The sequence below is a fragment of the Variovorax sp. R-27 genome (genome assembly GCF_049913215.1).
GTDB lineage: Bacteria > Pseudomonadota > Gammaproteobacteria > Burkholderiales > Burkholderiaceae_C > Variovorax.
This window is the reverse complement of sequence record NZ_CP183984.1, coordinates 4269858-4327528: the sequence shown is the minus strand read 5'-3', so window position 1 is coordinate 4327528 and position 57671 is coordinate 4269858. Positions and strand designations below refer to the sequence as shown.

At 65.6% G+C, this 57671-nt stretch carries 51 protein-coding genes (2 of these 51 cut by a window edge); 38 read left to right on the top strand and 13 right to left on the bottom strand.

The features are described 5' to 3' along the window. A protein-coding gene (pip, locus tag ACN9MV_RS20310; RefSeq protein WP_426389189.1) for a prolyl aminopeptidase crosses the window boundary here: on the bottom strand, positions 1-744 show its 5' portion. It extends 210 nt beyond the left edge of the window; 744 of the gene's 954 nt are visible here — the first part of the coding sequence; the start codon lies at positions 742-744; its stop codon lies off the left edge, out of view. A 105-nt stretch (positions 745-849) separates the two neighbouring features. On the opposite strand from pip, the gene ACN9MV_RS20305 reads away from it, so the two are divergent. From ACN9MV_RS20305 to ACN9MV_RS20200, 22 genes are all read left to right on the top strand, one after another. Beyond that, on the top strand, positions 850-1308 hold the full coding sequence (locus ACN9MV_RS20305; protein ID WP_093179562.1) for an ArsR/SmtB family transcription factor: 459 nt from the start codon (positions 850-852) through the stop codon (positions 1306-1308). Further along, positions 1197-1658, top strand: a complete 462-nt coding sequence (locus tag ACN9MV_RS20300; protein ID WP_093179515.1) for an SRPBCC family protein — start codon at positions 1197-1199, stop codon at positions 1656-1658. The genes ACN9MV_RS20305 and ACN9MV_RS20300 overlap by 112 nt, the downstream gene beginning before the upstream one ends. Further along, on the top strand, positions 1651-3222 hold the full coding sequence (locus ACN9MV_RS20295) for an MFS transporter (RefSeq protein WP_426393184.1): 1572 nt from the start codon (positions 1651-1653) through the stop codon (positions 3220-3222). The genes ACN9MV_RS20300 and ACN9MV_RS20295 overlap by 8 nt, the downstream gene beginning before the upstream one ends. 47 nt (positions 3223-3269) lie before the next feature. Next, positions 3270-3455: a hypothetical protein gene (locus tag ACN9MV_RS20290; RefSeq protein ID WP_093050601.1), complete on the top strand. Its 186-nt coding sequence runs from the start codon at positions 3270-3272 to the stop codon at positions 3453-3455. A gap of 32 nt (positions 3456-3487) precedes the next feature. Further along, complete coding sequence (aroC, locus tag ACN9MV_RS20285) at positions 3488-4600, top strand: chorismate synthase (protein ID WP_426389187.1); 1113 nt, start codon at positions 3488-3490, stop codon at positions 4598-4600. 38 nt (positions 4601-4638) lie between these two features. Next, on the top strand, positions 4639-5796 hold the full coding sequence (locus ACN9MV_RS20280) for an MFS transporter (RefSeq protein WP_426389185.1): 1158 nt from the start codon (positions 4639-4641) through the stop codon (positions 5794-5796). 93 nt (positions 5797-5889) lie between these two features. Continuing rightward, the gene (locus ACN9MV_RS20275; RefSeq protein ID WP_426389184.1) at positions 5890-8070 is read left to right on the top strand and encodes a LamG-like jellyroll fold domain-containing protein; all 2181 of its coding nucleotides are present in this window, start codon (positions 5890-5892) and stop codon (positions 8068-8070) included. 557 nt (positions 8071-8627) lie between these two features. Next, entirely contained in the window at positions 8628-11624 is a 2997-nt protein-coding gene (locus ACN9MV_RS20270) for a type VI secretion system Vgr family protein (protein ID WP_426389183.1), read from the top strand. 61 nt (positions 11625-11685) lie between these two features. Next, a complete protein-coding gene (locus tag ACN9MV_RS20265; RefSeq protein ID WP_426389182.1) occupies positions 11686-16518 on the top strand; it encodes an RHS repeat-associated core domain-containing protein in 4833 nt (1610 codons plus the stop codon). Positions 16519-16546: 28 nt separating this feature from the next. Further along, the gene (locus ACN9MV_RS20260; protein ID WP_093050587.1) at positions 16547-16879 is read left to right on the top strand and encodes a hypothetical protein; all 333 of its coding nucleotides are present in this window, start codon (positions 16547-16549) and stop codon (positions 16877-16879) included. A gap of 87 nt (positions 16880-16966) precedes the next feature. Then, positions 16967-17221 (top strand): hypothetical protein, encoded by a 255-nt coding sequence (locus ACN9MV_RS20255; RefSeq protein WP_093050584.1) that lies wholly within the window; start codon positions 16967-16969, stop codon positions 17219-17221. A 27-nt stretch (positions 17222-17248) separates the two neighbouring features. Continuing rightward, complete coding sequence (locus ACN9MV_RS20250; protein ID WP_426389181.1) at positions 17249-17743, top strand: pentapeptide repeat-containing protein; 495 nt, start codon at positions 17249-17251, stop codon at positions 17741-17743. A 41-nt stretch (positions 17744-17784) separates the two neighbouring features. Next, positions 17785-18180 carry a hypothetical protein gene (locus ACN9MV_RS20245; RefSeq protein ID WP_143047843.1) on the top strand — a complete coding sequence of 132 codons (396 nt, stop codon included), beginning with the start codon at positions 17785-17787 and terminating at the stop codon, positions 18178-18180. Between the two features lie 51 nt (positions 18181-18231). Further along, positions 18232-22971, top strand: coding sequence for an RHS repeat-associated core domain-containing protein (locus tag ACN9MV_RS20240; protein ID WP_426389180.1), 4740 nt, complete (start codon positions 18232-18234; stop codon positions 22969-22971). After that, positions 22972-23283 (top strand): hypothetical protein, encoded by a 312-nt coding sequence (locus ACN9MV_RS20235; RefSeq protein ID WP_426389179.1) that lies wholly within the window; start codon positions 22972-22974, stop codon positions 23281-23283. A gap of 114 nt (positions 23284-23397) precedes the next feature. Next, the gene (locus tag ACN9MV_RS20230) at positions 23398-24615 is read left to right on the top strand and encodes an RHS repeat domain-containing protein (protein WP_426389177.1); all 1218 of its coding nucleotides are present in this window, start codon (positions 23398-23400) and stop codon (positions 24613-24615) included. After that, a complete protein-coding gene (locus ACN9MV_RS20225) occupies positions 24612-24902 on the top strand; it encodes a hypothetical protein (protein ID WP_426389176.1) in 291 nt (96 codons plus the stop codon). The genes ACN9MV_RS20230 and ACN9MV_RS20225 overlap by 4 nt, the downstream gene beginning before the upstream one ends. A 297-nt stretch (positions 24903-25199) precedes the next feature. Next, positions 25200-25655, top strand: coding sequence for an SUKH-3 domain-containing protein (locus tag ACN9MV_RS20220; RefSeq protein ID WP_426389175.1), 456 nt, complete (start codon positions 25200-25202; stop codon positions 25653-25655). Between the two features lie 204 nt (positions 25656-25859). Next, positions 25860-26876, top strand: a complete 1017-nt coding sequence (locus ACN9MV_RS20215) for a sugar ABC transporter substrate-binding protein (protein WP_426389174.1) — start codon at positions 25860-25862, stop codon at positions 26874-26876. Positions 26877-26905: 29 nt separating this feature from the next. Beyond that, positions 26906-27865 (top strand): ABC transporter permease, encoded by a 960-nt coding sequence (locus tag ACN9MV_RS20210; protein ID WP_093050562.1) that lies wholly within the window; start codon positions 26906-26908, stop codon positions 27863-27865. Continuing rightward, positions 27865-28662: an ATP-binding cassette domain-containing protein gene (locus ACN9MV_RS20205; RefSeq protein WP_093050559.1), complete on the top strand. Its 798-nt coding sequence runs from the start codon at positions 27865-27867 to the stop codon at positions 28660-28662. The genes ACN9MV_RS20210 and ACN9MV_RS20205 overlap by 1 nt, the downstream gene beginning before the upstream one ends. Continuing rightward, on the top strand, positions 28655-29878 hold the full coding sequence (locus ACN9MV_RS20200; RefSeq protein WP_426389172.1) for an ROK family protein: 1224 nt from the start codon (positions 28655-28657) through the stop codon (positions 29876-29878). Before ACN9MV_RS20205 ends, ACN9MV_RS20200 begins: the two co-directional genes overlap by 8 nt. On the opposite strand, the gene ACN9MV_RS20195 is transcribed toward ACN9MV_RS20200, so the two are convergent. The 7 genes from ACN9MV_RS20195 to ACN9MV_RS20165 form a co-directional block, all read right to left on the bottom strand. After that, positions 29875-30297: a DUF6194 family protein gene (locus tag ACN9MV_RS20195; RefSeq protein ID WP_426389170.1), complete on the bottom strand. Its 423-nt coding sequence runs from the start codon at positions 30295-30297 to the stop codon at positions 29875-29877. The two genes, ACN9MV_RS20200 and ACN9MV_RS20195, sit on opposite strands and share 4 nt — an antisense overlap. Then, positions 30297-31310 (bottom strand): Bug family tripartite tricarboxylate transporter substrate binding protein, encoded by a 1014-nt coding sequence (locus ACN9MV_RS20190; protein ID WP_426389168.1) that lies wholly within the window; start codon positions 31308-31310, stop codon positions 30297-30299. Before ACN9MV_RS20190 ends, ACN9MV_RS20195 begins: the two co-directional genes overlap by 1 nt. 13 nt (positions 31311-31323) lie before the next feature. Beyond that, positions 31324-32733 (bottom strand): sensor histidine kinase, encoded by a 1410-nt coding sequence (locus ACN9MV_RS20185; RefSeq protein WP_426389167.1) that lies wholly within the window; start codon positions 32731-32733, stop codon positions 31324-31326. Then, entirely contained in the window at positions 32734-33399 is a 666-nt protein-coding gene (locus ACN9MV_RS20180; protein ID WP_093050550.1) for a response regulator, read from the bottom strand. Between the two features lie 26 nt (positions 33400-33425). Beyond that, positions 33426-34439, bottom strand: coding sequence for a Bug family tripartite tricarboxylate transporter substrate binding protein (locus ACN9MV_RS20175; RefSeq protein ID WP_093050548.1), 1014 nt, complete (start codon positions 34437-34439; stop codon positions 33426-33428). Between the two features lie 70 nt (positions 34440-34509). Beyond that, on the bottom strand, positions 34510-35175 hold the full coding sequence (locus ACN9MV_RS20170; RefSeq protein ID WP_426389166.1) for a hypothetical protein: 666 nt from the start codon (positions 35173-35175) through the stop codon (positions 34510-34512). An 8-nt stretch (positions 35176-35183) separates the two neighbouring features. Continuing rightward, a complete protein-coding gene (locus tag ACN9MV_RS20165; protein WP_093050543.1) occupies positions 35184-35978 on the bottom strand; it encodes an IclR family transcriptional regulator domain-containing protein in 795 nt (264 codons plus the stop codon). A 199-nt stretch (positions 35979-36177) separates the two neighbouring features. Here ACN9MV_RS20165 and ACN9MV_RS20160 point away from each other — a divergent pair, with 199 nt between their 5' ends. The 12 genes from ACN9MV_RS20160 (at position 36178) to ACN9MV_RS20105 (ending at position 49218) form a co-directional block, all read left to right on the top strand. Beyond that, positions 36178-37101, top strand: a complete 924-nt coding sequence (locus ACN9MV_RS20160; RefSeq protein ID WP_093179496.1) for a shikimate dehydrogenase family protein — start codon at positions 36178-36180, stop codon at positions 37099-37101. Between the two features lie 28 nt (positions 37102-37129). Continuing rightward, positions 37130-37963 carry a shikimate dehydrogenase family protein gene (locus ACN9MV_RS20155; protein ID WP_093179494.1) on the top strand — a complete coding sequence of 278 codons (834 nt, stop codon included), beginning with the start codon at positions 37130-37132 and terminating at the stop codon, positions 37961-37963. Between the two features lie 16 nt (positions 37964-37979). Continuing rightward, complete coding sequence (gene pcaB / locus ACN9MV_RS20150; protein WP_093050537.1) at positions 37980-39191, top strand: 3-carboxy-cis,cis-muconate cycloisomerase; 1212 nt, start codon at positions 37980-37982, stop codon at positions 39189-39191. Further along, a complete protein-coding gene (locus tag ACN9MV_RS20145) occupies positions 39188-39610 on the top strand; it encodes a carboxymuconolactone decarboxylase family protein (protein ID WP_093179491.1) in 423 nt (140 codons plus the stop codon). The genes pcaB and ACN9MV_RS20145 overlap by 4 nt, the downstream gene beginning before the upstream one ends. Beyond that, positions 39607-40833 carry a multidrug effflux MFS transporter gene (locus ACN9MV_RS20140; protein WP_426389164.1) on the top strand — a complete coding sequence of 409 codons (1227 nt, stop codon included), beginning with the start codon at positions 39607-39609 and terminating at the stop codon, positions 40831-40833. Before ACN9MV_RS20145 ends, ACN9MV_RS20140 begins: the two co-directional genes overlap by 4 nt. After that, on the top strand, positions 40830-41594 hold the full coding sequence (locus tag ACN9MV_RS20135; protein ID WP_426389162.1) for an alpha/beta fold hydrolase: 765 nt from the start codon (positions 40830-40832) through the stop codon (positions 41592-41594). The genes ACN9MV_RS20140 and ACN9MV_RS20135 overlap by 4 nt, the downstream gene beginning before the upstream one ends. Before the next feature lie 134 nt (positions 41595-41728). After that, a complete protein-coding gene (locus tag ACN9MV_RS20130) occupies positions 41729-43597 on the top strand; it encodes a bifunctional sugar phosphate isomerase/epimerase/4-hydroxyphenylpyruvate dioxygenase family protein (RefSeq protein ID WP_426389161.1) in 1869 nt (622 codons plus the stop codon). 52 nt (positions 43598-43649) lie between these two features. Next, on the top strand, positions 43650-45059 hold the full coding sequence (locus tag ACN9MV_RS20125; RefSeq protein ID WP_093179485.1) for an MFS transporter: 1410 nt from the start codon (positions 43650-43652) through the stop codon (positions 45057-45059). Between the two features lie 46 nt (positions 45060-45105). Further along, positions 45106-45792 (top strand): DsbA family oxidoreductase, encoded by a 687-nt coding sequence (locus ACN9MV_RS20120; RefSeq protein ID WP_426389160.1) that lies wholly within the window; start codon positions 45106-45108, stop codon positions 45790-45792. 123 nt (positions 45793-45915) lie between these two features. Beyond that, positions 45916-46386 carry a hypothetical protein gene (locus tag ACN9MV_RS20115; RefSeq protein WP_426389159.1) on the top strand — a complete coding sequence of 157 codons (471 nt, stop codon included), beginning with the start codon at positions 45916-45918 and terminating at the stop codon, positions 46384-46386. Next, complete coding sequence (locus ACN9MV_RS20110; RefSeq protein WP_426389158.1) at positions 46386-47984, top strand: DUF1800 domain-containing protein; 1599 nt, start codon at positions 46386-46388, stop codon at positions 47982-47984. Before ACN9MV_RS20115 ends, ACN9MV_RS20110 begins: the two co-directional genes overlap by 1 nt. Before the next feature lie 22 nt (positions 47985-48006). Beyond that, on the top strand, positions 48007-49218 hold the full coding sequence (locus tag ACN9MV_RS20105) for a DUF1501 domain-containing protein (RefSeq protein WP_426389157.1): 1212 nt from the start codon (positions 48007-48009) through the stop codon (positions 49216-49218). Between the two features lie 30 nt (positions 49219-49248). Here ACN9MV_RS20105 and ACN9MV_RS20100 read toward each other — a convergent pair whose 3' ends face one another. After that, the gene (locus tag ACN9MV_RS20100) at positions 49249-50076 is read right to left on the bottom strand and encodes an HDOD domain-containing protein (RefSeq protein WP_093179481.1); all 828 of its coding nucleotides are present in this window, start codon (positions 50074-50076) and stop codon (positions 49249-49251) included. Between the two features lie 121 nt (positions 50077-50197). Between ACN9MV_RS20100 and ACN9MV_RS20095 the strand changes: the two genes are divergently transcribed. The 3 genes from ACN9MV_RS20095 (at position 50198) to ACN9MV_RS20085 (ending at position 53079) form a co-directional block, all read left to right on the top strand. Further along, on the top strand, positions 50198-50941 hold the full coding sequence (locus tag ACN9MV_RS20095; RefSeq protein WP_426389156.1) for a tRNA-uridine aminocarboxypropyltransferase: 744 nt from the start codon (positions 50198-50200) through the stop codon (positions 50939-50941). A 185-nt stretch (positions 50942-51126) separates the two neighbouring features. After that, positions 51127-52512 (top strand): NHL repeat-containing protein, encoded by a 1386-nt coding sequence (locus tag ACN9MV_RS20090; protein ID WP_426389155.1) that lies wholly within the window; start codon positions 51127-51129, stop codon positions 52510-52512. A 123-nt stretch (positions 52513-52635) separates the two neighbouring features. After that, the gene (locus ACN9MV_RS20085; protein WP_093050504.1) at positions 52636-53079 is read left to right on the top strand and encodes a cupin domain-containing protein; all 444 of its coding nucleotides are present in this window, start codon (positions 52636-52638) and stop codon (positions 53077-53079) included. Here the strand turns inward: ACN9MV_RS20085 and ACN9MV_RS20080 are convergent. Continuing rightward, complete coding sequence (locus tag ACN9MV_RS20080) at positions 53063-54001, bottom strand: LysR substrate-binding domain-containing protein (protein WP_426389154.1); 939 nt, start codon at positions 53999-54001, stop codon at positions 53063-53065. The genes ACN9MV_RS20085 and ACN9MV_RS20080 overlap by 17 nt on opposite strands. 130 nt (positions 54002-54131) lie before the next feature. On the opposite strand from ACN9MV_RS20080, the gene ACN9MV_RS20075 reads away from it, so the two are divergent. Beyond that, positions 54132-54521, top strand: a complete 390-nt coding sequence (locus tag ACN9MV_RS20075) for a RidA family protein (RefSeq protein WP_093050497.1) — start codon at positions 54132-54134, stop codon at positions 54519-54521. 41 nt (positions 54522-54562) lie between these two features. Here ACN9MV_RS20075 and ACN9MV_RS20070 read toward each other — a convergent pair whose 3' ends face one another. The 3 genes from ACN9MV_RS20070 to ACN9MV_RS20060 all read right to left on the bottom strand — a co-directional run. After that, positions 54563-55825 (bottom strand): MFS transporter, encoded by a 1263-nt coding sequence (locus tag ACN9MV_RS20070; RefSeq protein WP_093050494.1) that lies wholly within the window; start codon positions 55823-55825, stop codon positions 54563-54565. A 215-nt stretch (positions 55826-56040) separates the two neighbouring features. Beyond that, positions 56041-57471: an MFS transporter gene (locus tag ACN9MV_RS20065; protein ID WP_426389153.1), complete on the bottom strand. Its 1431-nt coding sequence runs from the start codon at positions 57469-57471 to the stop codon at positions 56041-56043. Further along, positions 57464-57671, bottom strand: partial view of a tripartite tricarboxylate transporter substrate-binding protein gene (locus ACN9MV_RS20060; RefSeq protein WP_426389151.1) — the end only. Its footprint extends 761 nt past the window's final position; the window shows 208 of its 969 coding nt (coding positions 762-969); the start codon falls outside the window, past its right edge; it ends in the stop codon at positions 57464-57466. Before ACN9MV_RS20060 ends, ACN9MV_RS20065 begins: the two co-directional genes overlap by 8 nt.

The window sequence follows — 57671 nt, the reverse complement described above, 5'->3', positions numbered from 1 at the left end:
CAACTGGCCCTCTTCGAGCCAGGCGTCGTGCACGAAGTAGTGGTTTTCCAGCCGTGCGAAGGCCAGCGCGAAATGATCTTCGCCATGCGCTTCGGCAATCGCCGGGCTCGGCAGCAGGGTGATGGTCTCGGCTTCCCACACGCTCCAGGCGCGCGCCGCCTCGATGCGTGCCGCCGGGTCGTCGCCGGTGAGCCGCTTGCGGTAGGCCGCGATCATGTCGCCGCGCTCGGCCTCGGGAATGGGAGCCTGGAACTTCTCCCACTTGTCGGGGAACATCTCCGACACGCCGAACTGGTAGTACCACCGGAGCTCCGCCCGGGTCACGGTATAGATGCCGCGCAGCACCAGTTCGCTTACGCGTTCGGGATGCTTCTGGGCGTAGGCGAGGGCGAGCGTCGAACCCCACGAGCCGCCGAACACCAGCCACTTGTCGACACCGGCGCGCTCGCGCAGACGCTCAATGTCGGCGACCAGATGCCATGTGGTGTTGGCCTCCAGGCCGGCGTGCGGCAGGGACCGGCCGCAGCCGCGCTGGTCGAACAGCATCAGGTCGTAGCGTGCCGGGTCGAACAGCCGCCGGTGTTCGGGCGAGATGCCGCCGCCAGGGCCGCCATGCAGGAACACTGCGGGCTTGGCGCCGGGCGTGCCCGCGCGCTCGTAGTAGATCTGGTGGCCGTCGCCCACGTCGAGCATGCCGCTTTCGTACGGTTCGATCGGGGGATATGGTTGGCGCAGTTCGGTCATTGGAGGGGCCTTTGCCTGTCGATGATTCAGGATGAATGGTCGCACGAAGGGGCTTTTGGGAAGCGCCGCTTGACGGGCCTGCAGGCCTTCCAGATACTCAACCGCATGGTTCACTCAGCCGCTCATCCGGACACCGACGCCCTCGACGCAGTCTTCGCCGCGCTCTCCGATTCCACGCGGCGCGCCGTGCTCGAAGCCCTGGGCGAGCGCAGTCTCAGCGTGACCGAGCTGGCCGGGCCGCACGACATGTCCCTTACCGGCTTCATGAAGCACCTGCGCGTGCTCGAAGACGCGGGCCTGATCTCTCGCACGAAAGAGGGCCGCATCGTGCGCTGCGAGCTGTCGCCCCGGCCCATGCAGGAGGCCGCCGTGTGGTTGTCCCGCTACGAGAAGTTCTGGACCGGGCGCCTCGATGCACTGGCGCGCTTTCTCTATCACCAGGAGGAGACCGAATGGCGAACCCTTCCACCGGCGACGCAGAGCGCCCCTCGCTCACCCTCAGGCGGCACTACCGCGTCTCGCCCGACAAAGTCTGGCGCGCGTGGACCGACCCGCAAGCGCTGAGGCTCTGGTTCGGGCCCGAGGAGATCGTCTCGGTGCCGATCGCCGAGGTCGACCTGCGCGTGGGCGGCCGCTTCCGCGTGGCCATGCTGGCCAACGACGGCGAGACGCACGACGTGAGCGGCACGTATCTCGAAGTGGTTCCGAACCGAAAACTGGTCTTCAGCTGGGCCTGGCGCAGCACGCCCGAGCGCGAGTCGCGCGTTACCGTGCGCATCGAGCCCGATGCCGAGGGCTGCGAGCTGGTGCTGCTGCACGAGCAGTTCTTCGACGAAGCCGCGCGCGATGCCCACAACCACGGCTGGAGCGGAGCGCTCGTCAAGCTGGAGGGCTGGCTAAGCCTCGCTGCCTGAAAGAATGAAGAACACACCAGCCCCGGCCCGCGCCACGATGCGCGAATGGATCGGCCTGGCGGTCATCGCGCTGCCATGCATGCTCTATTCGATGGACCTCACGGTGCTGAACCTCGCGATCCCGTCGATCAGCGAAGACCTCAAGCCCACGGCTTCGCAGTTGCTGTGGATCGTCGACATCTACGGCTTCTTCGTGGCCGGCCTGCTGGTCACCATGGGCACGCTGGGCGACCGCATTGGCCGGCGGCGGCTGCTGCTGATCGGCGCGGGGGCGTTCGGCATTGCCTCTGTGCTGGCGGCGTTCTCGACCAGCGCCAACATGCTCATCGCCACCCGGGCGCTGCTCGGGGTGGCGGGCGCGACGCTGGCGCCGTCCACACTCTCGCTGATCCGCAACATGTTCCTCGATCCGGGGCAGCGCACCATCGCCATTGGCGTGTGGATTTCGAGCTACTCGGCTGGCGCCGTCATTGGCCCGGTGCTGGGCGGCGTGCTGCTGCAGTTCTTTCCGTGGGGCTCGGTGTTCCTGATCGGCGTGCCGGTGATGGTGCTGCTGCTGCTGCTCGGACCCTTGCTGCTGCCCGAGTACCGCGACCCCGACGCGGCCCGGCTCGACCTGGCCAGCGTGGCGCTGTCGCTGGGCGCGGTGCTGCCGGTGATCTACGGTGTCAAGCAGATCGCGGAGCACGGCATGCATGCGATACCGGTGCTGTCGATCGTGCTCGGGCTGGTGCTCGGAGCGCTGTTCGTGCGCCGGCAGAAGCGGCTGGCCGACCCGATGATCGACCTGCGGTTGTTCAGCCTGCCGGCCTTCAGCGTTTCGCTCGGCTCCTACATGCTGGCCTGCTTCGTGATGTTCGGCATCTTTCTGTACAACGCCCAGTACCTGCAGCTGGTGCTCGGCTTGTCGCCGTTGCATGCGGGCCTGTGGAGCATGCCGGGCGCGGGCGCCTTCATCGTCGGCTCGATGGTCGTGCCGGCACTGGTGCGGCGCATGCGACCGGCCTTCGTGATGGGCGGCGGGCTGGCGGTGGCGGCGCTGGGTTTCGGCATGCTGGCCGTGTTGCCCGCGCAGGACGGGCTGGCCTGGATGGTGAGCAGCGCGGTCATCTCCTCGCTAGGGTTGGCGCCGGTGTTCACGCTTGCGACCGACCTGGTGGTGGGCAGCGCACCGCCGGAGCGCGCGGGCGTGGCCTCGGCGATCTCCGAAACCAGCTCGGAATTCGGCGGTGCGCTGGGCATCGCGATCCTCGGCAGCATCGGCGCGGCCATCTACCGCAACACCATGGCCGATGCCGTGCCGATGGGCCTTGCGGGCCCGGCCGAGGTGGAAGCCGCCCGCAGCACGCTGGGCGGCGCGGTCGTGCTGGCCGGGCAGCTTGGCGGGAGCGCGGGCGCCGAACTGCTCGAGGCGGGCCGCGAGGCCTTGCTGCATGGCCTGCGCCTCACGGCCGGCATCTGCGCGGCGGTATTGCTGTTCGTGGGCGGGCTGGTGGCGGTCCGGCTGCGTGGGGCGGCGGTAGCACTCGAAACCCCGGGTGCCGCCGCATTGCCGGAGCGTTGACGAAACCCCATACTGGGGCTTCCACGACGCGATCACCGGAGCCTTCCATGAGCAACGAACTGCGCAAGAAGCTGCATGACCTGGCCGAACTCTGCGAAAACGCCCCCGACCCGCAGACCAAGGCCATCATCGAGGCGATCCGGCTCCAGACTGCGGTGCTGAACGAACGGCTGTTCTCCATCGAGCTGCAGGTGGGCGCGCTGACCAAGCGCCTGGAAAACACGACCGACTGAGGGGCGGCCGCTTTGTAGGGATAATCCCCGCCATGAGCGGCAACACCTTCGGAACACTCTTCGCGGTCACCAATTTCGGCGAGTCGCATGGCCCGGCCATCGGCTGCGTCATCGACGGCTGCCCCCCGGGCATGGAACTCAGCGAGGCCGACATCCAGGGCGACCTCGATCGCCGGCGCCCCGGCACCAGCCGCCACGTCACCCAGCGCAACGAGCCCGACGCGGTGCAGATCCTGTCGGGCGTGTACGAGGGCAAGACCACCGGCACCCCCATCGCGCTGCTGATCCAGAACACCGACCAGCGCAGCAAGGACTACGGGCAGATCGCCCAGCAGTTCCGCCCCGGCCACGCCGACTTCACCTACTGGAAGAAATACGGCATTCGCGATCCGCGCGGCGGCGGGCGCTCCTCGGCACGGCTGACCGCACCCATGGTCGCGGCCGGCGCGGTCGCCAAGAAGTGGCTGGCTGAGAAGCATGGCATGGTGTTTCGCGGCTGCATGACGCAGATCGGCGAAATCGCCATTCCGTTCGAGAGCTGGGAGCACGTGCCCAACAACCCCTTCTTCGCCCCCATCGCCGACGTGAGCGCGCTGGAAAACTACATGGACCGCCTGCGCAAGGCCGGCGATTCGTGCGGCGCGCGCATCCGGGTCACCGCCACTAACGTGCCCGTTGGCCTCGGTGAGCCGCTGTTCGACAAGCTCGACGCCGAGATCGCCTACGCGATGATGGGCATCAACGCGGTGAAGGCGGTCGAGATCGGCGCCGGCTGGGACAGCGTCACCCAGCGCGGCACTACGCACGGCGACTCGATCACGCCCACCGGCTTCGTCACGAACAACGCCGGCGGCATCCTCGGCGGCATCAGCTCGGGGCAAGACCTCGAGGTGAGCATCGCGATCAAGCCCACCAGCTCGATCATCAGCCCGCGCCAGTCCATCGACATCAACAACAACCCCGTCGAAGTCGTCACCAAGGGCCGTCACGACCCGTGCGTCGGCATTCGCGCGACGCCCATCGCCGAAGCCATGCTGGCGCTGGTGGTCATGGAGCACGTGCTGCGCAACCGCGCGCAGTGCGGCGACGTGCAGGCGCAAGCCGGCAAGACCGAGGCCGCGTCGCCGCAGGCGTCCTTCCTGTAGTGTCCGCCCCGCCACCAGTGGCCGCAGCACGCGGCCACATGCTGGCATTCGCTGGTCTGTCGGCCAGCTATTTCGCGCACATCGGGTTCTTCAATCCGTACCTTCCCCTGTGGCTCAAAGATTTGGGGCTGCCGATCTTCACCATCAGCCTGCTGGCTTCGGTGCAGTCGATCACGCGGGTGTTCGCGCCCTATGCCTGGGGCGCGCTCAGCGACCACACGGGGCAGCGCGTCAAGCTGCTGCGCTTCAGCGCGGCGGTGGCGCTGCTCAGCTCCTTCGGGCTGTGGTGGCACGGCGGCGCTTGGTGGCTCGCGCTGGTGCTGCTCGTGATGTTCACCCACACCAGCTCGATGATGTCGCTCACCGAGGCCGCGATGGCGCAACTGGTGGCCGGCGACTGGGGGCGCTATGGGCGCATCCGGCTGTGCGGATCGGCCGGTTTTCTGCTCACGGTGTTCGTGGCAGGCGAGTGGTTCGAGCGCTTCGGCATGAAGCACTTTCCGGCCTGGGCCGCGGGCACGCTGGCCATCGTGCTGATCGCGACCATGAAGCTGCCCGACGTGCGCGAGCCGCCCGCGGCGCACGACACAGTGAAGGAGCCCATCGGGCCGGTGTTGCGCAATCCGGCGGTGCGGTGGTTCTTCGCGGCGCTGTTCTTCCAGGTGATGTCGCACTTCTCGGTGTACGCCTTCTTCTCGCTGTACCTCGATTCGATCGGCTACGGCAAGAGCACCATCGGCCTGCTGTGGGCGCTGTCGGTGGTGGCGGAAATCGTGTGGTTCTTCTTGCAGGGCAGGCTCATCGGCCTGATGCCGATGCCGCGCTGGATGCTGGTGTGCGGCATCGCGGCCGTCGCCCGGCTGGGGCTGACAGCAGGGTTGGGCGGCTGGATTGCGGCGCTCATCGTGGCGCAGTGGTTGCATGCGCTGAGCTTCGCGGCGCACCACACGACCTGCATCGCAGTGGTGTCGCGCCGCTTCCCCGGCCATCTGCGCGGGCGGGGGCAGGCGCTGTTCACGGTGATCGGCTATGGCTTTGGCGGCGTGCTGGGCGTGTTGCTTGGCGGTGCGGTCGCGCAGGCTTTCGGCTATCGCACGATGTTCACGGCGGCGGCGCTGCTGGCTGTGCTTGGCAGCCTTTGTGCGTGGCGTGTGGTGAGGCTGGATCGGATGGAGCGCGCGGCCAGTAAGAAGTAGGGCCTGACGGGGAAACAATGTGTCATGGGCCTTGCATGCCCCTGTCACCGCAGCTTTCTACGCTGCGAGCTTCGCAATTTCTCCTCCTTTCCCATGTCCGTTTCCGACGACCCGCGCGGCGCCCGCACGCCGCGCATTGCTTCGCCCGCCGAATCGAATGATTCCGAACAGAACAACAACAGCAACACGCCGCCGCGCCGCCAGGTGCTCAAGCTCGGCGCATCGCTGCTGACCGTTGGCGGCAGCAGCGCCTTGCTCGCGGCCTGCGGCGGTGGTAACGGCGGTTCACCCGCCTTGGGCCCGCTGCCGGCGCCTGCACCCGCCCCGGCATCGGCGCCGCCGCCCGCTCCGCCGGCCGTCGCAGCCAAGATCTCCAGCTTCGCGCTCGCCGTGATGCCCGACACGCAGTTCTATGCACGCTATGCCACTGCCGCCGAGAGCGACCAATATGACAAGCGCTTCGGCAGCGCCCCTTTCGCTGCCCAGACGAAGTGGATCGCCGCCAACGCCAAGGCGCTGAACATTCCCTTCACCATCCACCTTGGCGACGTGGTCGACCAGGTCGGCAAGCCCGATCAGTGGAAGGTGGCCGATGCCGCGATGAAGGTGCTCGAAGACGCGAAGCTGCCCTACAGCGTGCTCGCCGGCAACCATGACGTGCTGAAAGACATCGACTACAGCATCGACCCCGTCGGCGGCACCGATGCCAGCCGTACTCCCGCCAACGAGCCCTACATCCAGTGGTTCGGCGCGGAGCGTGCGAAGCAGCAGGCCACCTTCGGCGCGCGCGACCCCAGCGGTTTCCACGAGTACCACGTGTTCGAGGCGCAAGGCCAGAAGTTCATGGTGCTGTCGCTGTCATGGCGCATTTCTGACGCTGGCATCGCCTGGGCCCGCCAGGTGATTGCGAAGAACCCGACGTTGCCCGTCATCCTGGTGAACCACCAGTTGCTGAACATCGCGCCCGACGGCACCAGCCCGCTCGAGACCGACTACGGCAAGATGCTCTGGGAGAAGCTGATTCGCGACAACGACCAGATCTTCATGACGCTCAACGGCCATCACCATGGCGCCGCGCATCTCACGAAGACCAACGACTTCGGCCGCAAGGTCGAGGAGATGGTGGTCGACTACCAGATGGCCTACCAGGGCGGCAACGGCCTGATGCGCCTGTACGAGTTCGACCTGACCAACAAGAAGATCAAGGTGCTGTCGTTCTCGCCGTGGGTGCCGCAGAAGCCGGCCGCCACGCTCAACAGCTTCGACCAGGCCGTGCTCACCACGCCCAACGAGGCCTTTGTCATCGACATGGATTTCGCGCAGCGCTTTGCGGGCTTCAACAAGAGCTTCGGCACCGGCAGCGCCACCATCGAGAGCTCGCTGGTGGACAAGGCCCGCGCGATGATTCTGGCCAACTACAAGGACCCGGCCACGATCGAGCAGCGGCCTGCGGCGAACTCGGACGACTACCCCAAGGTCGCGAACACGCTGGCGCACTGGCGCTTCTTCGGCGGCGCGGTCAACCAGCCGGTGCTGCCGGGCACTGTGGTAGCTGACGTCACGGGCAACAACCCGCTGCACCGTGATGCGCTGAATCAGGGCGGCGTGGTAGGTGCTGCCGACGGCGACATCGTGTGGACGGATGACCGCCATTACCTTTCCGCCGCACCGGGCTCGGTGCGTTTCCTGAACACCAACAAGAACACGCCGCGCCTGAGCTACTTCCTCACCGACACGGCTGCGCCGATCAACGCGCAGACGCTGGAAAGCGGCTACACCATCGAAGCCTTCATCAAGATCGACAAGAGCTGGACCAGCAGCAACCAAGCGTGGATGAACATCATGACGCGCGACGGCCGTCGCGGTGACCTCGCGGGCTATTCGGGCGGCGACCCGGAATCACCGCCCATGCTGTTCGCCATTTCGAGCCTGCGCGAAGTGCAGTGGGAAGTGGTGCCGAGCCCGGCTGGTACTCGCGAGCCGAAGGCCAACTGGTCGGGCGAGGTCATCGCCGATCGCTGGGTGCACGTCGCGATCGTCAACGACCCGGTTTCGCACGACACCACGATGTACGTCGAAGGCGCGCCAGTGCTGCGCAACGCCGCGGCCATCCCCGGGCTGGCCACGCTCTCGGCCACATCGCCATGGGTGGTGGGTGGCGGCTCGTGGGACGGTGCGCGCGCTGACGGCTTCTTCGGCAACATCGGCGAGGTACGCGTGGTGGCGGCAGCATTGACGCCGGCGCAGTGGCTCACGGCACGCAAGCCGGCCTGAGCCCCCTTGGCACGGAAAGGCCGGCTTACTGCTTCTTGCCGGCCTTTCCCGCCTTCGCTGCTGTCTTCGCGGGTCCGAAGCCAGTTTGCGCAACGACCGCCCGATGTTCGGGTAGTCGTATTCATCGAGGTTGGCCAGCGATACGCGCCCTGACGCGTTTTTGTCGCCAAAGCCCCGGCCCGGCAGTGGCTTCGTCACGCATAGCCAAGGGCGAGCATCGGAAATAGCGCAATTCGGGCTCGCTTTTCAGTCTTCCGACCAGTGCTCACTCATCACGGGCCGAGCCTTCTCCGGCACGGCAATTGATTCGGACCAGTAATTCATCACGCATTGCCCCTCCGCGTGACTTCCTGCACTGGCAGTGGCAGGGGGGCGAACTTTATGCTGATTTAATTGGCCATCTATTTTTCGCATCGATTCTTACGATAAATCAACATTTAAAATAATTGTCAAAATGTGCAGCGGGAGGTGGGCATGAAGCTCATTGCTAAAACAATATTCTTATTTTTTAAGTCTTTATTAATTAATTGGGGCTACAGGGCTGACGGGGCGTTGCAATGACGCGCCGAGTAACGATCCAGACGCCCGCAGGCGATGCGTTGCAATTCCGCCAGCTGGTAGGCCGCGAAGCGCTGAGCCAGCTGTACGCCTTCGACATCGAGTTGCTGGGCAACAGCAACAACATCGACCCCAAGACCCTGCTGGGCAAGGCCGCCACCGTGTCGGTGGAGACCGAAGGCGGCGTGCGCTACCTGGGCGGCATCGCCACCCGCTTCGGCCTGGAGCAGGAAGATGCGCGGCACTCCTTCTACCGAATGCGCCTGCGCCCCTGGCTGTGGCTGGCCACGCGGCGCAGCGACTTTCGCATCTTCCAGGGCAAGAGCGTGCCCGACATCGTGATGGAAGTGCTCGGCAGCTACGGCTATCCCATCGAGAAGAAGCTCACGCGCGGCGACTACCGGCAGTGGGACTACTGCGTGCAGTACCACGAGAGCGACTTCGACTTCATCTCTCGCCTGTGCGAGCTCGAAGGCATCTACTACCACTTCAGGCACGAAGCGTCGCAGCACGTGCTCGTGTTCGCCGATGACATCGCCCACTCGCACAGCCCGCTGCCCGGCGGGGAAGAAGTGCGCTACCACCCGCTGGAGAAGTCCGGCATGGGCCAGCGCGAGCGCATCTATGCGTGGGAGATCGCGGAAGAAGTGCGCTCGGGCCACCACTACAACGACGACTACGACTTCCAGAAGCCCAAGGCCGAGCTGTCGCACCTGCGCCAGATGCCGCCCGGGCACGACCACGACGCCTACGAACAGTACGAATGGCCCGGCGGCTTCGTGCAGCACGGCGACGGCGAGACCTACGCGCGCATCCGCAACGAAGAACAGCTGAGCCAGCGCAGCCGCGTCACCGGCCGCGCCAACCTGCGCGAACTCGCCACCGGCCACACCCTGCGCCTGACCGGCCACCCCAAGGCCGACCAGAACCAGCAGTACCTGCTCGTGGGCGTGAGCTACCACCTGCAGGAGAACCTGCAAGCCAGCGAGGGTGCAGAAGGCACAGACGGCTCCGTGCAGCGCTTCGCCTTCGACGCGCAGCCCACCAGCTACGCCTGGCGCCCGCAGCGCACCACAGCCAAGCCGCGCACCCGTGGCCCGCAAACGGCCATGGTGGTGGGCCCGCAGGGCGAGCAGATCTGGACCGACCAGTACGGACGCATCAAGGTGCAGTTCCAGTGGGACCGGATCGGGCAGGAGAACGAACACTCCAGCTGCTGGGTGCGCGTGTCCACCGCATGGGCAGGCGCCACCTTCGGCATGACCTCCGTGCCGCGCATCGGCATGGAGGTGATCGTCGACTTTCTGAACGGCGACCCCGACTACCCGATCGTCACCGGCTGCGTGCACAACGCCGACACCATGCCGGCGTGGCAGCTGCCCGAGCAGAAGCACCTGTCGGGCATCAGGAGCCGCGAGTTGGGCGGCGGGCGCAGCAACCACATCGTGCTGGACGACACGCAGGGCAAGATCCAGGCGCAGTTGCGCAGTGACCACCAGGCCAGCCAACTGAGCGTGGGGCACATCGGGCGCATCGAGGACACGGCGGGGCGCAAGGATGCCCGGGGGCAGGGCTTCGAGTTGCGTACCGACGGGCATGGGGTGGTGCGTGCGGGCAAGGGGCTGCTGGTCACCACCGAGGCACGCCCGAATGCGCAGGCGCACATCACCGACATGAGCGAGACGGTGGGCCGTCTCACTCAGGCGCGCGATCTGCATGAAGGCCTGAGCGGAGTGGCGCAAGGAGCACAGGCCCACGAGGCCGGCGACCAGGACGAGGTCACCACGAGCCTCAAGGAGCAGAACGATGCCATCAAGGGACAGGGCGGCAATCGCGAGCAGGGCGACTTTCCCGAGTTCCAGGAATCGCACCTGACATTGGCCAGCGCCAAGGGCCTGCAAACCGTGGCGCAGGGCTCGACCCACATCGTGAGCAATGAGCACAGCGCGCTCACCAGCGGTGGCCATACGAGCGTGAGCGCGGGCAAGAGCCTGCTGGTGAGCGTGCAGAGCGCGATCCGCATGTTCGCCTCCAAGGCCGGCATGCGGCTCGTGGCGGCCGGTGCCGACATCGACATCAAGGCGCTGAAGGACAGCGTCAACGTGCTGGCCAAGCTCAACATCACTCAGACCGCCAACAAGATCACCATCCACGCGAAGGAAGAGGTGGTGATCAACGGAGGCTCGAGCTACAGCCGCTGGAGTTCGGGCGGGATCGAGCACGGCACTTCCGGCATCTGGCGCGAGCATGCATCGGTACACAGCCTCGTCGGGCCCGCCAACGAGGGCAAGCCTGCGCTGCCCAATCCGCCGCAGGTGCCGAAGGGGCAGCTCGACCTGTACCACCAGTACATCAAGCCGACTGGCGAAAAGCGCCAGGGCGTGGCGCAGGGCGACTTCACCGTGGTCGATTCGGAAGGCGGCACGCACGCCGGCAACTTCGACCGCAACGGGTTCGCGACCGTCTCGGGCCTGCCCATCGGCACCGCCAAGGTCACATTCGGCAAGGACCCCCGCGACCCGTGGGAGGAGGGGAGCTACTTCGGCACGCCCAAGGACTGGAAGGCAAAGGGTGCGACGGGCGCAGGCGCCGAGGGGGCTGGCGGCGCTGTATCGGGGCTTTCGGGCTTGACCAGCGGCTTTGCGGGCATGACCGGTTCGACAGGCGGTGCTGCGGGCGCGCTCGCTGGTGTCGCAGGCATGGGCAGCAAGGCCGCGAGCACGCTGGGCCAGGTAACCCAGGCGGCCGGTGTCGCGCAGCAGGCTGTGGGTGCAGCGCAGGCCATCCAGCAAGGGGGCGCCAAGGCGCTGCTCGGCCAGGCGAGCCAGGCAGCAACCGGCATGGCGATCCAGGCGGCCGGCGCCAAGCTGGGGCCGATGGGTGCGCCGATCACCGGTGTGATGAGCGGCATGGCTTCGGGTGGCATGAAGCCGGGCATTGCAACAGCTGCCGCCAACCCCGCACTGACAGGTCGAACACCCGGCTTCATGGGCTGACCCGCCGCGGCGCGCCGCACTCCACCAACCCAACGCACAAGCTCGAAGAGAACAAGAAAAAATGGCAGGACCGGAAGCAGCGCCGACGCCGCAGGCGACGGAGCGCGAACCCCAGACGGCGGTTGCACCACTGAACACCATCGTTACGGAAGACATCGCCGCCGCGAGCAAGGCGGTGGACGACTGGCTGCGTTCGTTCAGCGGCGGCTACGTCACGCTGGAGCGGTTGACGATGGTGCTGGGGAGCATCCCGATCGTCGGCAACATCATGGCGTTGGTGGATGTGTTCCTGGACATCATCAACATCGTCGAGAAGAAGGCCAAGGACGGGATCGACGCATTCCTGAACTGGGTCAGCCTGGGTATCAACCTGATCGGGTTGATCCCGTTGCCGATGAACATGGCGGCCGCGCGCATGAGCCTTCGGCCCACGCTGCATCTGGTGAGGCAGGAGCTGAAGGCGGCCGCCTCGAACCTGGGCGAAGCCATCGTCACCACGCTGGTAGGACACCTGAACGCGACCATCGTCGGCGAGCTGGAGGTCTTCATCGATGGCGCTATCGCCAAGCTTGGAGACATGTTGCAAGGCTGCGCAAAGCTGGGCGACAGCATCGTGGACAACCTGGTCGACATCCTGCAGCGGGTGCTGGGCCAGAAGGACATGTTCACGGTCAGTACGCCCGTCGTGGCGGAAACCAGCGTGCACGACCCGAAGACCCAGAGCACGTGGAACCGGTTGTGGGGCAGCGCCGTCAAGTACACAAAGCAGTCGGCCAACTACGCCGCCAAGGTTGCTGCCAACCGCTTGCCCGAGAGCGTGGCGGGGCAGGTCAATGGCGTGATCGGGAGCCTGCTGGACTTCAAGAAGACCTTTAGAAACCAGCTCGTGCGCCTGGCCGACAAGGAGGCGCAGGCCAGCATCATGTGGCTGCTGCACAAGCTGCTGGCCGCCATCCAGCGCAAGAAGGGGCAGCGCGGCGCGATTGTTTCGCCGAATGCAGGCGCAGTGGCCCAGAAGGACAAGCCGGGCGACCAGCTCGGGCACATCGGCAAGCAGGCGGATGGCCAGAAGGACGCAGGTTGCAAGAATTGCCCGGCGCCTGTCGCGCTTGGCAAGTCGATCAGCCTCGTCACTGGCTGCGAGAGCTTCACCCATACAGACTTCGTGCTCGCTGCGCCGTTGCCGATCGAATGGGCGCGCACCTACCGCAGCCAGCTCGATGCCTACGACCGCGGCATCCTGGGCGCGCGCTGGCTCACGCCCTACAGCACGCGCGTGGAGCTGATGACACCAGTCAGGGGCGAGCGCAAGGGCCAACCGAGTCTGGTCTATCACGCAGCCGATGGCCGCAGCCACGCCTACCCTTTGCTGGCAGTGGGCCAGGTCTATCGGGATTCCGTCGAGGAGGTGACCGTCTCTCGTCTGAGCGAGGCGCTGCTGACGCTGGACTTCGGCAAGCCACTGCCTCTGGGTGAGCAGGGCAACTGGCGTGAGATCTACGAGCTTGTGGAAGGCTGGTCGCACTATCGGCTTGTGACGCTGCAAGCCAGGGACGGCGCCTCCATCGGCCTGCGCTATGACCATGTGATCTCGGACACGGGCGAGCAGGTGCTGAGCGACATCATCAGCAGGCAAGGCGAAGCCATCATGGCGCACGTGGGCACGCAGCCCGATGCGCGCACGGGCCTGATCAAGTCTCTGTGGGAGTTGAAGGACGGCCAGGTCGTGCGCCAGCTTGCCGCCTACACGCACGATGCCGAGCGCGATCTCGTGTCCGCGAAGGACGAGAACGGCGCCAGCTGGAGCTACAGCTACAGCCATCACCTCGTGACCCGCTACACCGATCGCACCGGCCGCGGCATGAACCTCGAATACAACGGCACTGGCGCCGATGCCAAGGCGGTGCGCGAGTGGTCCGACGATGGCAGCTTTGCACTGAAGTTCGAGTGGGACAAGAACATCCGCCTGACCTACGTGACCGATGCCCTGGGCGGCGAGACATGGTTCTACTACGACATCCTGGGTTACACCTACCGCATCATCCATCCCGACAAGCTGCAGGAATGGTTCTTCCGCGATGACGCCAAGAACGTCACCCGTCATGTACACACAGACGGCAGCACAGACGACTACACCTACGACGTTGTCGGCAACCTGCAAATGCACATGCGGGCCGATGGCAGCCGTGCTCATTTCGAATACGACCGGCTGAATCGCCTGACGGGCTTGCGTGATGCCGAAGGCAGCATCTGGAAGCGCGACTACGACGCGCAGGGCCATCTCACCGAAGAGATCGACCCGTTGGGTCACAAGACCGAGTACGCCTACGACAAGGCCGGCCGGCCGGCGTGCATCACCGATGCCAAGGGCGGTTCGAAACAGCTGACGTACACACCTGCTGGCCAGTTAGCCAGCTACACCGACTGCTCGGGAAAGACCAGCCGGTGGGAGTACGACAGTCGCGGGCGGCTGACCAAGGCCATCGATGCGGCAGGGCAGGCCACCCGATATCGCTACACCCCGGAAGGCGAAGCTGCTTCAAGGAGCGATGGCAATCATCCGGGGCAACTCGAAGAAGTCTCCCTGCCCGACCAGACCCGCGAGCACTTCACGCATGACGCCGAAGGTCGCTTGCTCGCTCACACCGATGCGTTGGGTCGTCGTACTCGCTATAGCTACAACCGCGCCGGTCTCGTGGCTGGCCGCACCGATGCCGCGGGCCAGACGCTGCAATACCACTGGGATCTGCTGGGGCGCCTGACCGAACTGCGCAACGAAAACGGCAGCCGCTACAACTTCAGCTACGACCCGGCGGGGAGACTGCTGGAGGAAACCGGCTTCGACAGGCAACGCAGGCAGTACCTCTACGAGGAATCCACCGGCGCGCTGGTGCAAGTCGTCGAGGCGCAGGCGCACACGACAGGGTTTCGTTTCGATCCGATGGGGCGCCTCGTCGAGCGCAATGCGGGCGAGGGGCAGGTCGAGACCTTTGCCTTCGATCTCAACGGCATGTTGATCGAAGCGGCCAATCCTGACGCAAGGTTGCAGTGGTTCTACGATCCCGCCGGAAACCTGACGCGCGAGCACCAGCACCATCTGGCCAGTGCGCAGACGGCAGTCTGGCAGCACCGCTACGACGAGCTCAACCAGCGCATTGCGACCATTCGCCCCGACGGCCATGTCACGCAATGGCTGACCTACGGTTCGGGCCACGTGCATGGCTTGCTTGTTGATGGACAGGACATCCTGGGATTCGAACGCGACGATCTTCATCGGGAGATCGGTCGAACGCAGGGCAATGGCCTGAGCCAGCGCCTGCGGTACGACCCGGCCGGCAGGCTGCTGGAGCAGCAGATATCGCATGCGAAGCCGGACAGCTCCGGCGCACTGAGCCTTCGCCGGAGCTATGGCTACGACAAGGCCGGTCAGCTGACCGCCATCGGGGACAGCCGGCGCGGCAATCTGAACTACAGGTATGACCCCGTGGGCCGCCTGCTCGAAGCCAACAGTCGCCTGGGCCGCGAGACCTTTGCATTCGACCCGGCCGGCAACATCGCCGACGCCGCACGTGGCGATGCGCCGCAAGGCCTGCGCGCAGTCAGCAAGCTGTTGGACAACCTGCTGAAGGAATACGCGGGCACCACCTACCGCTACGACAAGCGCGGAAACCTGATCGAGCGTGTCAGGAACGGGAAGAAAACGGTCTTCGAGTGGAACGGCTTCAACCGCATGACCGCGGCCACGAGCGAAGAGGGCTCTACCACCTTCAGCTATGACCCTGTGGGGCGACGCATCGCCAAGCGCTCACGCGAAGCCATGACGCTGTTCGGCTGGGACGGCGACACGCTGGCCTTCGAGAGCACGCAGAGCACGGCCGGCGAGAGCGAGCGGCAGGGACGGGGCTGGAGCGTCCACTACATCCACGAGCCGGATTCGTTTGTGCCGCTGGTGCAGATCAGGCAAGCGCGAGCCGTCGCGCTGAGCTCGACCACTGACGTGAAAACGCTGATGGATGCCAATGGCGGGGAGTACGACATCGAGCAGGACCCGCTGTGGAACGGCGAGCAACTGCCGAGGCCGGGAGCCTTCGCGAAGGAGGAGATTGCTTTCTACCAGTGCGATCACCTCGGCACGCCCCAGGAGCTGACGGATCATGAAGGCCAGGTTGCCTGGTCGGCGCAGTACAAGGCATGGGGCGAGGCAAGAGAGGTCATCAGCGAAGCAGGAAGACGGGCCGGCTTTGCCAACCCGATCCGTTTCCAGGGGCAGTATCTGGACGATGAGACCGGGCTGCACTACAACAGGCATCGTTACTACGATCCGCAGGCTGGCAGATTCATCAGCAGCGATCCGTTGGGCTTGGGCGGCGGTCTTAACACCCATGCATACGTGCCCAATCCCGTGGCGTGGGTCGACCCGTTGGGCTTGCAAGCTGCGCCTGTCAAATGCAAGACAGCCAAGGGAGGCCGTTTCGCCACGGCGGACGGCGCGGCCAAGGCGGCGATGATGCGTTACAACGACAAGTCCATTCGAGACAACGTGGAGTACGGCGGCCTGGTCTACAAGACGCCGGATGGCAAATACGACTTCACCAAGGCGACCAGGGGCGAGAAGGACACCGTCAACCCCTGGGGCCCTACGGCCAAGAGCATTCCGAAGTGCGCCCAGGAAGTGGGCTACTGGCACACCCATGGGGATCACTCGGATCAATACGGGAATCGCACAACGCGGGCCAAGGACTACTACGGAAGCAACAACTTCTCTCCCGAAGACAAGGACGCCGCCAAAGCAGGAATGCAACATGATCATCCGGACTACCGAGGCTACGTCGGCACGCCAAGCGACGGCTACAAGGGCTACAACCCGAAGGCGAATCAAACCTACAGGCTTTAAGGGCCTGATCATTGCGTTGGGAATTTTCATGAACTTCAATGCCTCTGCCGCACCGATCTTCGAAGTCGAGTCGCCGGATCAGCTGCTGCTCAATACACCTGTGGTCGTTGCGTTGGGCAACGCGTACAAGCTGTTCGAGAAGACCGGGCAGGACCTGAACAATTTCAACGTTCACATCGCCGAGAGGAAAAAGGAAAACGGCGAAGACGAGAACGGAGTCAACACCATCGGCATTGCATTCACGGCCAAGCTGCCTCCGGGGCAGAAGGGGCTCGGCAACGCCAGCAAGCTGGGGCGGTCGATCACGTACATCGCCTCCAAGACCACGGGCGAAATACTCCGGGAGCAAGGAAGCCGGTAGTGACGCCCGGCACCGGGTCTGGCTCGAAAGACGTTGCGCCTGCCTGGACTCGGTGCTTTCAATTTTGCAGAGGGAGGAAGAATGAGAATGAACGAAACCATCGAAGTTGATGGTCTGGCGGCGCAGGCGATTGCGGCAGCCTGTGAAGATGCAAGGTCTTCAGGCCTGCAGCTCGCAAACTACAAGCTCGTCCTGGCCGAAGAATCCGACGACTACAGCGCGTCGTGGGTGGCGAAGGGCAAGCCGCAAGGCCATCGGGGCGCCTTGCCGGGCCTGCCCGAACCCAGCCTGCTGATCGAGAAGCGCGCTGGCCGGATCCTCCGGAAGCAGCTCTCGCGTTGAGTCGACGGCGTCATCCAAGGATTCGACATGTCTTCTCAAGTCATCATCCTCGCTCACGACATGTGGCGCAAAGGCGCGGGCGGTGCGCCCGCCGGGCTCGTGGGCCAGGCCGACAGCTTCGCTTATGCAGGGCTCGACCTGGGGCTCGCCCAGTTCGCCGCAACGACCTTCACCGGCACCAGCTTCACCGCCACCAGCTTCAAGCAGGCGGGCTGGAGCGCCTGCCAGTTCACGGGCTGCAGCTTCACGCAGTGCGACTTCGGCGGTATTTCGATCACCGGGTGCACTTTCATCAACTGCAACTTCACGCGCGCCAACTTCGACGGAAGCAGCATCAGTACCAGCACCTTCACGCAGTGCCAGTGGGACGACATCAGCTTCGCGGGCGGCCACTGGAACGACGTCGGGGTGCTGAACTGCGGCGGCACCGTGGTGCATGCGCAGGGACTGCAGGGGCGCAGCGTGGACTTCACGGGCAGCACATTCGAACAGCTCGAGTTTCAGGGCGCGAACATCAATTGAGCCCTGGCGGGCAACGTCATCACTTCATCGATTCCATGTTCATGAAAAACATCAAGACCGTCTTTATCGCCACTGCCCTCCTGGGCGCCGTCTCTCTGTGCTTGGCGCAAGCGGAAACGAAAACCACGCTGACCAAGCTGCACCAGAGTTACGAGAAGCAGGGCCGCCGCGCGCTCGGCATGCCGGAGTACGGCAAGCGTGTGCAGTTCCCGGCGGTGGTCGTCGAAGCGTCTGATTCCTTCGGCGGCACGTCGATGATCCGCGCCGCCGATGTGCGCGGCAATCAGGAACTGGCGCGCCTGACCCCGGCGGACGACGCACAGAACCAGAAGATGGGCGAGATGCGCAGCGGTGCGAAGTTCACTGCAAGCTGCGAGGTTGGCTTTGCGATGGGCTCGGCGTTTCTCACGATGAAGGACTGCGTGATCCGGCCCTGAAGCCCGCATCCGCAGCAAAGGCAACGTACCAGTTCGAGGCAGGGAGGGAAGATGGCAGGAAACGAAGGCCCGCAACAACAAGGCCAGAAACCAACTGAGAGAGAACCCCAGACGGCGGTAGCGCCGCTGAACACCATCGTCAAGGAAGACATCGCCGCCGCAAGCAAGGCGGTGGACGATTGGTTGCGTTCGTTCAGTGGCGGCTACGTGACGCTGGAGCGTCTGACGATGGTGCTCGGCAGCATTCCGATCATCGGCAACATCATGGCGCTGGTGGATGTGTTCCTGGACATCATCAACATCGTCGAGAAAAAAGCCAAGGACGGCGTCGAGGCATTCCTGACCTGGGTCAGCCTGGGCATCAACCTGATCGGGCTGATCCCGTTGCCGCCGAGCATGGCGGCAGCGCGCATGAGCCTTCGGCCCACGCTTCATCTGGTGAAGCAGGAACTGAAGGCCGCCGCCTCGAACCTGGGCGAAGCTATCGTCACGACGCTGGTGGGGCACTTGAACGCCACCATCATGGGCGAGCTCGACAAGTTCATCGATGGTGCCATCGACAAGCTCGACGGCATTCTCAAGAGCTGCGCCGACCTTGCCGACAAGATCATCGACAACCTGGTGGACATCCTGCGGCGCGTGCTGGGCCAGAAGGACCTGTTCGACGTCGCGAAGCCCGGTGCGACGGAAACGCGCGTGCACGATCCGAAGACGCAGAGTACCTGGAGCCGCATGTGGGGCACGGCCGTGCGCTACTCCAAGCAGTCGGCAAACTATGTCGCCAAGACAGCCGCCAGCCAGCTGCCCGCGGGCGTTGCCGGCAAGGTCAACGGCGTGATCACGCAGATGCTGGACTTCAAGCGCCTGCTTCGCAGCCAACTGTCGGCGCTGGCCAACAAGGAGGCTCAGGCCAGCATCATGTGGCTGCTGCACAAGCTGCGGGATGCACTGCTGCGCAAGAAGGGGAAGCGCGCGGCCATCGTGCCGCCGCAGGCGGGCGCCAAGGCAGAGAAGGAGAATCCGGGCACGCCGCTTGGACACATCAGCAAGCAGGCACCGGCGCAGGGAACTTCGGGCTGCAAGAACTGCCCCGCCCCCGCGCGCAAGGGCGCTTCCATCAGTCTTGCCACCGGCAACGAGAGCTTCACGCACACCGATTTCGTGCTCGCCGCGCCGCTTGCGATCGAGTGGGCGCGCACCTATGCCAGCGACCTCGAGGCCTTCGACCGCGGCAGCCTGGGGGCCCGGTGGATCACGCCTTACAGCATGCGGGTGGACGTTGCCACGCCAGTGCGCGGCGCACGCCAGGGACAGGCGAGCTTGGTGTATCACGCGGCCGACGGGCGTAGCCATGCCTACCCGCTGCTGGAGGTGGGGCAGACGTATTTCGATGCCATCGAAGAGGTCAGCATCTCGCGGCTGAACGAGAGCCTGTTGGCACTTGACTTCGGCAAGCCACTGCCTGCGGGCGAGCATGGTGAATGGCGGGAGATCTACGAGCTCGTCGATAGCAAGCAGCAGCACTTCCGGCTCGTCGCGCAGCAGGCGAAGGACGGCATGTCCGTCGGCCTTCGCTACGACCACGTGATCGCCTCGACCGGGGAACGCGTGCTGAGCGACATCATCAGCAAGCAGGGCGAAGCCGTCATGGCGCACGCGGGCACGCAGCCGGATGCGCAGACCGGCCTGATCAAGTCGTTGTGGGAGCTGAAGGACGGTCAGGTCATTCGTCAGCTCGCCGCATACACGCACGATGCAGAAGGTGACCTCGTCGCCGCGCAGGATGAAAACGGCGAAAGCTGGCGCTACACCTACGCGCACCATCTCGTGACCCGCTACACCGACCGTACCGGCCGGGGCATGAACCTCGAATACGACGGCACCGGCGCAGACGCCAAGGCCGTGCGCGAGTGGTCCGACGACGGCAGCTTCGCGCTGAAGCTGGAGTGGGACAAGAACATCCGCTTGACCTACGTGACCGATGCGCTGGGCGGCGAAACCTGGCACTACTACGACATCCAGGGCTACACCTACCGCATCATTCACCCAGACAAGCTGCAGGAATGGTTCTTCCGCGACGACGCGAAGAACATCACGCGCCACGTGCACACCGACGGCAGCACCGACGATTACACGTACGACGAAGACGGCAACCTGCAGACGCACACGCGTGCCGACGGCAGCCGTGTGTATTTCGAGTACGACAAGCTGCATCGCCTCACGGGCATCCTCGATGCCGAAGGCGGCGTGTGGAAGCGTGACTACGACGCACAGGGCCATCTCACGGAAGAGATCGATCCGCTCGGCCACAAGACCGAGTACGCCTACGACAAGGCCGGCAGGCCCGTACGGATCACCGATGCGAAGGGCGGCGTCAAGGTGCTCGCCTATTCCCCATCGGGGCAACTGCTCAGCTACACCGACTGCTCTGCCAAGACCAGCCGCTGGGAGTACGACGAAAGGGGCCGTCTTGCCAAAGCGACCGACGCTGCCGGCAACACCACCAGCTATCGCTACACAGCCGGCCAGCTCGAACAAGTCGTGCAGCCCGACGAGACGAGCGAGCATTTCGAGCACGATGCCGAAGGCCGCCTGCTGACGCACACCGATGCGCTCGGACGAGCCACGCGCTACAGCTACACGCGCGCCGGACTGATCGCCGGTCGCACCGACGCCGCAGGCCGCTCGCTCAAGTACTACTGGGACCTGCTGGGCCGCCTGACCGAGCTGCACAACGAGAACGGCAGTCGCTACGACTTCCGCTATGACCCGGTGGGCCGCCTGCTCGAGGAAACCGGCTTCGACCGCAAGACCACGCAGTACATCCATGAGGAGACCACCGGTGTCCTCGCCGGGGTGATCGAAGCGGGGCACCGCACCGAACTCGAATTCGATCCGCTCGGCCGCTTGAGCGAACGCCGGGCCGGCGATCGGTCGGAACGCTTCGCCTACGACCGCAACGGCCGCCTGCTCGAGGCCGCCAACAGCGACGCGCGCCTGCAATGGTTCTACGACCCGGCCGGCAACCTGACGCGCGAGCATCACCACTACCTGGAGCGCAAGCGCACGGCAGTCTGGCAGCACCGCTACGACGAACTCAACCAGCGCATCGCCACCGTGCGGCCAGACGGCCACGTGACCCAGTGGCTGACGTACGGCTCCGGCCATGTGCACGGGCTGATGCTCGATGGCCAGGACATCCTCGGCTTCGAGCGCGACGACCTGCACCGCGAGGTCACACGGGAACAAGGCAACGGACTGAGCCAGCGCCAGAAGTACGACCCGGCCGGGCGGCTGCTCGAGCAGCAGATCTCGCGCACCAGGCCCGGTGCCATCGAGTCGAGCGCTGGCATCCAGCGCAGCTACAGCTACGACAAGGTTGGCCAACTAGTCGCCATCGGCGACAGCCGGCGCGGCAACCTGAGCTACCGCTACGACCCGGTGGGCCGCCTGCTCGAAGCCAACAGCCGCGTCGGACGTGAGATCTTCGCCTTCGATCCTGCTGGCAACATCGTCGACGTTCCGCCGACCAGCGACCCGCTCAGGCATCCAGCCAACAAACTGCTGGACAACCTGCTGAAGAACTACGCCGGCACCAGCTACCGCTACGACGAACGCGGCAACATGACCGAGCGGTTGCGCAACGGCTGGCGAACCGTCTTCGCTTGGGACGGCTTCAACCGCATGACGGCTGCGACCGACCAAAGCGGCATCACCACTACCTTCAGCTATGACGCGCTAGGGCGCCGGCTGTCCAAGAGCTCGGGGGAGGCCACGACCCTGTTCGGCTGGGATGGCGACGTGCTCGCGTTCGAGAGCACGCAGAGCAAGTTAGCGATCGAAGAGGGCGGTGAGCACGGCTGGAGCGTGCATTACGTCCACGAGGCGAACTCGTTCGTGCCGCTGGTGCAGGTGCGCCGGGCAAGTGCGATGGTGCTGAGCGAGACGACGGATGCAAAAACGCTGATGGCGGCCAACGGTGGCGTCTACGACATCGAGCAGGATTCCTTGTGGAACGGCGAGCAGAGAAATGTGCCGCGTGCGTTCGACAGGAAGGAGATGGCGTTCTACCAGTGCGACCACCTGGGCACGCCGCAGGAACTCACGGACCACGAAGGAAGTATTGCCTGGTCGGCGCAGTACAAGGCGTGGGGAGAGGCGCGGGAGGCGATCAGCGAAGCGGGGCGACGGGCACGCATCGCAAATCCGATTCGGTTCCAGGGGCAGTACTGGGATGAAGAGACGGGGCTGCACTACAACCGCTACCGGTATTTCGATCCTCAGGCGGGGCGGTTCGTCTCGAAGGATCCAATTCGAATCCTCGGTGGCGAAAATTTCTACGAGTACGCACCAAGCCCTACGCACTGGATCGACCCCTTTGGACTAGCGCGAAAGGGAGGGCAACGTGCGAATAATGGGAGCGCTGGTGCGCTGAAGACACCAGAGCAGGTGAAACCGGCGCAGTCGCAGGAGAGCACGCAATGTCCACTGATGACGCGAGTGCGGCATTACACGAATCGAAAAGGGTCGAGCGGAATTCAAGCCAGCGGCAGAGTTATTGCAAGTGACAACAATCGCATCTATGTCGAGCCCGCAAGCGGGAGGCCACTAAGCCAACGCGATGCCGAAGAGAAGTATCAGATTGGACAAGGCCGTGGGCGCGACTATGTTGAGTTTGATGTGCCAGCGTCAAGGCTTGAGTGGGTTGAGAATCCTCGGTATCACAGGCAGGAGCTAACGATCAAGGGTGACGCTCCAGCATGTAACCTCAAAGTTTTTAGGAGAGCTTAGGTGATCGAAAAGAACAAGGAATTGCGGATCGACGGAGAGAAGCTATTGCATGTCCTGCGAGAAATCGAATACGTGCTCATTTCTCTGCACAAGATTGGCTCCTACTACGCGCCCGATCTTCCCGGGAAGAAATCGGAGTACTACGCGGAAACGACAAAATTCATTGATGACGGGGAAGTGACCGGACGGCTCGCCAAGATTCGATCCATCTTGTCCGGGGCTTTCGACGAAACGCGGGGAGTCGATGACTTGACAGACATCGAGCGCGCTTTGGAGGGGCTTGAATTCTGGAAACCAGGAAGTGCGAGTTAGTTTGACTGGCTCAAGCCGTTTACGCCACACCAGACTACAACCTGTATCGGTACTACGACCTAAAGCAGGACATTCCCGATTCCAAGTGAATATGGTGACTTACGCTTTGAGGTTGTGCGGGAGCAGGGTAACGGCCTGAGCCAGTGGCAGAAATACGACCCGGCGGGGCGGCTGTTTGAACAGCAAATATCGCGTTCAAAGGCCGGGGCCATCGAGTCGGGTGTCGGCATCCAGCATCGCTACAGCTACGACAAGGCGGGCCAACTGGTGGCCATCGGCGACAGCCGGCGCGGCAACCTCAGCTACCGCTACGACCCGGTGGGCCGCCTGCTCGAAGCCAACAGCCGCGTCGGACGTGAGATCTTCGCTTTCGATCCTGCTGGCAACATCGTCGACGCTCCACCGAGCGGCGAGCACGGCTGGAGCGTGCACTACATCCACGAGGCGAACTCGTTCGTGCCGCTGGTGCAGGTGCGCCGGGCAAGCGCAGTGGCGCTGAGCGAGACGACGGATGCGAAGGCGTTGATGCAGGCCAATGGCGGCGTCTACGACATCGAGCAGGATCCTTTGTGGAGCGGCGAGCACAGGCATGTGCCGCGCGCGTTCGACAGGAGGGAGATGGCGTTCTACCAGTGTGACCACCTGGGCACGCCGCAAGAGCTGACGGATCATGAAGGAAGCGTTGCCTGGTCTGCGCAGTACAAAGCGTGGGGAGAGGCGCGGGAGGCGATCAGCGAGGCGGGGAGAAGGGCGGGGTTCAGGAATCCGATTAGGTTCCAGGGGCAGTATTGGGATGAAGAGACGGGGCTGCACTACAACAGGTATCGGTACTACGATCCGCTGTCTGGAAGATTCGGTAGTAGCGATCCGATTCGGCTGATCGGAGGCAGCAACCTTCATGCAGCTGTTCCCAATCCGACGGGCTGGGTTGACGCTAACGGTCTTTCTCCCGCTGGAATTCTCAAAAAGGCTGGGCAGGTCAAGGCGGGGAGAAGTGTCACGGTCTGTTCGTTCAAGGAGGCGTCGGCCGTCTTGTTTGCCGCATTCCCAGACGCGCAAAAGTCAGCCGGAGCAGCAGACAAAGATCCTGCAAAGACTGCGAGGGACAAAGCTGCATTCAAATCGAATCGTCAGAACGGCACCGGAAGGGCCTCGTACCACATGGACTTCAAGACGAATCCTGCAACAGGCGTGCTTTACGGGCACGAATCACTTCCCGACGGGCATCCGCATAAAACAATGCCGCATGTCAATGTCATCACGCCCGAGGGCGATCGCGTCGATATTTTCGTGGACCGTCCCACCCAATGTCCTTTGGCGAAGAAGAAATGAGCGACGCAGAAATAATTTCAAAATTAGGTTCAATTGTTCGATCCAAGAAGGTACTCTGGATCGAAGGCGATTATGTGCGGGACGGCGAAATGGTTCATTGGGAATGTTTTATCAAACTACTGGGAGATACGGCTGCAGTTGGTTTTGATGAATATTTGGAGAAATATGAAGATGCTGTCGATTTGTATGATATGTATGTGCGAAGTAAATTGCCAGACATTGAATCGGCGTTGAGATTTGTTTTGGATTCATTTCCTCTTGCGGCTGAGAAAATGCGTCGAACTTGATTTTTTAAGAACTAATTGGTCTTGAAGGCCTTGTGGTTGGGTTCGGAAATACTCTCTGAAAAACCCCGTGGTTGGTTATCAAATCTTGGAGAAAATTTCGGGTGATGCTAATTTTGTCGGGCTGCATGACCAGCTTCGCCGATATAGGGAGCAAGGCACCTCATTGGAAGAAATGATGCATTGCCTCGAGAGGTTGCGCGTGCGGGCTGAGACGGTACCCATTGAGGAAAAAATATTAGAATTGATGAATGTCGTAAGCGGGCTTTGTGCCTCGACTATTCGAGTATGGCGACTCCGATGAAATTTTGCTTTGACGAAAAATCTCTTTCTCTTTTGAGGCGGGCTGGATGGCACTCGCAGCGAAATGTCAAAACAGATCTATATCTACTGAATTGGCGTAAAGACGGCTATACCGTATTCCCGCATGCACTGGAATTCGCTCGCTCCTTCGGCGGGATTCACCTAGCGCATCGCGGATATGGCAGCGACGCTCCTGACGAAAGCCATTTCGATCCGTCTGTCGCAACGCGGCGATTTGATCGGGCTTGGGCGGTTGATAAGTACGAGGGGCTTGCGAAAGAAATTCTGATTCCCGTCGGGCAAGGTTATTCAGGACATCTCACATTTCTCATCGGGACCCAGGGAGGTTTTTATGGCGGGTACGACGACTACTTCTGCAGGATAGGGAAAACTGTGGAAGAAGCATTGGCCAATATTCTTTTCGGCAGAGCGTTCGAGAAGCTTCCCGGTTGATATGGGCGTGCAGATGAATGCAAACCCTCTGCCCCTAGCCGTGAGTGAGGCACTCAACCTCGGGTTTCCGATAACTAAATCAGCTTGATTTAGTCCTTCTCCTGCCCGATAGTCCCCCTGCGCCCGGATACCGAGCCTTCAAGGCCCGAGCGATCCGGATCCAAAGACCGCAGGCGCCTCGCCGCCCGCCCAAGGAGACAAACCATGCACAGCACCTCCCGCTCCATCCTGGCCATGGCGGCCCTGTCCCTCGCCGCAGCAACCGCATCGTCCACCGCCTTCGCCGCAGACCAGCCCATCATCGGCCTGGTCACCAAGACCGAAACCAACCCCTTCTTCGTCAAGATGAAGGAAGGCGCGCAGGAAGAAGCCAAGAAGCAGGGTGCCAAGCTGCTCTCCGGCGCGGGCAAGGCCGACGGCGACAACGCGGGTCAGATCACCGCGATGGAAAACATGATCGCGGCCGGCGCCAAGACCATCCTCATCACGCCGAGCGATGCCAAGGCCATCGTGCCGGCGATCAAGAAGGCGCGCGACAAGGGCGTGATGGTGATCGCGCTCGACAGCCCGGCCGATCCGCCGGACGCGACCGACGCGCTCTTCGCCACCAACAACTACACGGCCGGCGTGCTGATCGGCGAATACGCCAAGGCCGCGATGGCCGGCAAGCCCGCGAAGATCATCGCGCTCGACCTGTTGCCGGGTCACCCGGTGGGTGCGCAGCGCCACAACGGCTTCATGAAGGGCTTCGGGCTGCCGGCCAACGAGGCGAAGTCGAACGAGCTGTCAAAGGCGCCCGAGATCGTCTGCATGGCGGACAGCTATGGCGATCAGGCCAAGGCACAGACGGCGATGGAAAACTGCCTGCAGAAGGCGCCTGATGTGAACCTGGTCTACACGATCAACGAGCCCGCCGCGGCCGGTGCCTACAACGCGCTGAAGCGCGCAGGCAAGGAGAAGGGCGTGCTGATCGTCTCGGTCGACGGCGGCTGCCAAGGCATCAAGGACACCAACGCCGGCATCATTGCCGCGACCTCGCAGCAGTACCCGCTGAAGATGGCCGCGATGGGCGTCGCCGCGGGCGTCGAATTTGCCAAGACGGGCAAGAAGGCCTCGGGCTATGTCGACACGGGCGTGACGCTGATCGCGGGCAAGAGCGTGGCGGGCGTCGACAGCAAGGACACGAAGACCGGCGCCGAGCTGTGCTGGGGCAAGAAGTAAATAGCTGACAGCCCCCAGGGAGTATCTCGATGGCGAAATCTGCGACGCACCACATTCCGTGGGGCGCCTTGGGGCCGTGGCTGGCCCTTCTTGGCGCGTGCATCTTCTTTGCAACCCAGTCAGACCGTTTTCTCACGGGCGGGAATCTCTCGCTGATCCTGCAGCAGGTGATGGTGGTCGGCGTGATCGCCATCGGCCAGACGCTGGTGATCCTCACGGCGGGCATCGACCTGTCGTGCGGCATGGTGATGGCGTTGGGCAGCATCATCATGAGCAAGTTCGCCACCGAACTCGGGCTGCCCGTGCCGGTGGCCATTCTGTGCGGCATCGGCGTGACGACGCTGTTCGGCCTGCTCAACGGCCTGCTGGTCACGCGCATCAAGCTGCCGCCTTTCATCGTGACGCTGGGCACGCTGAACATCGCCTTCGCGATCACGCAGCTGTACTCGTCGTCGCAGACCATCACCGACCTGCCCGGCGGCCTCACGGGCCTGGGCACCACCTTCACCATCGGCAATGCCGAGGTGGCGTGGGGTTCGGTGCTGATGGTGGTGCTCTATGCGCTCACGTGGTTCGTGCTGCGCGAGACGGCGGCGGGCCGGCACATCTATGCGGTGGGCAACAACGCGGAGGCCACGCGGCTGGTCGGCATTCCGACGCAGCGTGTGTTGCTGGGCGTGTACGTGGCGGCGGGCGTGCTGTACGGCATCGCCTCGCTGCTGTCGGTGGCGCGCACCGGCGTGGGCGACCCGAACGCGGGGCAGACCGAGAACCTCGACGCCATCACGGCGGTGGTGCTCGGCGGCACCAGCCTGTTCGGTGGGCGCGGCATCGTGCTGGGTTCGTTGATTGGCGTGCTCATCGTGGGCGTGTTCCGCAACGGGCTCACGCTGATGGGCGTGTCGTCGATCTACCAGGTGCTGGTGACTGGCGTGCTCGTGATTCTTGCGGTGGCAGCCGATCAACTCTCGCGCCGGGGAGCCCGCTGATGAACACCGTCACCAACCCCAAGATCGTCATGCAGGCCAAGGGCCTGGTGAAGCGCTATGGCCAGGTCACGGCGCTCGACGGCGTCGACTTCGAACTGCGCGAAGGAGAGATCCTCGCGGTGATCGGCGACAACGGCGCGGGCAAGTCGTCGCTCATCAAGGCGCTGTCGGGTGCGGTTGTGCCCGACGAGGGCCAGATCCTGCTCGACGGCCAGCCGGTGCACTTTCGCAATCCGCTGGATGCGCGCCGCGCCGGCATCGAAACGGTTTATCAAGACCTGGCCGTGGCCCCGGCCATGACCATCTACGAGAACCTGTTCCTCGGCCGCGAGCTGCGTCGCCCCGGCTTCCTGGGCAGCGTGCTGCGCATGCTCGACAAGAAGCAGATGCTGCTCGAAAGCACGGCCCGCATGGCGGATCTGAAAGTCGGCATCCAGTCGATGACGCAGGCGGTCGAAACGCTCTCGGGCGGCCAGCGCCAGTGCGTGGCCGTGGCGCGCAGCGCGGCCTTCGCGCGGCACGTGGTCATCATGGACGAGCCCACTGCCGCGCTGGGCGTGAAGGAGGGCAACATGGTGCTGGAGCTGATTCGCCGCGTGCGCGATCGCGGCCTGCCCGTGGTGCTCATCAGCCACAACATGCCGCACGTGTTCGAGGTGGCCGACCGCATCCACGTGGCGCGTCTAGGCAAGCGCGCGGCGGTGCTCGACCCGAAGAAGATCAGCATGAGCGACACCGTCGCCGTGATGACCGGCGCCATGACGGCCGACCAGTTGCCCGCGGAGGCGCATGCCTGATGCAGATGCACCTGCGCGCACGCCCGACCTGTTGCGGCCCCGTGGCTCCAACCAGGTCGGCATGCGCCAGTTCAACGAACGCACGGTGCTGCAGGCATTGCGCGTTCACACCAGCCTGCCCAAGGCCGACCTCGCTCGGCTGACCGGGCTCAGCGCGCAGACCATCGGGCTCATCACCGCGCGGCTGGAAGAAGACGGTCTCATCGTCAAGCAAAGCCGCGTGCGCGGGCGCATCGGGCAGCCTTCGGTGCCGCTGGCGCTGAACCCGGACGGCGCCTTTGCCATCGGCATCAAGGTGGGCCGGCGCGGCGCCGAATGGCTGCTGATCGACTTCACCACGCAGGTGCGCGAGCGCCATGCCATCAGCTACGACTTTCCCGATGTGGACGAGCTGTTGCCCGCCATCGCGCAGCACATCCACCGGCTGCGCGACGGGCTGGGGCCGCTGGCGGCGCGCAACGTTGGGGCCGGGCTGGCCGCACCGTTCCAGCTCGGCGGCTGGCACCGCACGCTGGGCCTGTCGAAAGCGCAGTCCGACCTGTGGAACCAGATGGACCTGGCCGCCGAGGTGCGCGCGCGCACCGACGTGCCGGTGAGCTTCGCGCGCGACACAGTGGCCGCCTGCGTGGCCGAGCTGGTGGGCGGGCGGGGGCACGACCTCAAGAGCTTCCTGTACATCTTCGTCGACACCTTCGTGGGGGGCGGGCTGGTCATCAACTCGCATCTGCACACCGGTGCGCACGGCAATGCGGGCGCGCTCGCTTCGCTGCCGATGCAGCCGCCGGGTAGTCGCGGTGCACTGCCGCCCCAGCTGGTTGCGCAAGCGTCGCTCTGGGAGCTGGAGCAGCGCCTGATCGGCGAAGGCCTCGACGCCATGGCCGCGTATGACGACCGCGCTTTGCAGCCGCCCTATGCCGCGATGACGCAAGCCTGGCTGGAAAGCGCATCGCAGGCGCTGGCACATGCCATCGTGAGCGGCACGGCCATGCTCGATCTGCCGGATGTGGTGGTGGATGGTTCGATGTCGCGCCCGCTACTGCAGGCGCTGCTGGACCAGACCCGCGCCGCGCTGGACCGGTGCAACTGGGAAGGCCTGTGGCAGCCGCGGCTGCATGGCGGCAAGGCGGGGGCGCAGGCTTGTGCGCTGGGCGGCGCGATGCTGCCGCTGCACGCCAACTTCGCGCCGGACCACGATGTGTTTTTGAAGGCGGCCTAACCTGCTTTACGCGAGCGCGCGAGGCTCAATGCCTCGGCGATCAGCGGCTTCACCGTCTCGAAGGTCTTCGCACTCGGATTGATCACGCTGACCCAGTACATCTTCGCATACACCGGGTGCGGCATCAGCGTGTCGAGCGCGGCGTGGTCGGCGGTAGCGGGCACTTCGCCGAACAGCGCGCGAAAGGTCTCTTTGCCCACGCCTATGCTCAGGCGAAACACGCCCGGGCGGTTCAGCTGCGAGGCGCTGTCGAAGTCGTTGTCCTTCGTCACGATCGTGGCGAAAGGAAACTTGTTGTCCCCGTCGTGAAAGAAGAAGGTGTTGTCGTCGGCGATCTGAAAGTGGCCGCCGGCCAGCATGTCGATGATGTGTTGGGTGATGGCGTCTTCGGTCATGAGCGCGATCTTGCCTGCGTTCATCAGGAGGGCCAGCGCCGCAGTCCCAGTTCGTCCGCCAGCCGGCGGTAGGCCTTGATCTGCGCCTGCACGTAGTCGTCTAACGCTGCGCCGGTGAGCGCGAAGGGGTACAGGCCGTGCTGCTCGCGCAACGCGGCGTAGCCGGGCGCGGCACTCGCTTCGCCGAAGGCCGCGACCCATGCGCGTACCGCGGCTTCAGGCACGTCAGCGCTCAGGTACAGGCCGCGCACGGTCGGCCACACCAGGTCGATGCCTTGCTCGCGCGCGGTCGGCACGCCGGTGAGCGCGCCGCCAAGCCGGTTCTCCGACAGCACCGCGAGCAGTCGCACCGCCGCGCCGCCCGCAATGGCCTGCAGGGCTTCGGCTGCATCGCCGGGGAACACGTCGACATGCTTGCCCTGCAATGCGCTCAGCGCATCCCCGCCACCTTCGAAAGAAACGAAGCGCATGGCCTTGTGATCGCGCCCCGCCGAGCGCACCAGCAGTGCGGCCTTTACCCAGTCCTGGCTGCCCACAGTGCCGCCCGCGCCGAAGGCGATGCGCGACGGGTCTTGCCGCAGCGCGGCGACCAGATCTTGCAGGCGCTTGTAGGGCGAGTCGCGATGCACCGCGATCACGCCGTAGTCGGTGCCCAGCGTGGCGATCCAGCGCACAGCCGAGGGCGAATGCGGACCGAAGCGGCCTTGCGCGAGGTTGAGCAGCGAGCCGCTGGAAAACGCCACCAGCGTGCCCGGGCCACCGAGCTTGCCTGTGGCGACACGGTCGAAGGCTACGGCGCCGATGCCGCCCGGCAGGTAGCGCTGGGTGAGCGGCGGGCGCACGGGTCGCACGGCCTGAAGCGCATCGCGCGCCAGTGCGCAGGTCAGCGCGAAGCCGCCGCCGGCCTTGGCGGGGATCACGCAGTCGGCGGCATTTTCGGAGGGGTCGTTCGCGGCGGCCATTGCGCGCACGCTGAAAGGCATCAGCAACGCGCACAACGCGCGAAGTGCATGGCGGCGGGTGGGGGGCGTGGACATGGAAATGGGGCCGTCAGGTGGCGGCCGGGCGAGGCCACCAGATGATCGCATGCAGCCCCGGGCCGGCCTCGCGCGCCTCAAGTCGCAGTTCGCCCCGGTGCCGCTGCGCAATGGAGCGCGCAATGGCCAGCCCGAGCCCGAAGCCGCCCTTGCCGGCGCGCGCGCCGCGCCGGAAGCGCTGGCCCAACGCGGCGCGCTCTTCGTCGCTGAGACCGGGCCCGTTGTCCTCGACGTTGAGGCTCCAGCCCGCCGCGTCGCCCGCGGCAAAGAGCGTGATCGTGCCTTCGGCCGGCGTGTAGGTGATCGCGTTGCTCACCAGGTTGCCCAGCGCCTCACGCATCAGCCCCCGGTCTGCCACGGCAAGGAACTCCGGCGTGGGCGAATGAATGCCCAGGTCGATGCGCTTGGCGCGTGCCAGCGGCAGCAGGTCGACCGCCACTTCGCGCAGCAGCGCCGCAAGGTCGAACTCGGCGGGCTCCACCGACACCGTGTCGCTGCGGCCCAGCGCCAGCAGCTGCTGCGCGCTGCGCGTCGCGCGGCCGATCTCGGTGCCCAGCGCGTCGAGCGCCACCTGTACTTGCGCCGGGTCTTGTTCGCGCCGTGCGTAGTCGGCCTGCATCTGCAGCGTGGTGAGGTGGGTGCGCAGCTGGTGCGAGGCGTCGTCCAGAAACTGGCGCTGCTGCGTCACGAGGTCTTGCGTGCGCGACATCTGCTGGTTGACTGCGGTCACCAGCGGGCGCACCTCGGCAGGCAGGTCGGTCTCGGCGATGCGTGTGAGGTCGTCGGGCGTGCGTGAGCCCACCTCGCGCGCCAGCCGCGAGAGCGGCCTCAGCGCCGCCGCGAGCGCCAGGGCGGTGCCGCACAACAGCATTGCCAGCACCAGCCCGTCGCGCAACGCCGCGCTGCGCACGAAGCGCGCGCTGAACTCCTGCCGCGAGCGCGTGCTTTCTCCAACCTGGATCAGCACGCTGCGCCCGGTGCTGCCGGCCGGCGCACGGTCGAGATCGCGGCGGTAGGCCGCGAGCCGCACCGCCTCGCCGAAGTAGGTGGCGTCATAGAAGGCCGGCACGCCCATCGCCAGTTCGGTGGGCGGCGCGGGCAGGTCGGCGCTGCCGAGCTCCACCAGTCCGTCAGACGTGGACACACGAAAGAACACCTGGCCGCTCGCCGTCAGCTCGAAGAACTCGAACATCGTGTACGGCAGCTCGACCGACAGGCCGCCCGAGGCGGTCGAGATGTTGGCGTCGATGGACTTGAGCGCGCCCAGCAGCGAGCGGTCGTAGGCCGCGTTGGCCGCGGCCAGCGCGTCGTGCCGCGTCATCCACAGTTCCAGGCCAGTCACGACCAGCAGGGCGGGGAAGAGCAGCAGCGCGAGCCGCTGCCACAGGCTGGCACGGCGCAGGCGTTCACGCAGGCCGCTCACTCAGTCTGCTTCCAGTACATAGCCGAGCCCGCGCAGCGTGACGATGCGAACCCCGGTGCCGTCGAGTCGCTTGCGCAGCCGGTAGACGAAGACTTCGACCGCCTCCGGGTGCACCTCTTCGTCGTCGGAGAACACGCGCTCGAGGATCTGCTGCTTCGACAGCGGCTCGCCGCTGCGCTGCACCAGCACGCGCAGCACCGCCAGTTCGCGCGGCGAGAGCGCCAGCGCCTCGCCGTTCAGCGTGAAGTGCCGGCGCGCGCCGTCGTACACCAGCGGGCCGCAGGCCAGCCGCGGATGCTCTACGCCACGCGCGCGCCGCACCAGCGCGTGCAGGCGCGCTTCGAGCTCGGCCAGCGCGAAGGGCTTGGCGAGGAAGTCGTCGGCGCCCGCGTTGAGCGAAGCCACGCGCTCGTTCAGCGAGTCGCGCGCCGTGAGGATCAGCGCCGGCAGCCGTTGGTCGCGCTCGCGCAGCCGTTGCAGCACCGTGTGCCCGTCGAGCCCGGGCAGGCCCAGGTCGAGCACCAGCGCATCGTGGTCGCGCTGCTGCAGCGCCCGGTCGGCCAGGCGCCCGTCGTCCACCCATTCGACCTGGATGCCCGCATGCTCCAGCGCCTTGCAGAGCCAGGTGCCCAGGGTGTGTTCGTCTTCCGCCAGCAGGATGCGCATGGCGCCGATGCTAGGGCCTGTGCTGCTCAGTCGGGCTTGATGTTTGCCCTTGCGATGACCTTTTGCCAGCGGGTTTGCTCGGCAGCGATGAACTGCGCGAACTGCTCTGGCGTGCCGCCGATGGCTTCGGCCGCATCGGCGGTCAGGCGCTGCATGGAGTCGGGCGACTTCACGGCCTTCATCGTCTCGGCCGAGAGCTTGGCCAGGTTGGCTGGCGTGATGTTGGCCGGCGCGAGCATGCCGTACCACTGAGTCATCTCGAAGCCCGGGAAGCCTTGCTCGGCCACGGTCGGCACGTCGGGCAGCTGGGGCAGGCGCTTGGCCGATCCGGTCGCGATGCAGCGCACCTTGCCCGCCTTGATGAACGGAATGATCGCCGCCGCGCCGATGGCCGATGCGTCGAGCCGGCCCGAGAGCAGGTCGGTCACCATCGGGCCGGTGCCGCGGTAGGGCACGTGCAGCATGAACACGTCGGCTGTCATCTTCAGGTACTCGAAGGCCAGATGGCCCGCGCTGCCATTGCCCGCCGAACCGTAGCTGAGCTTGCCCGGCTTCGACTTGGCGTATGCGATGAACTCCTTGAGGTTCTTCGCCGGCACGTCGGGGTGCACCACGTAGAGGCTGGGCACCTTGGCCAGCAGGCTCACGGGCTTGAAGTCCTTGTTCGCGTCGTAGGGCAGCTTGGCGAAGATGTACGGGTTGACCGCCAGCGTGCCGATGTGGCCGAGGATGATCGTGTGCTGGTCGGTGCTGCGCGCCACTTCGCTCATCGCGATGTTGCCGGCCGCACCGGGCTTGTTGTCGACGAAAACGCTCTGGCCCAGCGTGCGCGAGAGTTCGGCGGCGGTCGAGCGCGCGACGATTTCGGAGCTACCGCCAGGGGCGAAGGGCACGACGAAGCGGATCGACTTGCTTGGCCAGGTGTCTTGTGCGGAGGCCAGCGAAGGCAGCAGGCCGCCGAGGGTGAGAGCGCCGCCGGCTTGCAGCCAGTGGCGGCGGCTCAGGCTGTGGGCGTCGTCAGGGGAAAAGAGATCGGACATGGTGCTTGTGTCTCCAGCGCTTTTGGATTGAAAGCGCGCATCCTGCCCGGTCGATGCTGTCGGAAAGCTGTCAGTTGCGGTTCGTCCAGTAATCCCGACCGAATTCGCCCGCGAGCCGGGCAATCAAGGTTTCCACGCGCGCCAGCACGATTTCGACCTGCGCGCGCACTGGAGCGTATGCGAAGCGCAGGTTGTGGAAGGTCTTGCCTTCGTCGGGGTCGTCATCGCGCAGGTACAGCGTGCCGTCGTGCAGCCGCAGGTCGAGGAACCAGCCCTGCTCGTAATCGGAGAAGACTTCGCCGGGTGTGCCTCTGGTCAGCGATTCGATGAAGGCTCGGCCCTCGCTGAAGCGGTCGTGCCATGGGAAGCTCAGGAGGAAGCGGCCGGGCGCATGGACTACCGGCCTGTTCCAGAAGTGGGGGCCTTCGGCCGGGTCCTTGCCGTGACGCGCGGCCTTGGCCAGCAGGTCGCGGTAGTGACTGCCGAGCTCGTCCTCGTGGCCGACGCAGTCGGCCGACAGCACGAAGCCTTGTGCCGCGCCCGGAATTGCCGGCTGGTACAGCGGTTCGCACAGGTTCGCCCATTGTTCAGGCGAGATGCGCGACGACGGGCCGTAGTAGAACGAGTGCTCGACGATGAATGCAATGTCGATGTGCACGTCTTCCACGGGCTCCGACTGCGCCGCCCAGTCGGGCAATGTCGTCTGGCTCGAAGAACCCGAGGCGTTTACGGTCATGGCGCTTCTCAGATCAGATTGCGCATCGCCTGCGCCGTCTCACGCAGCACCGGCAGCACTCGCGCCACCGCATCTTCCGAGCTCTCGTGCCCCATCGGCATCGTGATGTTCAGCGCCCCCACCAGCGTGCCGTGCCGGTCGCGCAGCGGCACCGCGATGCCGCGTGAATTCAGGTCGAGCTGCTGCTCGGACAGCGCCCAGCCTTGTGCCCGAATGCGCGCGAGTTCGAGCTTCATGCGTTCCATACTCGCGATGGTGTGCGAAGTGAAAACCGTCAGCTGCCGTGTCGTCAGCCATTCGTTCAGCTCGGCGTCGCTGCGCAGCGCCAGCATCAGCATGCCCGAGGCCGTGACCTGCGCCGGCACGCGCGCGCCGAGCACGTAGCCGGTGCTCATGCTGCGGTTGGGGCCGTTGCGCGCTATGTAGACCACCTCGTCGCCGTCCATCACGCTGAGGTAGGCGATCTCGTTGGTGCCCGCCGCCACCCGCTGCAGAAAGGGCTGCACCACACGCGGCAGCCGGGCCGATTCCAGGTACGACTGGCCCAGGCGCAGCACGCGCGGCGTGAGCCAGAACAGCTTGCCGTCGCTCGCCACATAGCCCATGTGCTGCAAGGTCAGCAGATAGCGCCGCGCGGCGGTGCGGGTCATGTTCGTGCGCTGGCCGGCCTGGCTGGCGGTCAGGCGCGGGTTGGCGTCGTCGAAGGCTTCGATGATGCTCACGCCACGCTCCAGGCCGGCGATCCAGTCGCGCTTGTCCAGGCCGGGCGGCGGCGCCGGGTCGTCCTTGCTGTCCTTGCTCATGGGCGGAAGTGTGCCTGCGTGGATGGGTTCGGAGTTTGCATTTGATGACAGTGAAAACCCTTGAATTGAACGATCAGTGATTTTTTGAGTTCGATAATCGCACGATTATTGGTGCCAATGGCTGCGTGATTCAGGCGAAGCGACTATAAAGCTCGGCATCCGCCCTCGAAAAGAGCGATTGACGAACGGAAGCACGCACATGAGCCATTCCATCCGCGGCAGTACCCAGGCTTACCTGATCCCCGGCGACCCGGTTCGCAATGTGCGGCTGCCCCGCATGTTCAACGCCGCCTTCGAGCGCTTCGGCATCGACGCCGTGCTGCTGCCCATGCAGGTGCCGGTGCGCGACTTCGCGGTGTTCTTCAAGTCGGCCTTTCTCGCGCGCAACGTGCGCGGCATGGTGATCGCGCCGCCGCACAAGCCGCTGGTGGTCGACCTGCTCGACGGCTGCGGCCTCTTCGGCCGCGTGGCCGGCTCGGTCAACGTGGTGCGCCGCACCGAGGGCGACCAGCTCGAAGGCGACCTGTTCGACGGCGAAGGCCTGATCGGCGCGCTCGACCACTACAACATTCCCTTCCGCGGCAAGCGCGTGCTGATCCTCGGCGCGGGCGTGAGCGCCGCAGCCATCGGCGTTGCGCTGGCCGAAGGCGGCACGGTGAACGGCGCGGAGTACATCGCGTTCTACGACAGCGCCGCAGGCAAGGCGGCCGGTGTGGCGGCCAAGCTCAACGCCTTCTTCGACGCGACTGTGGTCTCGGCCGACAGCAACGCGCCCGAAGGCTACGACCTCGTCATCAACGCCACGCAGTTGGGGCTGGTCGAAGGCGATGCGTTGCCCCTCGACGTGTCGCGCATGGACGGCCACGCGGCACTGTTCGACATTCTTCTGCGCAACCAGCCCACGCCGCTGGTGCAGGCAGCGCGAGCGCGCGGACTCAACGCACAGGCGGGCTTCGAGATGCTCATCCAGCAGATGCCGCACTACTTTCGCTACTTCGGCCATCTCGATGCGGCTGCCGCGATGCAGGCCGACGCCGACTTCCTGCGCGAAATCATCTACCCACCGGCCATGCAAGCCGAAATTGCGCAGCCCTTGCGCTACCACTCGCCCAGCGTCGCCTGAGCCCCGATTTTTCAAAGAAACAACCGACATGATTTCCGGCAAGACCACGCTCATCGCCCACATCGGCTATCCCACCGAGGCCTTCAAGGCCCCGATGATCTACAACCCCTGGTTCGACAAGCACGGCATCGACGCTGTGGTGGTTCCGATGGGCGTGAAGCCCGAGGACTACGCGGCCTCGCTGCCGCAGATCTTCAGGTTCAGCAACCTGCGCGGCGCGCTGGTGACCATGCCGCACAAGGTCACGACCATGTCGCTGGTCGACGAGGTGACGCCCACGGCGCGCGTCGCGGGCGCCTGCAACGCCATCCTCAAGCGGCCCGACGGCACGCTGCTGGGCGACCAGTTCGACGGTGCGGGCTTCGTGCGCGGCGTGGAGCGCAAGGGGCGCCTGTTCAAGGGCACGCGCGTGCTGGTGTCGGGCACGGGTGGCGTTGGCTCGGCCATTGCCGCATCGATTGCCGCCGCCGGAGCCGCCGAGCTGATGCTGTTCGACATGAGCGAGGCCTCGGCCGGCGCATTGGCCGCGCGGCTGCGCGAGCACTATCCGCAAATGAAGGTGGCCACGGGCTCGAAAGACCCGGCCGGCTACGACGTGGTCGTCAACGCCACGCCGCTCGGCATGAAGGAGGGCGACCCGCTGCCCTTCGATGTGGACCGCATCGACCCCGGCACTTTCGTCGGCGAGGTGGTCATGAAGACCGAATACACGCCGCTGCTGCAGGCCGCCAAGGCCAAGGGCTGCCAGGTGCAGGTTGGCACCGACATGCTGTTCGAGATGATCCCTGCCTACCTCGAGTTCTTCGGATTCGGCACAGCCTCCCCGGAGGAATTGCGTGCCGTGGCCCAATTGAAATACTGAAAGGCCAGGTCATCGCATGAGTATTTTTGAAGGCTTCCTCTCCACATCCGAAACGCTTGGCGCCTTCAGTGACCGCGCCTTCGTCGACGCCATGCTGCGCTTCGAAGCGGCACTCGCGCGCGCGCAGGTTGCCGAAGGACTGATCCCCGAGAGCGCTGCGCATTCGATCGTCAGCAGTTGCAAGGTCGAGCTGTTCGATGTTGCCAAGATCGTGCGCGAGAGCGGCCGCGCGGGCAGCGTCGCGATTCCGCTGGTGAAGGCGCTGCGCGAAGCCGTCGGCCTCTTCAATGCCGACGCCGCGCCCTTCGTGCACTTCGGCAGCACCAGCCAGGACGTGATCGACAGCGCAATGGCGCTGGTCACGCGCGAAGCGGTCGCGCTCATCGAGACCGATCTTGCCAAGGCCGCCGACGCGCTGCTGCGCCTGGCCGTCACGCACGCCGAAACGCCGATGCTCGCGCGCACGCTGATGCAGCCGGCCTCGGTCACCAGCTTCGGCTTCAAGTGCGCGGGCTGGGCCGCGCCGCTGGTGCGCAGCCGCATCCGGCTGCGCGATGCCGCGAAGCACGCGCTGCAATTGCAGCTGGGCGGCGCCGTCGGTACGCTGGCTCAGATGAAGGGGCAGGGCGCGGCCGTGCGCAAGCGCATGGCCAAGGAGCTTGGCCTGGGCGACCCCGGCGCAACGTGGCACACGCAGCGCGACGAATGGGTGGCGCTCGGCTGCGAGCTGGGCCTCATCACCGGCAGCCTCGGCAAGATCGCGGTCGACATCGCGCTGCTCGGGCAGTACGAAGTGGCTGAAGTCGCGGAGCCCAGCGAGCCGGGCCGCGGTGGTTCGTCGGCAATGCCACACAAGCGCAACCCGGTGGCTTCGATGGTCGCCATCGCCGCCGCGCACCGTGCGCCGCAGCGCGTGGCCGCATTGCTTGGCGCCATGCCGCAACAGCACGAACGTGCCCTCGGCGCCTGGCAGGCCGAACTGGCCGAATGGCCGCAGCTGCTGATGTCGGCGCACGGCAGCGTGCGCGCAATGGCGGGCGCCTTGCCCGGGCTGCAGGTCGACGCCGCGCGCATGCGCGCCAACATCGACCGGCTGCGCGCCGAACTCCCACGCGACGCGGCCGACGAATGGTTCGACCCCGCGCTCGCTCACAACGCCGGACAGACAGCCCTCGCCGAGGTGAAGGCGCTGCAGGCCCGGCTCACAGACAAGGAACTTGCCCAATGACCGCCCCCGAAACTCCCGCCGAAGGCTACGAATCCGGCCTAATCAACCGCCGCCGCGTGCTCGGCGATGCCTGGGTCGACAAGTCGCTCGCCAACCGCAACGGCTTCAACGCCGAGTTCCAGGAACTCATCACACGCCACGCGTGGAACGACATCTGGGGCCGCCCCGCACTGGGCGACAAGACGCGCCGCTACATGGTGCTGTCGATGATGCTGGGCATCCATGCGTATGAAGAGTTCGCCATGCACGTGCGTGCCGCGCTCGACGGTCCGCCCGAGTCGCGCCTCACGCCGGACGACATCAAGGAAGTGATCATGATGGCCGCCATCTACTGCGGCGTGCCGGTGGCCAACCACGCCTTCGGCATCGCGACCGGCATCCTGCGCGAAAAAGGCCTGCTGCCTGCGCTGCCCCAGTGACCGCGCCGGTCGCCCCCAAGAAGGGCCGGTTCGACGTCACTTTCACCTTGCTGCTGCCGCTGCTGCTGGCGGCGCAGCCGGTGGCCACCGACAGTTATTTGCCCGCGCTTCCCGCCATTGCGAAGGAGCTCGGTTCGGCCAGCACCAGCCTCACGCTGTTCGTGCTGGCCTTCGGCTTTGCGCAGTTGCTGTGCGGCCCGCTGGCCGATCGCTTCGGTCGCAGGCCGGTGCTGCTGGCGGGGCTCGGCTGTTACGCCATTGCCGCGCTGGGCGGCGCGTTCGCAGGTAGCGTGGCGTTGCTCGCGGGCTGGCGCACGCTGCAGGGCTTTTCGATGGCGGCGATTCTCGTGTGCTCGCGCGCGGCGGTGCGCGACCTGTACCCCGCGCACGAAGGCCCGCACGTCATGGCGCGCGGCCTCACCGGGCTGGGCGTGGTCGGCCTGATGGCGCCGCTGCTCGGCGCGTGGCTGGTGCAGGGCGCGGGCTGGCGCTGGGTGATGGTCGCGATGGCGGTCTATGCCTCGCTGCTGTTCGCGCTGTGCTGGCGCTCGTTCGGCGAAACGCGCAAGCCGATGCTGGGCGAGGGTGAGTCGGCCGCGCCGCGCGGCAGCACGCGCGCGGTGTTCGCGAGCCGGTCTTTCCGCGCCTGGGCCTCGGTGGCAGCGACGACCTACGGCGGGCTGTTCTGCTTTCTGCTGCTGTCGCCGATGGTCTATATCGGCTATCTGGGCTGGTCGCCCGCGTGGTACGGCTGGATCCCGGCCGGCGGCTCACTGGTCTACATCTTCAGCACCACCATGTGCCGCACGCTGTTGCGGCGCTACGGGCCGGTGCGCACCGTGCGGCTCGGTGCTTCATTGAGCCTGACCGGCGCCGTCATCCAGGCGCTCGGCTGCTGGCTGATGCCGCTGAGCGCCGTGCCGCTGCTGTTCGGCCACGCCGTGTACTGCCTCGGCCATGGCATCCACCAGCCCTGCGGGCAGGCGGGCGCGGTGGGCGACCTGCCGCATCTGGCGGGCCGGGCCGTGTCCTGGTCGGGCTTCGGCATGATGATGGTCGCGTTCTGCGTGGGGCAACTGGCCGCAAGATTTGTCGATGCCGATTTTTCCAATGGCGCCTGGCCGATGGTCGTGCCGATGCTGCTGGCCGGCTGCGTGCTGATGGCCATCGCGTTCCTCTGGCTGCCGCGTCTTCAACACCCGAAAAAGGAAACCACACCATGACCCGTTTGAATGTCGTTCGCGAGGGCGAAGGCCCGATCGTCGTGCTCAGCCATGCGCTCGGTTGCGACCTGAGCATGTGGGACGGCGTGGCCGCGCAGCTCTCGCGCGCCCACACGGTGCTGCGCTACGACCACCGCAACCACGGCGCGTCGGAGGTGGTGCCCGGCGCGCTGCGCGTCGAGACGCTGGCACAGGACGTGGCCGAACTCATCCAGCGCGAGGCGGACGGCGAGCCCGTGCATTTCGTCGGCCTGTCGATGGGCGGCATGACCGCGCAGGCGCTGGCGGTGCGGCACCCCGAGCTGCTGAAGACGATGGTGATCGCCAATTCGGCCGCTTACTACCCCGACCAGGCCCCCTGGCGTGCACGCGCCGAGACGGTGGCTGCCAAGGGTGTGGCCGCCATCGCCCCTGGCGCCGTGGCGCGCTGGCTCACGCCGGCCTACGTGGGCACGCCCGAAGGCGCAGTCGCCGCGAAGACGCTGCACGACGTGCTGGTGCGCACCGATGCTCAGGGCTACATCGAGAGCTGCAATGCCGTCGCGGCCATCGATTTCCGCGAGAGCAACCATCGCATTGCAGTGCCCACGCTGGTGATCGGCGGACTGCAGGACGAGGCCACGCCAATGGCCATGTCGCAGGCCATGGTGGGTGCCATTCCAGGCGCGCGCCTGGCCACCATCGACGCCGCGCACCTGAGCGCGGTCGAACGGCCGGTGGAGTTCACACAGCTGCTGATCGATTTCTGGCGCAGCCTTTGAGGGCTATTGGCCGGGCAGCCGGCCTAGGTGTATCCCGTATTTCGTGCGAATAATGCACGTATGTGATCGATGATCGATCAAAAGCTTGCTGAATAGATTGTGGCAGGGCCCGGGTGTTCCTAAAGTCCACCCCCATGCATCGCTCCATTGCCACCGTCTCGCTCAGCGGCACGCTCCGCCAGAAGCTCGAAGCCGTCGCCGCCGCCGGTTTCGACGGCATCGAGCTGTTCGAGGCCGACTTCATCAACTTCAAGGGCACGGCCACCGAATTGCGCCGCATCACGGCGGACCTGGGCCTGACCATCGACCTGTACCAGCCGTTCCGCGATTTCGAAGGCATGCCCGAGCCGCAGTTTCGTCGCAGCCTGGAACGAGCCGAGCGCAAGTTCGACCTGATGGAGGCCATGGGTGCGCCGATGGTGCTGTGCTGCTCCAACACTTCGCCGCTGTCGGTGAACGATCCAGCTCTGGCCGCCGCGCAACTGCACGAACTGGCCGAGCGCGCTGCGCGCCGCAACCTGCGCGTGGGCTTCGAGGCACTCGCCTGGGGCCGCCACACCTCGCTGTACGGCCAGGCCTGGAACATCGTGAAGCAGGCGAACCACGCGCACCTGGGCCTGATCCTCGACAGCTTCCACACGCTGTCGCTGAAGGACGATCCGGCCGGCATCGCCAGCATTCCGGGCGACAAGATCTTCTTTTTGCAGATGGCCGACGCGCCGCTGCTGTCGATGGACGTGCTGCAGTGGGCGCGCCACCATCGTTCGTTTCCGGGGCAGGGCGATTTCGACGTGGTCGGCTTCTTCGAACAGGTGCTGCGCGCGGGCTACACCGGGCCGCTGTCGCTGGAGATCTTCAACGACATCTTTCGCGAGACGCCGAACCGCCGTACCGCGGTGGATGCGATGCGCTCGCTGCTGTACCTCGAAAGCGAAGCGCGGCAGCGGCTGGACGACGTCGAGCCCGTGCAGTTGTTCAACCCGCCGCCGGTACCGGCGCTCTCCGGCCTGTCGTTCATCGAGTTTGCGGCCGACGAGGCATCTGCAGCAACGCTGTCCACGCTGGTGAAGCAACTCGGCTTCCGCCGCATCGGCAAGCACCGCTCGAAGGCCGTGACGCTGTACCGCCAGGGCGAGATCAACCTGATCGTCAACGCACAGCCTGATTCGTTTGCGCGCGGCCGCTTCGAGGCGCACGGCACCTCGGTGTGCGCTCTGGGCGTGCGCTGCGACGATCCCCTCGCGGCCGTGGGCCGAGCCACCGCCATGCGTTCGCAGCGGCACGACAGCCCGGTCGGCCCCAACGAACTGCGCGTGCCGGCCATCGTCGCGCCGGGCGGCAACCTGATTCATTTCGTGCCCGAAGCGCTGGGCGCCAACGGCTTGTACGAAGCCGACTTCATTCTCGAAGACGACGGTGCCGGCGCGAACGACGCAGGCCTGCAGCGCATCGACCACGTGGCTCTTGGCCTGGCGCTAGACCAGCTCGACACCTGGGTGCTGTTCACGCGCGCCGTGCTCGGCCTGGAGCCCGGCGAGAGCCTGGAGCTTGCCGACCCCTTCGGCCTGATCCGCAGCCGCGGCGTTGCCAACACCGACCGCAGCCTGCGCCTGGTGCTCAACGTGTCGCTGAGCCAGCGCACCCGCACCGCGCGCACGCTGAGCGTGACTGGCGGTGGCGCGGTGCATCACATTGCGCTGAGCTGTGCCGACATCTTCGAGACGGCCGCCAAGCTGCGCGCCAACGGCACGCGCTTCGTGCCCATCTCCGACAACTACTACGACGACCTGGCCACGCGCATCGACATCGCGCCCGAACTGCTGGCGCGCATGCGCGAAGCGGGCGTGCTGTTCGACCGCTCGCCAGCCGGCGACTACCTGCACATCTATACCGAGAGTTTCGAGGGCGGACTGTTTTTCGAGGTCGCACAGCGCGTGGGCAACTACGACGCCTACGGTGCCCTCAACGCACCGGCGCGCATGGCTTCGCAGGCGCAGGATTGACCGATCGACCGACTGATTGATTTCTTTTTTTCGTCAACACTGGAGACAACACATGGCAACCAACACAGCCCATGAGCCGCAAGGCAGGCACCAGTCGAAGAAGGCCGCCGCAAGCGGCTGGATCGGCTCGGCGCTGGAGTACTACGACTTCTTCATCTACGCCACCGCGGCGGCGCTGATCTTTCCGCAGATCTTCTTCCCGAAGGGCGACCCGACGACGGCCATCGTCGCCTCGCTCGCGACCTACGGCGTGGGTTATGTCGCGCGTCCCATCGGCGCCTTCGTGCTCGGCCACTGGGGCGACACGCACGGGCGCAAGCAGGTGCTGGTGCTTTGCATGTTCCTGATGGGCTTTTCGACCGTGGCCGTCGGCCTGCTGCCTACCTATGACCAGGTCGGCCTGCTGGCTCCGGTGCTGCTGGTTCTGCTGCGCCTCATCCAGGGCTTTGCAGTGGCCGGCGAAATCTCGGGCGCGAGCTCGATGATTCTCGAGCACGCACCGTTCGGGCGTCGCGGCTTCTTCGCGAGCTTCACGCTGCAGGGTGTGCAGGCCGGCCAGATTCTGGCGGCTGCCGTGTTCCTGCCGCTGGCGCACTACATGCCCGAGGAGGCCTTCAACTCGTGGGGTTGGCGCATTCCCTTCCTGCTGAGCTTCCTGGTCATCGTGGCGGGCTACATCATCCGCCGCGAGGTCGACGAGACGCCGGCTTTTGCTGAAGTGGACAAGAAGGGCGAAGTGGCCAAGGCACCGATCGTCCAGGCCTTCACCGACAGCTGGGCCGACATGCTGCGCGTGGTCTGCATGGCGCTGATGAACGTCATTCCGGTGGTGGCCACAGTGTTTGGCGCGGCCTATGCCGTGCAGGCGGCCTACGGCATCGGATTCCAGAAAGACGTGTACCTGTGGATTCCGGTGCTCGGCAACATCCTGGCCGTGATCGTGATCCCGTTCGTGGGCAACCTCTCGGATCGCATCGGCCGCCGCCCGCCGATCATCGTCGGTGCGCTGCTCTCGGGGCTGCTGTCCTTCGTGTACCTGTATGCCATCAGCATCCGCAACGTGCAGCTGGCCATCGTCATGTCGCTGCTGATGTGGGGCATCGTGTACCAGGGCTACAACGCGACCTTCCCGAGCTTCTATCCGGAGCTGTTCCGCACCCGCAACCGCGTCTCGGCCATGGCCATCTCGCAGAACATCGGCACCACCTTCACCGCACTGCTGCCCGCTCTGTTCGCCGCCGTGGCGCCTCCCGGCTCGACCAACGTGTGGTTCACCGTGGGTGCCATCACCTTCGCTGTGACGGTGCTGGCGGCACTGGCCGCACTGAGTGCACGGGAAACCTACCGCATCCGGATGAACGACTTAGGCAAGCCCGATGCGGTGCCGGTCGACAAGCAGGAGTACGACCGCATGCGCGAGAAGACGCTGCAGGACGCGCGCCTGGCCAAGGCCGCGGCCTGAAAACCTTTCGTGCACCAAGGGTTGTGGCGCCGTGAAGAATGGCGCCATGACTACCCCTACCTCTTCCCACCTCAAGATCGACTTCGTCTCCGATGTGTCCTGTCCCTGGTGCGCCATCGGCCTGAGTTCGCTCGAGGCGGCGCTCAGGAAGGTGGCCCCCGAGGTCACCGCGGAGCTGCACTTCCAGCCCTTCGAGCTGAACCCGCAGATGCCGCCCGAAGGCCAGGACACCTTCGAGCACCTGAATCAGAAGTACGGCTCCACGCGCGAGCAGCAGGCGCAGTCGCGCGAAATGATCCGCCAGCGCGGCGCGGCAGTGGGCTTCGAGTTCAGCCCCGGAGGCCGTCCGCGTGTCTACAACACCTTCAACGCACACCGCCTGCTGCACTGGGCCGAGCTGGAGAGTTCGGCCAAGCAGGCGGCGCTGAAGAAGCTGCTGCTGAAGGCCTACTTCACCGACAGCCAGAACCCATCGGACTCCGAAGTGCTGGTGCGCGCAGCCACCGAGGCCGGGCTCGATGCAGCCCGTGCCCGCGAGATCCTGAACAGCGACGAGTTTGCACAGGAAACCCGCGAACGCGAGCGCATGTACACCGATGCCGGCATCCACTCGGTGCCCGCGATCATCATCAACGACCAGCACCTCATTTCGGGTGGCCAGCCCGTCGAGGTGCTCGAGCGCGCCCTGCGGCAGATTGCCGGCGCTGCACCTTCCAGCCTGTCCGTAGCCTGACTTAGCTGGCGCTTAGGCACCGTCTTTGCGCGGCGTTACGAGGGTAAAGAGCGTCAACGCGGAGCGGGTCCCGATGGTTGAGGATGCGTCCTCGATTCGCCATCACTCCCAGGAGCTCCGAAGATGAAGAAGAAAAGCCTAATCGCCGCACTCGCCCTCATGGCTGCGGCCTCGTTGCCCGCATTGGCCGACGAATACGGCAGGCACCCGTTCTACCTCCACGCCTTGTCCGACCTGCAAACGGCCGCCTGGAAGGTGGAGCACCGCCGCCCCGAAGACGGGCAGATCTCGCGCGACGAGCAGGTGGTGGTCGACGAGATCCATGCTGCCATCGGCGATCTGCAACGCGCGGCATGGCTCGACGGCAAGCCCCTCGAATGGCGCGAGCCCACCGATACGTGGCTGCCGCGCGACGGCCGCCTTCATGCGGCGGTCGACCTGCTGCGCAAGGTGCGCTCCGATGTGGCGCGCGAAGAAGACGACCCGCGCTCGCGGCCGTTCCAGCAACGCGGCCTGGCGCACGTAGACCTGGCGCTCAACACCGCACAGCACGCCATCGGCGACGTGCGCCATCACGACATGCGCAGGGAGTGATGGCGGTGCCGGCCGCCGCCTCGTTGTTCTCCATGCGTCGCGCCTCGATGGCGCTCGGTGCATGTGCGCTGGCCTTGCTCGCGGCCTGCGCAAGTGCACCGGGCGACCAGCGGCCGGTGGTGTCGGTGTCGTTGCCTTCCGCACCGCTCAATGACGCCGCCCGTCTGCGCTGGCTCGACCGCGTGAGCTGGGGTGCCAACGCGAGCAGCGACGCGCAGCTCGCAAAGCGCGGCCTGTCGCTGTGGATGCGCGACCAGCTCAACCCGCGCCCCGCGCCGCTGCCGCCTGCGGCGCAGGCGCAGATCGATGCGATGAGCATTTCGCGCACGCCGCTCGACCAGCTCGTCACCGAACTCGACGCACAGCGCAAGGCGGCCGATGCGCTACCCGACGAAGACCAGAAGAAAGCCGCGCGACAGGCCTACCAGCAGCGGCTCAACGACCTGGCACGCGAAGCGCAACAACGCTTCGTGCTGCGCGCCCTGTATTCGCCCAACCAGCTGCAGGAGCAGATGACGTGGTTCTGGATGAACCACTTCAACGTCAACCTGCGCAAGGACAACATCCGCGCGATGGTGGGCGACTACGAAGAGAACGCGATTCGCCCGCACGCGCTCGGCAAGTTCCGCGACCTGCTCGGCGCCACGCTGCACCACCCGGCGATGCTGCGCTACCTAGACAACGCGCAGAACGCCGCCAACCGCATCAACGAGAACTACGCACGCGAGCTGATGGAGCTGCACACGCTGGGCGTGGGCGGTGGCTATTCGCAGGCCGACGTGCAGGAGTTGGCGCGCGTGCTCACCGGCGTTGGCGTGAGCAACCAGCCGCTCGATGCGCCGCCGCCGAACGTGCGGCCGGCCGTACGCGCCGACTACGTGCGCAAGGGCCTGTTCGAGTTCAACCCCAACCGGCACGACTACGGGCCGAAGACGCTGCTGGGTCAGCCCATCAAGAGCAGCGGCCTGGCCGAGGCCGACGAAGCGCTCGACCGCCTGGCGCGCGCGCCGGCCACCGCGCGCTTCATCTCGCGCAAGCTTGCCGTGTACTTCGTCTCCGACGACCCTCCGCAGGCATTGATCGACCGCATGGCTGCTGCCTTCACCCGCAGCGACGGCGACATCGCCATTACTCTGAAGGCGCTGTTCGAGTCGCCCGAGTTCGCCGCCTCGCTGGGCCGCAAGTTCCGCGACCCGGTGCACTACGTGATGGCCGGCGTGCGGCTCGCGTACGACGACCGCGTGGTGGTGAACGTGAACCCGATGCTCAACTGGATCAACCGCATGGGCGAACAGCTGTACAGCCACGAGACGCCCGACGGCTATCCGCTCAACGAGGCAGCCTGGGCCAGTGCGGGGCAGATGAACACGCGCTTCGAGATCGCGCGTGCCATCGGTGCGAACGGCGCCGTGCTGTTTCGCGTGGACGACAAGGCGCCGTTGGAGAAGCCGGCCTTCCCGCAGCTAGCTGATTCGCACGCGGTGCGCGCAATGCAAGCCGGCATGAGCGCGGACACGCGCGAGGCGCTGGCGCAGGCGAAGAACCCGCAGGAGTGGAACACCTTCCTGCTGGCGTCGCCGGAGTTGATGCGTCGTTGATCAAGAAGAAGGACACACCGTCATGCAACGTCGAGAACTCTTGAAGCTCATGGCCGCCGCCCCGTTCGCGGGCGCCGCCGGCCAACTGATGGCCGCGCCCGCGGCCGAAGGCGCCAAGCTGCTGGTCGTGTTCCTGCGCGGCGCGTACGACTGCAGCAGCCTGCTCGTGCCAACGAGCAGCGACTTCTACTACGCCTCGCGCCCCAGCATCGCCATCGCGCGCCCCGGCACGCCCAACGGCGCGCTGCCGCTCGACGGCAACTGGGGCCTGCATCCCGCGCTGGCACAGAGCGTGATGCCGATGTTCCAGCAGAAGCAGGCATCGTTCATCGCCTTCGCGGGCATCGACGACCTCACGCGCAGTCACTTCGAAACGCAGGACTCCATCGAGCTCGGCCAGGCGCTGGACAAGCGCCGCGACTACCGCTCGGGCTTTCTCAACCGGCTGGCCGGCGTACTCGGCGCGGGGCCCGTTACCGACGTGTCGCCCATCGCCTTCACCGACCAGTTGCCCATCTCGATGCGCGGCAGCGCCAAGGCCGCCAACATGGCGATCGCGGGTAACGCACGTTCGGGCATCGACGCGCGGCAGAGCCAGATCATTACGAGCATGTACCGCAACACCGCGCTGGCCCAGCCGGTGGCCGAGGGCTTCCAGGTGCGCGACGAGGTAACGCGGGCGGTGCAGGCCGAGATGGACGCTGCCAGCCGCAACGCCATGACCGCCAAGGGCTTCGAGCTGGTGGCGCGCCGCATGGCCTTGCTGATGCGCGACCGCTTCGACCTCGGCTTTGTCGACGTCGGCGGCTGGGACACGCACGTGGGGCAGGGCGGCGCCACCGGCTACCTCGCCAACCGTTTCGAAGAACTGGGCCGCGGCGTAGCCGGCTTCGCACAGGAGATGGGCGACGACGCATGGCACCAGACCGTGGTGGTCGTCATCAGCGAGTTCGGCCGCACCTTCCGCGAGAACGGCAACCGCGGCACCGACCACGGACACGGCACCGTCTACTGGGTGCTCGGCGGCGGCCTCTCGGCGCAGGCCGGGGGGCGCGTCGTGGGCGAGCAGCAGGCGCTGACGCAGGCCACGCTGTTCCAGAACCGCGACTATCCGGTGCTCAACGAATACCGCGCGGTGTTCGGCGGGCTGTTCAAGCGGATGTATGGCCTTTCGCCGGCACAGCTCGCGCGGGTGTTCGACGGGGTGGCGCCGAAAGACCTGCAGTTGGTCTAGCGCGCGAAGAAGGTCGAGACCGGAGTACGGTCAGGCGATCATCGATTCGAGGTCCGCAGCAAGCTCACGCGGCGCCGGCATTTCCTGGACCATGTCCTCGGTGATACCGACGGCCAGCGCCGACTGGCTCGGCCAGAAGCCACCGATATTGCTCAGGTCCACGCCCTGGCGCTCCAGTGCCACGCGCCACACGGCCAGATGAAGAACGCCGCCGAGCGCATCGGCGTGTTCCGACTTTGCCGGGCTCACGAAGCTCGAAAGCCCACCGACGAGGTCGGGAGCGAAGCCCCAGCGCTGCGCCAGGGACGCACTCACGTCGCCGTAGTGATACCCGAATTCGACAAGCTCGAGTTGCGCGCGCCCCAGCGCGTCCAAGGGGTGGACGGCATTCAGCGCGGCCATGCGATCGGGCATTGCCTGCGCCATGATCAGGTGGCCGATGGCATGCATGCTGCCCGCGGTGAACGCCAGGTTGGGGTCGACGTGCCGGGTCTTCGAAGCCAGATACCTCGAGACCGACGCCACGCGCAGGCTGTGGGCCCAGAAGGCCGGAAGGTTGACTCCGTCCACCTTCCGGAAGGCGCCCGACAGACCCGAACTCACCACGAATGACCGGATGGCGGAGAGCCCGAGCATCAGGATCGCGCCCTGGATCGAGGAAATCTTTCGCCGGAGCCCGAAGAACGGCGAGTTGACCATCTGCAGCACCCTGGCCGCGAGCACCTGGTCAAGCTCGATCCGATGCGCGATGGCCGCGAAAGGCACGTCGTCGTCGCGCAGCATCTCAATCAGGTCGGACACCACCTTCGGCACGGTGGGGAGCGACTCGTCATTGGCAAAGAGTTCGTCGAGTGTCATGGCGTTATGGGTGTATTGCCTTTGTATGCAATGGATTTTCCTCCAGCGCAGGGCCTGCCAGAGCCTCTATCGGCGCGAATGTGTAATTTCTACGGATTCCGGTGGGACCGAGAATCGGCGCATGCCCCACGCCGTCTCCCTCCTTCGTGCCGCCCGCCTGGCGCGAAGTGCCAAGCCCTTTCTCGCCCGTGGTGGCTTCAAGCGCGAACGCTGCGCGGGCTGCCGCCTGGTGCCCAGCCATTGCATGTGCGCCGTGCGCCCTTCGGTGGCAACGCGCGCGGGGGTGTGCCTGCTCATGGCCGACATCGAGCCGCTCAAGCCCACCAACACCGGTTGGCTGGTCGCCGACGTGGTGGCCGATACCTTCGCCTTCGGCTGGGCCCGTACCGAAACCGATCCCGCGCTGCTGGCACTGCTGAACGACCCGCAATGGCAACCCTACGTGGTGTTCCCGGGGCAGTACGCGGCGCCCGAGCGCGTGGTTCTGACCGTTCCGTCGCCTGACCAGGCCAGCAGCGGCACCGCGAAACGCCCGCTCTTCATCCTGTTCGATGCGACATGGGCCGAGGCACGCAAGATGTTTCGCAGGAGCCCCTACCTCGACCGGCTGCCGGTGCTGAGCCTGCAGCCGGAGCAGATCACGCAGTACAAGCTGCGCAACTCCGGCCGCGACGACCATTTCTGCACCAGCGAGGTGGCCGCGATGTGCATGAACCTCGCAAGCGAGCATGCCGCCGAACAGACGCTGGATGCCTACCTGGTGGTGTTCACGCACCACTATCTGAGCGCGAAGAACCAGCAGCCCGTGGCGTGGGAGGGTGCAGCGCATCAGCGCCTGCGCGAAGTGTCCGCCTCGCGGCCCTGAAGACTCTGCCCGCCGCGGCGCCGCGCGGGCGGGCGCAGCCGTGCCTCGCTCCGCCATCTACCTAGTTCCGGTGATGGTGAAGAAACAAATAGTTAACAAGAATCAACGATTTGAAACCGCCGGTAGCACTTCGACCGGCGCGCGGGTTTCTCTTCGTGAATCGACAAAACCAAAGAGGGCAGTGGATGTTTTCCAATCGAGTGAGTTTTTACGGGCGCTGCGGCGTCGTGGCCAGTGCGATCGTGTTGCTGGCTTCCTGCGGCGGTGGGGGTGGCGGCGGCTCGGGCTTCGTGCCGATCGCTGCGCCGGCGCAACCCCAGACCCCCGTCGTCGTGACGCATACGGTCGGCGGCACCGTCACCGGCCTCACCGGCAGCCTGGTGCTTCAGAACAATGCGGGCGACGACCTGAAACTCACGGCCGACGGCAAGTTCACCTTTGCCACCGCGCTCACCGAAGGCTCGGCCTATGAGGTCAGCGTGCGCACCCAGCCCCTGTGGCAGTTCTGCACCGTGACCAAGGGCAGCGGCAAAGCCTCGGCCGATGTCGGCGACGTGGCGGTCGCCTGCTCGGCGGCGGTGGCGCAGGTGTCCACGCTCGCTGGGTCCGGCACTACCGGCTCGGTCAATGGCAACGGTACCGCCGCATCGTTCTATCTCCCGTACAGCGTGGTCGTCGACAAGAGCGGCAACCTGCTCGTGTCGGATACGGCAACGAACCTTGTGCGGAAGATCTCGCCCGCTGGCGATGTCACGACATTTGCGGGCGGTGGCGGCAGCGGTACTTCGCAAAACGGCAACGGCACTGCAGCCTCGTTCTCGGGCCTGTCCGGTCTTGCGCTGGACTCCACGGGCAATGCCTATGCTGCGGAATTCGGCGGCAACCGCATCCGCAAGATCACGCCCGCGGCCGACGTGATCACGATCGCGGGCAGTGGGGCCATCGGGTCGCTCGATGGCCACGGCACCTCTGCCACGTTCAATACCCCTTCATCGGTGGCCACGGACTCCAACGGCAACATCTACGTGCTCGAATTCATCGGCGCCGTTGTCCGAAAGATCACGCCTGCCGAGGACGTCACCACGCTGGCCGGCTCGGGCACTGCAGGCTTCGCTGACGGCACGGGGACTGCGGCATCTTTCGGGCAGGCCTACGGCATAGCGACTGACGCGGCCGGCAACATTTACGTTGCCGACAGCGGCAACAACCGGATCCGCAAGATCACGCCCGGCGGCGTGGTCATGCCGCTGGCCGGTTCGGGCCAGGTTGGCGCGACCGACGGGGCCGGCAGCTCGGCATCTTTCAGCAGGCCCGGCGGCTTGACGGTGGACAGCGACGGCAATGTCTACGTGGCCGACACAGGCAACAGCCTGCTGCGCAAGATCACGCCGGCAGGCGTGGTCTCCACGCTCGCCGGCCAGCCCGGTGTGCTGGGCGCGCAGAACGGCATCGGCGCGGCTGCCACGTTCAAGCAGCCTTACGGGGTGACGGTGGATGCTGCCGGCAATCTGTACGTGGCCGACACCTTCGGCAACCTGATCCGCAAGGTCACGCCGGTTCGCGCACCCTGAGGTCGTCGAAGACGCAGGGTCCACCGTCGGTAACGGAATGAAAAGGCTGCATCCGGAGCATCGGCATATGTCTCCTGGAGTGCGGGCGCGCAGAATCGCGCTCGCACTCCCGAGGACTTGACCATGACGATTCCGTACTTTGTCTTGACGCCCGACCGGCGTGAACTTCCTCTGAACGTGCTCGGCACGAAGGTGACGGTGCTGGCATCGAACGCGGCGACGCAGAGCTATGGCATCACCCTGCAGCGGGGTGACGAAGGAACCGGGCCGCCGCCGCACAGCCACGACTGGGACGAATCCTTCTACGTGCTCGGCGGCGAGGTCGAGTTTCTCTGCGACGGTGCTGCCCACATGTGCCGGCCCGGCACGCTCGTGCACGTACCGCGCGGCACGGTGCACGGCTTTCACTACGGCAAGGGTGGCGGGCAGATGCTCGAGATCACCGGGCAGAACGCGCTGGCCGCCCAGATGTTCGCCGCCGTCGACCACGAGATCCCGGCCGGGCCGCCCGATATTCCAAAACTGCTGGCGGTGCTTGAGCGCAACGGCGTTACCGTCGCGGCCTGACATCGCGTCGGCCGTCGACAGGCGCGTGGCGTGCCATCAGCTCGACGACCCAATCGATGAACACCCGCAGCTTGGCGCTGACATGCCGGTTCGGCGGAAACGCCACGTACAAGGGCATCGGATCGAGTTGCCAGCCTTCGAACAGAGGCACCAACTCGCCGCTCGGCAGATGTGGTTTGGCCATGTAGTCCGGTAGCCAAAGCACCCCCATGCCCGCCAGCCCGGCCGCGAGGTAAGCGTTGCCGTCATCGACCGACAGCACATAGCGGCCCTGCACTTCGATGCTCTGGTCGCCGAGGCGCATGGCATACGGAAAGGTCTTGCCGCTGCGCGACCACAGGAAGCCCACGATGCGGTGATGCGTGTCTTCCAGCTCCCGCGGGTGTGAAGGCATGCCGGCACGCTCCAGATAACTCGGCGCCGCGTAAATCCCCAACTGCAGGTCGCCCACGCGGCGCGCCATCAGCGACTGGTCGGTGAGCTCGCCGCCGCGCACAACGCAATCGACGTTCTCGCCGATCACGTCCACCATGCGATCGCTCACGCCCATGTCGAGCTGGATGTCGGGGTAGCGGGCGTGGAACGCCGGCATTGCCGGCACCAGGATCATGCGGGCCAGCGGGCTCGGCACATCAACCCGCAGCCGTCCGCGGGGCAACGCCGAGGCGCTCGACAGACTGGTCTCCGCATCGTCCATGTCGGCCAGCAGGCGTACCACGCGCTCGTAGTAGGCCGCCCCGTCGGCCGTGACGTTCACCTTGCGCGTCGTGCGGTTGAGCAGCTTCACGCGCAGCCTTGCCTCCAGTTGCTGCACCAGCTGCGTCACGCTGGTCTTGCTCATGTGCAGCGTCTCGGCCGCCTTGGTGAAGCTGCCTGCTTCCACCACGCGGGCGAATGCCTGCATTGCGTCAAAACGATCCATGCCTGCTGTTCCTGTTGATCCGACGATTGTTTGGGTTCTGCAAACAGTGATTGTTGGCTTTGCCCGTTTATCGGAGAAGCACGGCTGCCTAAAGTCCCTTCATCGTCATCAAAGAAGGAAGAAGCAACTCATGGCCAAACGCGACGTCGTTTTCCCGCCCGGGCGCCAGGCGCTCTATGAAAAGAACCGCTACTCGCCGGCAGTCCGCTCCAACGGCTTCCTGTTCGTCTCAGGGCAGGTCGGCAGCCGCGAAGACGGCTCGCCCGAGCCCGACCTCGAGGCGCAGGTGCGGCTCGCGTTCGAAAACCTGAACGGGATCCTCGGGGCCGCGGGCTGCACCTTCGACGACGTGGTCGACGTGACCGTCTTCATCGTCGACCCGGAATCGAACTTCGACACGGTCTGGAAGGTGCTGCCGGACTATTGGGGCGGCGCGCCGCACCCAACGCTGACTGGCATCGGCGTGACGTGGCTCTACGGCTTCAAGTTCGAGATCAAGGTGATCGCGAAGCTTCCCTGAAAGCCACGGCACGCCAGTTCTTCGCAATCAGGGCCGAGCGGCTACTCCTCGTCGAGTCGATCCCGTCGCATGGCACGCCAGAGCGCAAGGTCGTAGGAAATCTTTAGCAACCCGCATGCGACAAGCGGCAACGAGATCCATCCGGCCGCGAACAGGGCGCCGCTGAGCGTCGGGCTGATGGCTGCGGCCAGACTCCGCGGCACGGCGGTGAAGCTCGCCGCAGCGCTGCGTTCCGCTGGCGTCACGACCGCCATTACGTAGGCCGTTCGCGTTGGCACATCCATCGACGAGAGTGCGCTGCGGATCATCAGCAGGCCCAGCGCGACGGGCAGGCTTGGCGCCAGCGCTGCCAGCACCAGGCAGACGTTGGCCGGCAGGTGCGTGAAGACCATGGTGTTGAGCAACCCGATGCGTCGGGCGACCAGCGGCGCAGCGAGCTGCGACGCCGCGCTGAGCAGGCCGGTCCAGAAGAAGAACACGCCGGCCTGGGTCAGCGAGAAGCCGAATCGCTCCAGCAGCCACAGCGACATCAGTGCGTTGACCGTCAGTCCACCGGCAAACGCGTCGACACTGAAGAGTGCCGCCAATCGCACCACGACGCGGCGCGACGGCCCCAGGGGTGTTGGCGCGACGGGCAGGCTGTCCGCGTTGTTGGCGCCGGCGTGGGCCGGCAGATTCCGATAGAGCCAGAAGACGATCAGCCCGATTGCCGCGTAGACCACGAACATCCCGCGCAGCGCGTCGAGCCGCGCGAGCTCGCTGTGCCGAACCAGCCAGTCCGGCACGGCGGCGGCCAGCGCACCCAAGGCTGCACACAGGGCACCCAGGAGACTGTAGCGTGCAAACAATGCGGTTCGCGCATGGCCTTGTGCCGCCGCTGCCAGGCGGGCGTGCTCAAGCGGAAGAAACACGCTGACGTCGCCGGAACTGGGGTTGAGCGTGCCGACCAGCGCGACCACCAACAACGGCCAGAACGAAGACAGGCCCGCAAAGCCCAGGCCCGTAGCGGCCATCAGCAAAGCAGCGCCGCGCAGCAGCCGACCGCCAGCAAAGCGGTATCCCCAAGCGCCGACCGCGAGCGTGGCCAGCGCCGAGCCCAGCATCGTCGCGGTACTGACGATGCCTACCTCCAGCGTTCCGAGCCCGATCGACAGCAGGTAGGCCGGCAGCAGTACCGCCATGTACCCGTCCCCGAAGGCGCGAAGCCCCCGCGCCGCGAGCAAGGGCAATGCGCCAGGATCGACTCCGGAAGGCAGCAGGCGCGCGAAACCCATGCGTGGGCGAGATGCGGAAGTGGTGCTCATCGGGTTTTCACAGCCAGAAGCGCAGGGGCTTCGATGAGAGAGATGGGCCGGGGTGGCGCGGCAAGCGCAATGGGTGCGTCAGGAAAGGCGGTGTCCACGGATAGCTCCGTTGTGAGTCACCAGCGCTTGGACGGGACACCGTCTGACTTTGCAGAACGGGAGGCTGTTTTCCCGCGAGCGGCATCGTAGCAGACCCAAAACCACATTGCGTGGTTCTACGGCTTCCAGTTCGGGATCAGCGCCGCACCTGCAAGGCAAAGACAGGCGAGCATCGCGAAAGCATTTCTCGCCCCGTGAGTGAATGCAGCGACATCGACGCCCGAGAGCCCTGAACCGCCATTCCCGAGAATCATGAGCTGCGAGCTGTAGGGCAGACCGGCCATCGCCACGCTCAACGCCAAGGCCGTTCCCATCATGATTCCGGTGTTCTGCAGCGTCGAGCGCACGCCGTTCGCAATGCCCCGGCGCTGCGGCACCACGCTTTGCAGAATCGACGCGTTGTTGGGCGTCACGAAGCTCCCGATGCCCAAGCCCAGCATCCAAAGACATGCGGCCAGTTGCCCGGCGCCGATGGCCGGCTGCAGCATGGCCGCCAACAGCGCCAGCGCGCCTGCGGCAAGCAGCATGCCCGCCACGCAGATGGCAGCGGGCGAGAAGCGCCGCATCAGGCTGCCCGCAGTCGGCGCGGCCATCAGCATCCCTAGCGCGACCGGCGCGATGCGCATGCCCGCCTCCGATGGCGCCAGCCCCGCGCAAGCCTGGAGATACAGGGCCACGAGCAGCAGTGGCGCAGCCTGCGACATCGACAGGAGCAGGATGCCTGCGTACGCCGTGCGACGCCCCGAGTCCCTGAACAGCACTGGGTCGACCAAGGGGCTCGCCGTGCGCTGCTGCACCTTGGCGAACAAGAGGAGGGCGCAGACGCCTGAGAGCATGAAGGCCCACACCGGTGTGCTCGCCCAGCCGCGTGTTCCCACCATCGAGAGCGCATAGATCACGCCTCCGATGCCGGCGAATGACAGCAGGGCACCGGTCAGGTCGAAGCGCTCGGCCTTGGCCGTTGCCGCGCTCTTCGGCAGAACCCGCCACGACCATGCCAGCACGCAAAGCCCGACAGGCACGTTCAGCACAAAGAGAACGCGCCAGCCCCACCACGACACGACAAAGCCGCCAGCCAGTGGCCCCACGACCTGCGCCAGCGCGGCCACCATGGCGAGCACGCCGAGCGCCAGGCCCACCTTCCTGCGGCCGAAGGCATCGCCCACCAATGCGCTGGAGTTGGCCATGACGCCAGCCGCACCCACGGCCTGGCAGATGCGAAAGAACAGCATGGTGCCGAAGCTTGTAGCGACCGCACAGGCCGCACACGCAATCAGAAAAAGCCCCAGCCCCGCAAGAAAAAGCCGCCGCCGCCCCCACAGATCAGCCAGCCTCCCGAAGCTGAGGATGCACACCGTGCTGACCAGCATGTAAGACAGCAGGATCCAGCTCGCCTGCGATGGCGAAGCGTTCAGGCCGCGCGCCACCGAAGGCAGCGCCACGTTGAGCGCGCTGAGGTTCAGGAAGCAGAGAAACGCACCCAGGCTTGCGACAACGAGCACCGCCCACGCGGCCCTTTCCTCGTCTTCCGCCGCCGTGTCACTCATCGCTCTTGAAGCCCGAAGCCTTGACGATGGGCCGCCAGTACTCGCGGTCCTCGTTCATGAGGCGCGTCACTTCGGCGCCGGGCAGCCCGGTCGCGTCGAGCCCCATGCGGTCGAGCTGGCCGCGCACCTGCTGGCTGCGCATTGCGGCCAGGAAGGCTTTCTCAAGCTTCGCGACAACGTCCTTCGGCGTGCCCGCCGGC

Coding starts and splice junctions, on each gene's coding strand:
- ACN9MV_RS20305 (WP_093179562.1), top strand. CDS start 850: ATGGTTCACTCAGCCGCTCATCCGGACACCGACGCCCTCGACGCAGTC.
- ACN9MV_RS20300 (WP_093179515.1), top strand. CDS start 1,197: ATGGCGAACCCTTCCACCGGCGACGCAGAGCGCCCCTCGCTCACCCTC.
- ACN9MV_RS20290 (WP_093050601.1), top strand. CDS start 3,270: ATGAGCAACGAACTGCGCAAGAAGCTGCATGACCTGGCCGAACTCTGC.
- aroC (WP_426389187.1), top strand. CDS start 3,488: ATGAGCGGCAACACCTTCGGAACACTCTTCGCGGTCACCAATTTCGGC.
- ACN9MV_RS20280 (WP_426389185.1), top strand. CDS start 4,639: ATGCTGGCATTCGCTGGTCTGTCGGCCAGCTATTTCGCGCACATCGGG.
- ACN9MV_RS20275 (WP_426389184.1), top strand. CDS start 5,890: ATGTCCGTTTCCGACGACCCGCGCGGCGCCCGCACGCCGCGCATTGCT.
- ACN9MV_RS20270 (WP_426389183.1), top strand. CDS start 8,628: ATGACGCGCCGAGTAACGATCCAGACGCCCGCAGGCGATGCGTTGCAA.
- ACN9MV_RS20265 (WP_426389182.1), top strand. CDS start 11,686: ATGGCAGGACCGGAAGCAGCGCCGACGCCGCAGGCGACGGAGCGCGAA.
- ACN9MV_RS20260 (WP_093050587.1), top strand. CDS start 16,547: ATGAACTTCAATGCCTCTGCCGCACCGATCTTCGAAGTCGAGTCGCCG.
- ACN9MV_RS20255 (WP_093050584.1), top strand. CDS start 16,967: ATGAACGAAACCATCGAAGTTGATGGTCTGGCGGCGCAGGCGATTGCG.
- ACN9MV_RS20250 (WP_426389181.1), top strand. CDS start 17,249: ATGTCTTCTCAAGTCATCATCCTCGCTCACGACATGTGGCGCAAAGGC.
- ACN9MV_RS20245 (WP_143047843.1), top strand. CDS start 17,785: ATGAAAAACATCAAGACCGTCTTTATCGCCACTGCCCTCCTGGGCGCC.
- ACN9MV_RS20240 (WP_426389180.1), top strand. CDS start 18,232: ATGGCAGGAAACGAAGGCCCGCAACAACAAGGCCAGAAACCAACTGAG.
- ACN9MV_RS20225 (WP_426389176.1), top strand. CDS start 24,612: ATGAGCGACGCAGAAATAATTTCAAAATTAGGTTCAATTGTTCGATCC.
- ACN9MV_RS20220 (WP_426389175.1), top strand. CDS start 25,200: ATGAAATTTTGCTTTGACGAAAAATCTCTTTCTCTTTTGAGGCGGGCT.
- ACN9MV_RS20215 (WP_426389174.1), top strand. CDS start 25,860: ATGCACAGCACCTCCCGCTCCATCCTGGCCATGGCGGCCCTGTCCCTC.
- ACN9MV_RS20210 (WP_093050562.1), top strand. CDS start 26,906: ATGGCGAAATCTGCGACGCACCACATTCCGTGGGGCGCCTTGGGGCCG.
- ACN9MV_RS20205 (WP_093050559.1), top strand. CDS start 27,865: ATGAACACCGTCACCAACCCCAAGATCGTCATGCAGGCCAAGGGCCTG.
- ACN9MV_RS20200 (WP_426389172.1), top strand. CDS start 28,655: ATGCCTGATGCAGATGCACCTGCGCGCACGCCCGACCTGTTGCGGCCC.
- ACN9MV_RS20195 (WP_426389170.1), bottom strand. CDS start 30,297: ATGAACGCAGGCAAGATCGCGCTCATGACCGAAGACGCCATCACCCAA.
- ACN9MV_RS20190 (WP_426389168.1), bottom strand. CDS start 31,310: ATGTCCACGCCCCCCACCCGCCGCCATGCACTTCGCGCGTTGTGCGCG.
- ACN9MV_RS20180 (WP_093050550.1), bottom strand. CDS start 33,399: ATGCGCATCCTGCTGGCGGAAGACGAACACACCCTGGGCACCTGGCTC.
- ACN9MV_RS20175 (WP_093050548.1), bottom strand. CDS start 34,439: ATGTCCGATCTCTTTTCCCCTGACGACGCCCACAGCCTGAGCCGCCGC.
- ACN9MV_RS20170 (WP_426389166.1), bottom strand. CDS start 35,175: ATGACCGTAAACGCCTCGGGTTCTTCGAGCCAGACGACATTGCCCGAC.
- ACN9MV_RS20165 (WP_093050543.1), bottom strand. CDS start 35,978: ATGAGCAAGGACAGCAAGGACGACCCGGCGCCGCCGCCCGGCCTGGAC.
- ACN9MV_RS20160 (WP_093179496.1), top strand. CDS start 36,178: ATGAGCCATTCCATCCGCGGCAGTACCCAGGCTTACCTGATCCCCGGC.
- ACN9MV_RS20155 (WP_093179494.1), top strand. CDS start 37,130: ATGATTTCCGGCAAGACCACGCTCATCGCCCACATCGGCTATCCCACC.
- pcaB (WP_093050537.1), top strand. CDS start 37,980: ATGAGTATTTTTGAAGGCTTCCTCTCCACATCCGAAACGCTTGGCGCC.
- ACN9MV_RS20145 (WP_093179491.1), top strand. CDS start 39,188: ATGACCGCCCCCGAAACTCCCGCCGAAGGCTACGAATCCGGCCTAATC.
- ACN9MV_RS20135 (WP_426389162.1), top strand. CDS start 40,830: ATGACCCGTTTGAATGTCGTTCGCGAGGGCGAAGGCCCGATCGTCGTG.
- ACN9MV_RS20130 (WP_426389161.1), top strand. CDS start 41,729: ATGCATCGCTCCATTGCCACCGTCTCGCTCAGCGGCACGCTCCGCCAG.
- ACN9MV_RS20125 (WP_093179485.1), top strand. CDS start 43,650: ATGGCAACCAACACAGCCCATGAGCCGCAAGGCAGGCACCAGTCGAAG.
- ACN9MV_RS20120 (WP_426389160.1), top strand. CDS start 45,106: ATGACTACCCCTACCTCTTCCCACCTCAAGATCGACTTCGTCTCCGAT.
- ACN9MV_RS20115 (WP_426389159.1), top strand. CDS start 45,916: ATGAAGAAGAAAAGCCTAATCGCCGCACTCGCCCTCATGGCTGCGGCC.
- ACN9MV_RS20110 (WP_426389158.1), top strand. CDS start 46,386: ATGGCGGTGCCGGCCGCCGCCTCGTTGTTCTCCATGCGTCGCGCCTCG.
- ACN9MV_RS20105 (WP_426389157.1), top strand. CDS start 48,007: ATGCAACGTCGAGAACTCTTGAAGCTCATGGCCGCCGCCCCGTTCGCG.
- ACN9MV_RS20100 (WP_093179481.1), bottom strand. CDS start 50,076: ATGACACTCGACGAACTCTTTGCCAATGACGAGTCGCTCCCCACCGTG.
- ACN9MV_RS20095 (WP_426389156.1), top strand. CDS start 50,198: ATGCCCCACGCCGTCTCCCTCCTTCGTGCCGCCCGCCTGGCGCGAAGT.
- ACN9MV_RS20090 (WP_426389155.1), top strand. CDS start 51,127: ATGTTTTCCAATCGAGTGAGTTTTTACGGGCGCTGCGGCGTCGTGGCC.
- ACN9MV_RS20085 (WP_093050504.1), top strand. CDS start 52,636: ATGACGATTCCGTACTTTGTCTTGACGCCCGACCGGCGTGAACTTCCT.
- ACN9MV_RS20080 (WP_426389154.1), bottom strand. CDS start 54,001: ATGGATCGTTTTGACGCAATGCAGGCATTCGCCCGCGTGGTGGAAGCA.
- ACN9MV_RS20075 (WP_093050497.1), top strand. CDS start 54,132: ATGGCCAAACGCGACGTCGTTTTCCCGCCCGGGCGCCAGGCGCTCTAT.
- ACN9MV_RS20070 (WP_093050494.1), bottom strand. CDS start 55,825: ATGAGCACCACTTCCGCATCTCGCCCACGCATGGGTTTCGCGCGCCTG.
- ACN9MV_RS20065 (WP_426389153.1), bottom strand. CDS start 57,471: ATGAGTGACACGGCGGCGGAAGACGAGGAAAGGGCCGCGTGGGCGGTG.